At 71.1% G+C, this 56299-nt stretch carries 54 protein-coding genes, 3 pseudogenes and 1 riboswitch (2 of these 58 running past the window's edge); of the genes and pseudogenes, 29 read left to right on the top strand and 28 right to left on the bottom strand.

The window, feature by feature from the left end; all coding sequences use genetic code 11:
* Positions 1-799 carry the 5' end (the start) of an endopeptidase La gene (gene lon, locus N8I86_RS25425; RefSeq protein WP_263278778.1) on the bottom strand. Its footprint begins 1622 nt before the window's first position, so the window shows 799 of its 2421 coding nt (coding positions 1-799); it begins with the start codon at positions 797-799; the stop codon falls past the left edge of the window.
* An 89-nt stretch (positions 800-888) separates the two neighbouring features.
* Positions 889-1734, bottom strand: coding sequence for a rhomboid-like protein (locus N8I86_RS25420; RefSeq protein ID WP_263278777.1), 846 nt, complete (start codon positions 1732-1734; stop codon positions 889-891).
* A 183-nt stretch (positions 1735-1917) separates the two neighbouring features.
* Between N8I86_RS25420 and N8I86_RS25415 the strand changes: the two genes are divergently transcribed.
* The 4 genes and pseudogenes from N8I86_RS25415 (at position 1918) to N8I86_RS25400 (ending at position 8685) form a co-directional block, all read left to right on the top strand.
* Complete coding sequence (locus N8I86_RS25415; protein ID WP_073889435.1) at positions 1918-2595, top strand: spermidine synthase family protein; 678 nt, start codon at positions 1918-1920, stop codon at positions 2593-2595.
* A gap of 114 nt (positions 2596-2709) precedes the next feature.
* A complete protein-coding gene (locus N8I86_RS25410; RefSeq protein ID WP_073889433.1) occupies positions 2710-3450 on the top strand; it encodes a response regulator transcription factor in 741 nt (246 codons plus the stop codon).
* Positions 3447-4562, top strand: coding sequence for a HAMP domain-containing sensor histidine kinase (locus tag N8I86_RS25405; protein WP_073889432.1), 1116 nt, complete (start codon positions 3447-3449; stop codon positions 4560-4562). Before N8I86_RS25410 ends, N8I86_RS25405 begins: the two co-directional genes overlap by 4 nt.
* 302 nt (positions 4563-4864) lie before the next feature.
* A pseudogene (locus tag N8I86_RS25400) lies at positions 4865-8685 on the top strand (multifunctional oxoglutarate decarboxylase/oxoglutarate dehydrogenase thiamine pyrophosphate-binding subunit/dihydrolipoyllysine-residue succinyltransferase subunit).
* Between the two features lie 238 nt (positions 8686-8923).
* Here the strand turns inward: N8I86_RS25400 and N8I86_RS25395 are convergent.
* On the bottom strand, positions 8924-9103 hold the full coding sequence (locus N8I86_RS25395; RefSeq protein WP_003992906.1) for a DUF6104 family protein: 180 nt from the start codon (positions 9101-9103) through the stop codon (positions 8924-8926).
* Positions 9104-9270: 167 nt separating this feature from the next.
* Between N8I86_RS25395 and N8I86_RS25390 the strand changes: the two genes are divergently transcribed.
* Entirely contained in the window at positions 9271-10251 is a 981-nt protein-coding gene (locus N8I86_RS25390; protein WP_073889429.1) for a DUF4097 family beta strand repeat-containing protein, read from the top strand.
* Position 10252: 1 nt separating this feature from the next.
* Positions 10253-11320, top strand: coding sequence for a PadR family transcriptional regulator (locus N8I86_RS25385; protein ID WP_073889427.1), 1068 nt, complete (start codon positions 10253-10255; stop codon positions 11318-11320).
* A 72-nt stretch (positions 11321-11392) separates the two neighbouring features.
* On the opposite strand, the gene N8I86_RS25380 is transcribed toward N8I86_RS25385, so the two are convergent.
* From N8I86_RS25380 to N8I86_RS25365, 4 genes are all read right to left on the bottom strand, one after another.
* Entirely contained in the window at positions 11393-11962 is a 570-nt protein-coding gene (locus tag N8I86_RS25380; RefSeq protein WP_263280152.1) for a Clp protease N-terminal domain-containing protein, read from the bottom strand.
* Positions 11962-12171, bottom strand: a complete 210-nt coding sequence (locus tag N8I86_RS25375) for an HTH domain-containing protein (RefSeq protein ID WP_073889424.1) — start codon at positions 12169-12171, stop codon at positions 11962-11964. The genes N8I86_RS25380 and N8I86_RS25375 overlap by 1 nt, the downstream gene beginning before the upstream one ends.
* 117 nt (positions 12172-12288) lie before the next feature.
* The gene (locus tag N8I86_RS25370; RefSeq protein ID WP_073889423.1) at positions 12289-13254 is read right to left on the bottom strand and encodes a zinc-binding dehydrogenase; all 966 of its coding nucleotides are present in this window, start codon (positions 13252-13254) and stop codon (positions 12289-12291) included.
* Positions 13255-13758: 504 nt separating this feature from the next.
* Positions 13759-14982: an NAD(P)-dependent malic enzyme gene (locus N8I86_RS25365; RefSeq protein ID WP_123436711.1), complete on the bottom strand. Its 1224-nt coding sequence runs from the start codon at positions 14980-14982 to the stop codon at positions 13759-13761.
* A gap of 614 nt (positions 14983-15596) precedes the next feature.
* Between N8I86_RS25365 and N8I86_RS25360 the strand changes: the two genes are divergently transcribed.
* From N8I86_RS25360 to N8I86_RS25350, 3 genes are read left to right on the top strand one after another with little or no spacing between them, the layout of a single operon-like run.
* Complete coding sequence (locus tag N8I86_RS25360; RefSeq protein ID WP_073889420.1) at positions 15597-16556, top strand: ABC transporter substrate-binding protein; 960 nt, start codon at positions 15597-15599, stop codon at positions 16554-16556.
* A 37-nt stretch (positions 16557-16593) separates the two neighbouring features.
* Positions 16594-17526, top strand: coding sequence for an amino acid ABC transporter permease (locus tag N8I86_RS25355; RefSeq protein WP_263278776.1), 933 nt, complete (start codon positions 16594-16596; stop codon positions 17524-17526).
* A gap of 50 nt (positions 17527-17576) precedes the next feature.
* Positions 17577-18329 carry an amino acid ABC transporter ATP-binding protein gene (locus tag N8I86_RS25350; protein ID WP_073890419.1) on the top strand — a complete coding sequence of 251 codons (753 nt, stop codon included), beginning with the start codon at positions 17577-17579 and terminating at the stop codon, positions 18327-18329.
* A 76-nt stretch (positions 18330-18405) separates the two neighbouring features.
* Here the strand turns inward: N8I86_RS25350 and N8I86_RS25345 are convergent, their stop codons facing one another.
* On the bottom strand, positions 18406-19164 hold the full coding sequence (locus N8I86_RS25345; RefSeq protein WP_263278775.1) for a class I SAM-dependent methyltransferase: 759 nt from the start codon (positions 19162-19164) through the stop codon (positions 18406-18408).
* A 99-nt stretch (positions 19165-19263) separates the two neighbouring features.
* Between N8I86_RS25345 and N8I86_RS25340 the strand changes: the two genes are divergently transcribed.
* The gene (locus N8I86_RS25340; RefSeq protein WP_073889416.1) at positions 19264-19893 is read left to right on the top strand and encodes a CGNR zinc finger domain-containing protein; all 630 of its coding nucleotides are present in this window, start codon (positions 19264-19266) and stop codon (positions 19891-19893) included.
* On the opposite strand, the gene sodX is transcribed toward N8I86_RS25340, so the two are convergent.
* Positions 19797-20231 (bottom strand): nickel-type superoxide dismutase maturation protease, encoded by a 435-nt coding sequence (gene sodX / locus N8I86_RS25335; RefSeq protein WP_073889414.1) that lies wholly within the window; start codon positions 20229-20231, stop codon positions 19797-19799. The genes N8I86_RS25340 and sodX overlap by 97 nt on opposite strands.
* A gap of 144 nt (positions 20232-20375) precedes the next feature.
* Here sodX and sodN point away from each other — a divergent pair, with 144 nt between their 5' ends.
* From sodN to N8I86_RS25315, 4 genes are all read left to right on the top strand, one after another.
* On the top strand, positions 20376-20771 hold the full coding sequence (sodN, locus tag N8I86_RS25330; RefSeq protein WP_004983535.1) for a superoxide dismutase, Ni: 396 nt from the start codon (positions 20376-20378) through the stop codon (positions 20769-20771).
* A 184-nt stretch (positions 20772-20955) separates the two neighbouring features.
* Positions 20956-21357: a helix-turn-helix transcriptional regulator gene (locus N8I86_RS25325; RefSeq protein ID WP_073889413.1), complete on the top strand. Its 402-nt coding sequence runs from the start codon at positions 20956-20958 to the stop codon at positions 21355-21357.
* 41 nt (positions 21358-21398) lie between these two features.
* Positions 21399-21815 (top strand): VOC family protein, encoded by a 417-nt coding sequence (locus N8I86_RS25320; RefSeq protein ID WP_073889411.1) that lies wholly within the window; start codon positions 21399-21401, stop codon positions 21813-21815.
* A 43-nt stretch (positions 21816-21858) separates the two neighbouring features.
* On the top strand, positions 21859-22632 hold the full coding sequence (locus tag N8I86_RS25315) for a VOC family protein (RefSeq protein ID WP_263278774.1): 774 nt from the start codon (positions 21859-21861) through the stop codon (positions 22630-22632).
* Between the two features lie 256 nt (positions 22633-22888).
* On the opposite strand, the gene N8I86_RS25310 is transcribed toward N8I86_RS25315, so the two are convergent.
* The 5 genes from N8I86_RS25310 to N8I86_RS25290 all read right to left on the bottom strand — a co-directional run bounded on the left by N8I86_RS25310 (position 22889) and on the right by N8I86_RS25290 (position 27019).
* Positions 22889-23221 (bottom strand): DUF952 domain-containing protein, encoded by a 333-nt coding sequence (locus tag N8I86_RS25310; protein WP_073889407.1) that lies wholly within the window; start codon positions 23219-23221, stop codon positions 22889-22891.
* A 79-nt stretch (positions 23222-23300) separates the two neighbouring features.
* Positions 23301-23501, bottom strand: a complete 201-nt coding sequence (locus tag N8I86_RS25305; protein WP_107423603.1) for a hypothetical protein — start codon at positions 23499-23501, stop codon at positions 23301-23303.
* A 26-nt stretch (positions 23502-23527) separates the two neighbouring features.
* On the bottom strand, positions 23528-24112 hold the full coding sequence (locus N8I86_RS25300) for a dihydrofolate reductase family protein (protein WP_263278773.1): 585 nt from the start codon (positions 24110-24112) through the stop codon (positions 23528-23530).
* A 239-nt stretch (positions 24113-24351) separates the two neighbouring features.
* Entirely contained in the window at positions 24352-25500 is a 1149-nt protein-coding gene (locus tag N8I86_RS25295; protein ID WP_263278772.1) for a family 2 encapsulin nanocompartment cargo protein polyprenyl transferase, read from the bottom strand.
* Between the two features lie 112 nt (positions 25501-25612).
* A complete protein-coding gene (locus tag N8I86_RS25290; protein ID WP_073889403.1) occupies positions 25613-27019 on the bottom strand; it encodes a family 2B encapsulin nanocompartment shell protein in 1407 nt (468 codons plus the stop codon).
* 289 nt (positions 27020-27308) lie between these two features.
* Here N8I86_RS25290 and N8I86_RS25285 point away from each other — a divergent pair, with 289 nt between their 5' ends.
* Both N8I86_RS25285 and N8I86_RS25280 read left to right on the top strand, forming a co-directional pair.
* Positions 27309-27902 carry an N-acetylmuramoyl-L-alanine amidase gene (locus N8I86_RS25285; protein WP_263278771.1) on the top strand — a complete coding sequence of 198 codons (594 nt, stop codon included), beginning with the start codon at positions 27309-27311 and terminating at the stop codon, positions 27900-27902.
* 95 nt (positions 27903-27997) lie between these two features.
* Positions 27998-28891 carry a 1-aminocyclopropane-1-carboxylate deaminase/D-cysteine desulfhydrase gene (locus tag N8I86_RS25280; RefSeq protein ID WP_263278770.1) on the top strand — a complete coding sequence of 298 codons (894 nt, stop codon included), beginning with the start codon at positions 27998-28000 and terminating at the stop codon, positions 28889-28891.
* A gap of 115 nt (positions 28892-29006) precedes the next feature.
* Here the strand turns inward: N8I86_RS25280 and N8I86_RS25275 are convergent, their stop codons facing one another.
* Entirely contained in the window at positions 29007-30602 is a 1596-nt protein-coding gene (locus tag N8I86_RS25275) for a Na+/H+ antiporter (RefSeq protein WP_123436719.1), read from the bottom strand.
* Positions 30603-30663: 61 nt separating this feature from the next.
* Here N8I86_RS25275 and N8I86_RS25270 point away from each other — a divergent pair, with 61 nt between their 5' ends.
* The 3 genes from N8I86_RS25270 (at position 30664) to N8I86_RS25260 (ending at position 32780) form a co-directional block, all read left to right on the top strand.
* Entirely contained in the window at positions 30664-30924 is a 261-nt protein-coding gene (locus N8I86_RS25270) for a UBP-type zinc finger domain-containing protein (RefSeq protein WP_073889397.1), read from the top strand.
* A 309-nt stretch (positions 30925-31233) separates the two neighbouring features.
* Positions 31234-31650: an ATP-binding protein gene (locus tag N8I86_RS25265; RefSeq protein ID WP_073889396.1), complete on the top strand. Its 417-nt coding sequence runs from the start codon at positions 31234-31236 to the stop codon at positions 31648-31650.
* Positions 31647-32780, top strand: coding sequence for an RNA polymerase sigma factor SigF (locus tag N8I86_RS25260; protein ID WP_107423602.1), 1134 nt, complete (start codon positions 31647-31649; stop codon positions 32778-32780). Before N8I86_RS25265 ends, N8I86_RS25260 begins: the two co-directional genes overlap by 4 nt.
* Before the next feature lie 10 nt (positions 32781-32790).
* On the opposite strand, the gene N8I86_RS25255 is transcribed toward N8I86_RS25260, so the two are convergent.
* Complete coding sequence (locus N8I86_RS25255; RefSeq protein WP_263278769.1) at positions 32791-33243, bottom strand: hypothetical protein; 453 nt, start codon at positions 33241-33243, stop codon at positions 32791-32793.
* A gap of 226 nt (positions 33244-33469) precedes the next feature.
* Here N8I86_RS25255 and N8I86_RS25250 point away from each other — a divergent pair, with 226 nt between their 5' ends.
* Both N8I86_RS25250 and N8I86_RS25245 read left to right on the top strand, forming a co-directional pair.
* A complete protein-coding gene (locus tag N8I86_RS25250) occupies positions 33470-34438 on the top strand; it encodes a diacylglycerol/lipid kinase family protein (protein ID WP_073889393.1) in 969 nt (322 codons plus the stop codon).
* Between the two features lie 321 nt (positions 34439-34759).
* Entirely contained in the window at positions 34760-35017 is a 258-nt protein-coding gene (locus N8I86_RS25245) for a WhiB family transcriptional regulator (RefSeq protein WP_003992873.1), read from the top strand.
* 257 nt (positions 35018-35274) lie between these two features.
* Here N8I86_RS25245 and N8I86_RS25240 read toward each other — a convergent pair whose 3' ends face one another.
* Positions 35275-36750: a sensor histidine kinase gene (locus tag N8I86_RS25240; protein WP_073889391.1), complete on the bottom strand. Its 1476-nt coding sequence runs from the start codon at positions 36748-36750 to the stop codon at positions 35275-35277.
* A 485-nt stretch (positions 36751-37235) separates the two neighbouring features.
* On the opposite strand from N8I86_RS25240, the gene nagB reads away from it, so the two are divergent.
* The 6 genes from nagB (at position 37236) to N8I86_RS25210 (ending at position 44825) form a co-directional block, all read left to right on the top strand.
* Positions 37236-38021: a glucosamine-6-phosphate deaminase gene (gene nagB / locus N8I86_RS25235; protein ID WP_073889390.1), complete on the top strand. Its 786-nt coding sequence runs from the start codon at positions 37236-37238 to the stop codon at positions 38019-38021.
* Between the two features lie 200 nt (positions 38022-38221).
* Positions 38222-38986 carry a GntR family transcriptional regulator gene (locus N8I86_RS25230; RefSeq protein ID WP_073889388.1) on the top strand — a complete coding sequence of 255 codons (765 nt, stop codon included), beginning with the start codon at positions 38222-38224 and terminating at the stop codon, positions 38984-38986.
* 138 nt (positions 38987-39124) lie between these two features.
* Positions 39125-39388: a DUF3311 domain-containing protein gene (locus N8I86_RS25225; RefSeq protein ID WP_176985578.1), complete on the top strand. Its 264-nt coding sequence runs from the start codon at positions 39125-39127 to the stop codon at positions 39386-39388.
* Positions 39385-41013, top strand: coding sequence for a monocarboxylate uptake permease MctP (mctP, locus tag N8I86_RS25220; RefSeq protein WP_073889385.1), 1629 nt, complete (start codon positions 39385-39387; stop codon positions 41011-41013). The genes N8I86_RS25225 and mctP overlap by 4 nt, the downstream gene beginning before the upstream one ends.
* A 177-nt stretch (positions 41014-41190) precedes the next feature.
* Positions 41191-41318, top strand: a riboswitch (cobalamin riboswitch).
* Between the two features lie 124 nt (positions 41319-41442).
* Positions 41443-43812 carry a ribonucleoside-diphosphate reductase subunit alpha gene (locus tag N8I86_RS25215; protein ID WP_073889384.1) on the top strand — a complete coding sequence of 790 codons (2370 nt, stop codon included), beginning with the start codon at positions 41443-41445 and terminating at the stop codon, positions 43810-43812.
* Complete coding sequence (locus N8I86_RS25210; RefSeq protein WP_073889382.1) at positions 43812-44825, top strand: ribonucleotide-diphosphate reductase subunit beta; 1014 nt, start codon at positions 43812-43814, stop codon at positions 44823-44825. Before N8I86_RS25215 ends, N8I86_RS25210 begins: the two co-directional genes overlap by 1 nt.
* 10 nt (positions 44826-44835) lie before the next feature.
* Here N8I86_RS25210 and N8I86_RS25205 read toward each other — a convergent pair whose 3' ends face one another.
* Complete coding sequence (locus N8I86_RS25205) at positions 44836-45066, bottom strand: hypothetical protein (protein ID WP_263278768.1); 231 nt, start codon at positions 45064-45066, stop codon at positions 44836-44838.
* A 93-nt stretch (positions 45067-45159) separates the two neighbouring features.
* Here N8I86_RS25205 and N8I86_RS25200 point away from each other — a divergent pair, with 93 nt between their 5' ends.
* Positions 45160-46125, top strand: coding sequence for a helix-turn-helix domain-containing protein (locus N8I86_RS25200; RefSeq protein WP_073889381.1), 966 nt, complete (start codon positions 45160-45162; stop codon positions 46123-46125).
* 22 nt (positions 46126-46147) lie between these two features.
* Here N8I86_RS25200 and N8I86_RS25195 read toward each other — a convergent pair whose 3' ends face one another.
* The 10 genes and pseudogenes from N8I86_RS25195 to N8I86_RS25150 all read right to left on the bottom strand — a co-directional run bounded on the left by N8I86_RS25195 (position 46148) and on the right by N8I86_RS25150 (position 56169).
* Complete coding sequence (locus N8I86_RS25195; protein ID WP_073889379.1) at positions 46148-47518, bottom strand: bifunctional albaflavenone monooxygenase/terpene synthase; 1371 nt, start codon at positions 47516-47518, stop codon at positions 46148-46150.
* Positions 47515-48600, bottom strand: a complete 1086-nt coding sequence (gene cyc1, locus N8I86_RS25190; protein ID WP_263278767.1) for an epi-isozizaene synthase — start codon at positions 48598-48600, stop codon at positions 47515-47517. The genes N8I86_RS25195 and cyc1 overlap by 4 nt, the downstream gene beginning before the upstream one ends.
* 291 nt (positions 48601-48891) lie before the next feature.
* Positions 48892-49542 (bottom strand): peptide deformylase, encoded by a 651-nt coding sequence (gene def, locus N8I86_RS25185; RefSeq protein ID WP_073889376.1) that lies wholly within the window; start codon positions 49540-49542, stop codon positions 48892-48894.
* A gap of 73 nt (positions 49543-49615) precedes the next feature.
* Entirely contained in the window at positions 49616-50623 is a 1008-nt protein-coding gene (locus N8I86_RS25180; RefSeq protein WP_073889374.1) for a tetratricopeptide repeat protein, read from the bottom strand.
* 100 nt (positions 50624-50723) lie between these two features.
* Positions 50724-52018 (bottom strand): annotated as a pseudogene (locus tag N8I86_RS25175) (HD-GYP domain-containing protein).
* Positions 52015-53344: pseudogene (locus tag N8I86_RS25170) on the bottom strand (HD-GYP domain-containing protein). Before N8I86_RS25170 ends, N8I86_RS25175 begins: the two co-directional pseudogenes overlap by 4 nt.
* Positions 53345-53453: 109 nt before the next feature.
* Complete coding sequence (gene rsrA, locus N8I86_RS25165) at positions 53454-53756, bottom strand: mycothiol system anti-sigma-R factor (protein ID WP_073889370.1); 303 nt, start codon at positions 53754-53756, stop codon at positions 53454-53456.
* Positions 53753-54448: an RNA polymerase sigma factor SigR gene (gene sigR / locus N8I86_RS25160; protein ID WP_198960315.1), complete on the bottom strand. Its 696-nt coding sequence runs from the start codon at positions 54446-54448 to the stop codon at positions 53753-53755. Before sigR ends, rsrA begins: the two co-directional genes overlap by 4 nt.
* A 256-nt stretch (positions 54449-54704) precedes the next feature.
* Positions 54705-55352 (bottom strand): alpha/beta hydrolase family protein, encoded by a 648-nt coding sequence (locus tag N8I86_RS25155; RefSeq protein ID WP_263278766.1) that lies wholly within the window; start codon positions 55350-55352, stop codon positions 54705-54707.
* Between the two features lies 1 nt (position 55353).
* Positions 55354-56169, bottom strand: coding sequence for an SOS response-associated peptidase (locus N8I86_RS25150; protein WP_073889365.1), 816 nt, complete (start codon positions 56167-56169; stop codon positions 55354-55356).
* A 104-nt stretch (positions 56170-56273) separates the two neighbouring features.
* On the opposite strand from N8I86_RS25150, the gene N8I86_RS25145 reads away from it, so the two are divergent.
* A protein-coding gene (locus N8I86_RS25145; RefSeq protein ID WP_073889364.1) for a M50 family metallopeptidase crosses the window boundary here: on the top strand, positions 56274-56299 show its 5' end (the start). It continues 697 nt past the right edge of the window; only the first 26 of its 723 coding nucleotides appear in the window; its start codon is at positions 56274-56276; its stop codon lies beyond the right edge, outside the window.

Below are 56299 nucleotides of genomic sequence, written 5' to 3'. Positions count from 1 at the left end.
CGGGCAGGTCGGCGGCCTCCACGCGGGCGCGGTAGTCGTCGGACTCCTCGCCCTCCTGCTCGCCGTTCAGTTCGCGCAGTTCCTTGCGGACGGCCTCCAGCTGACGGCGCAGCAGGAACTCGCGCTGCTGCTTGTCGACGCCTTCCTGGACGTCCTTGGCGATGGTCTCGGCCACGTCCTGCTCGGCGAGGTGGTCGCGGAGCTGCTGCGCGGCGAGCCTGAGGCGGGCCACCGGGTCGGCGGTCTCCAGCAGCTCGACCTTCTGCTCGGTGGTGAGGAACGGCGAGTAGCCGGAGTTGTCGGCGAGCGCGGAGACGCCGTCGATGGCCTGGACGCGGTCCACGACCTGCCAGGCGCCGCGCTTCTTCAGCCAGTTGGTGGCCAGCGCCTTGTACTCCTTGACGAGTTCGGCGACCTGGCCCGGCAGCGGGTCCGGCACGCTCTCGTCGATACGAGCGCCCTCGACCCAGAGCGCCGCGCCGGGGCCGGTCGTGCCGGCACCGATGCGCACCCGGCTCCGGCCGCGGATCAGAGCCCCGGGGTCGCCGTCGGCCAGCCGGCCGACCTGCTCGACCGTGCCCAGCACACCGGTCTTCGCGTACGTCCCGTCGATGCGCGGCACCAGCAGCACCCTGGGCTTCCCGGGCTCCGACCGGGCGGCGGCCTGGGCGGCCTCCACCGCGGCCCGTACCTCGGAGTCGCTCAGGTCCAGCGGAACCACCATCCCGGGCAGCACGACCTCGTCGTCGAGCGGCAGCACTGGCAGAACGAGCGTGAACGCCGTGGACTCAGCAGCCATGATCTCCCCTTAGGCAGTCAACTTGAGCTATGCCGACTCAACCGTTGGGTGGGGGCTGGTGTTCCCACAGCGGTGTTCGCTGTGGGCGATCACTGGGCGAGGCAGGAGTTCTCGCAGGTCAGGGGCTGCTGGGAGGACTGGGCCGACCGCTCCCGGCGGCGCACGAGAGGCCAGGAGGCGACGCCGAGCGCGAGGGCGATCAGGTGGCCCCAGTTGGTCATCGGGTCCGTGAAGGCGGCGAGGTCGTCCAGGAGCATGCCGCCCACCGCGACGAGCAGGAGGCCGCGCGGCCACGGGGTGAGCAACCCGGCCAGGGCGCCGACGCTGGTGGCCACACCGAAGCTGATGCCGTAGTCGAGGCGGTGCAGCGAGCTGTCCGGCAGGTGCCCGGCCAGCACGGCCAGGCCCACCGGGACCTCCGTGGCGAGCGTGGCCAGGACGTGCCCGCCGAGGAACACGCAGGCCGCGCGTGTGCCCCCGATCCGGCGCTCCAGCGCGGTGAGCACGAGCAGGAACGCCAGCGCGTACGGCGAGACGATCCCGCCCGCGATCCACAGGGCGCTCGCCGGCAGCACCAGCAGGGGCGTGCGCACGAGGTGGGCCACGTCCGTGCTGGAGGCCTGGTGGACGGCGTGCACCAGCGCGGGGTCGGCCAGCGCCGCGAAGGCCGAGGTGGCGGCCAGGAGGCAGGCGTAGGCGAAGGTGAACGGGGTGCGCGCCGGGGTCGGCAGCGGCAGCCACCGCCGTACGGCCGCGGCGGCCGGACGCGGCGCGGCCTGCACCGGGGCGGGAGCCGTGGCACCGCGCTGACGCGGTATGCCGTCCAGCAGCCGGGCGGCCGCGGGCGGGCCGACGGCGGCCGCGCCGACGGGAAGGGGCGTGCCCGGCGGGGGCGGGGGCCCGGCTGCCGCAGGGCCCTTCGCGGTCCGTTCCACGGTGAGGCGCTCCTTCCGTCGCGCCCCACCCTTCGTGCTCCCCCGGGCGCTGTCTATGACCGACGCCACGCGAGAGCGGATTCACAGCAACCTCTCACGCTCCCGCCGCGTCCGCGTCCGCCGGCCGGGTCCGTCATCGGCAATTCCCGTGAACGTCGGGCCCTGTTCAAGCAGGATGGGCCTATGACAGCCGTGTACGACTCCCCCGTGGTCCTGGACCGGCGCGACGGCCCGTACGGCGAGGTGGTGCTCCGCAGACAGGGCGCGCTGCTCCAGATCATCGCCAACGGCTGTTTCCTGATGGACACCTCCGACGGCCGCTCGGAGCGGCTGCTGGTCGACGCCGCGTACGGCGCGCTGGACGGGCGGCCGGCGCCGGCGGTGCTGATCGGCGGCCTGGGGGTGGGGTTCTCGCTCGCACACGCGGCCGCCGACGCACGCTGGGGGCGGATCACCGTCGTGGAGCGGGAACCGGCCGTCATCGGCTGGCACCGCGACGGCCCGCTCGGCGAACTGTCCGCCGCCGCGCTCGCCGATCCGCGCACCGGGATCGTGCAGGCGGACCTCGTGAACTACGTCAATGAGACATCGGACACGTTCGACGCACTGTGCCTCGATATCGACAACGGGCCGGACTGGACGGTGACCGACGACAACGACGGCCTGTACGCGCCGGCCGGACTCGCCGCCTGCGCAAGGGTGTTGAGACCCGGCGGCGTCCTCGCGGTGTGGTCGGCGAAACCCTCTCCGGAATTTGAAGGATCCTTGCGGAATGCCGGGTTCCAACAGGTGCGTACCGAAGAGGTGCCCGTTGCCCGGGGCGTTCCGGACGCCGTTCACCTCGGCGTCCGCCCTGGATAGCGACAGCGCGGTGAGTCCCCGTAGGGTGCTTCCCTGACGCGCGGATCATTCAAGCGTCAATCGCAGACATGGGATCACCCCACGGATTCCGGAAAGCAACAACAGGGGCGGGCGATGGAGCAGACACACACCTCCCAGAGCGGCGCGGCGACGACCACCCCGGGCGCACAGCGCCGGGTGCTGGTCGTCGAGGACGACACGACGATCGTCGACGCCATCGCGGCCCGGCTCCGCGCCGAGGGATTTCTCGTACAGACGGCGTCCGACGGTCCGGCCGCAGTCGACACGGCCGAGGCCTGGCAGCCCGACCTGCTGATCCTCGACATCATGCTGCCCGGCTTCGACGGCCTGGAGGTCTGCCGCCGCGTGCAGGCCCAGCGTCCGGTACCGGTGCTGATGCTCACCGCGCGCGACGACGAGACCGACATGCTGGTCGGGCTCGGGGTCGGCGCCGACGACTACATGACCAAGCCGTTCTCGATGCGGGAGCTGGCGGCACGCGTGCACGTGCTGCTGCGCCGCGTGGAGCGGGCCGCGGTCGCCGCCTCGACGCCGCGCAGCGGGATCCTGCGGCTCGGCGAGCTGGAGATCGACCACGCGCAGCGCCGGGTGCGGGTGAAGGCCGAGGACGTGCATCTGACGCCCACCGAGTTCGACCTGCTGGTGTGCCTGGCCAACACCCCCCGCGCGGTGCTCTCCCGGGAGCAGCTGCTGGCCGAGGTCTGGGACTGGGCGGACGCCTCCGGCACCCGCACGGTCGACAGCCACATCAAGGCGCTGCGGCGGAAGATCGGCGCCGAGCGGATCCGCACGGTGCACGGCGTCGGATACGCGCTGGAGACGCCGAATCCATGAGCGGTGACGGGCGTCAGGCCGCACGGAGGAGCCCCGGGGAGGCACCCTGGGGCGGCGTACGCCCGTTCTCGATCAAGACCAAGCTGGGCGCGCTGGTCGTCATCTCGGTGCTGATCACCACCGGTCTGTCGATGATCGCGGTGCACACCAAGACGGAGCTCCGCTTCATCACGGTCTTCTCGATGATCGCCACACTCCTGATAACGCAGTTCGTGGCGCATTCGCTCACCATGCCGCTGGACGAGATGAACACGGTCGCCCGTTCCATCTCCGAGGGCGACTACACGCGCCGCGTGAAGGACAACCGCCGGGACGAACTCGGCGACCTGGCCGGGACGATCAATGTCATGGCCGACGAGCTGGAGGCCCAGGACCGGCAGCGCAAGGAGCTCGTGGCGAACGTCTCGCACGAGCTGCGCACCCCGATCGCCGGCCTGCGCGCGGTGCTGGAGAACATCGTCGACGGGGTCACCGAGGCGGACCCGGAGACCATGCGCACGGCCCTGAAGCAGACCGAGCGGCTGGGCCGGCTGGTGGAGACCCTGCTGGACCTCTCCCGCCTCGACAACGGCGTCGTCCCGCTGAAGCTGCGCCGCTTCGAGGTGTGGCCGTACCTGTCGGGCGTGCTGAAGGAGGCCAACATGGTCGCCTCGGCGCGCGCGGGCATCGCGTCCGGCTCGGGCAGCCACACCCGCACGGACGTCCATCTGCACCTCGACGTCTCCCCGCCGGAGCTGACCGCGCACGCGGACCCCGAGCGGATCCACCAGGTCGTCGCCAACCTGATCGACAACGCGGTCAAGCACAGCCCCGCGCACGGCCGCGTGACGGTGCGGGCGCGGCGCGGGCCGCGGCCGGAGTCGCTGGAGCTGGAGGTCCTGGACGAGGGCCCCGGCATCCCCAGGTCGGAGTGGCACCGGGTGTTCGAGCGGTTCAACCGCGGCGCGGTGACCCGGCCGCACGGCCCGGGCAGCGACGGCGGCACGGGACTCGGTCTCGCGATCGCCCGCTGGGCGGTGGATCTGCACGGCGGCCGGATCGGTGTGGCCGAATCCGAGCGCGGCTGCCGGATCATCGTCACCCTTCCGGGACTGTCCTCCGCTTCAAGTTGACGTAAAGTTCGAACCGGAAGCCCAAGATCCACGACGGCCGCCGCCGTTCGGCGCAGCTGGACACGTGTGATCAGGCGCAGGCCCGCGCCATCCGTCGCACCCAGGCGCCGCGGGCCTCGACCGGCGCACCCTCTCACTTCCGGAACCACGCTTGTTTCCCGCCATTTCAAGCCCTGAAACAAGATTTCTGATGTGACTTACGCGACGATGAACGGGCCCGACCTGACCTTCGCGGTCTTGGAGGCGTAGCCTTTATTCCCGCTGTCCATCACCTTGTGAAGCGGAAGAGGGCGGTTGCCGCCGTGTCGCCACAGTCCCCCAGTAACTCGAGCATCTCGACCGACGACCAAGCCGGGAAGAACCCCGCTGCCGCGTTCGGTCCGAACGAGTGGCTCGTCGACGAGATCTATCAGCAGTACCTCCAGGACCCGAACTCGGTAGACCGAGCCTGGTGGGACTTCTTCGCCGATTACAAGCCGGGTGCACCTGCCACCCCGGCTCCGGCGGGTACTGCGGCCGCGGGGGCCGCAGCCACCACCGCAACGGCGCCGCAGGCCCAGCCCGCGGCCCCGGTCTCCCGGCCCGCGGCTCCGGCCCCCAGGCCGCCGCCCCGGCCCCCGCGGCTCCGCGGCCCGCGGCCGCTCCGGCCCCGGCTCCCGCCGCGAAGTCCGCTCCCGCCCCCGCCAAGCCGGCGCAGCCCGCACAGGCGCCCGCTCGGCCCGAGGCGAAGGCGGCCCCCGCGAAGGAGGCGCCCGAGGGTCCCGAGTACGTGACGCTGCGTGGTCCGTCCGCGGCCGTCGCGAAGAACATGAACGCCTCGCTGGAGCTGCCGACCGCCACCTCGGTCCGCGCGGTCCCGGTGAAGCTGCTGTTCGACAACCGGATCGTCATCAACAACCACCTGAAGCGCGCCCGGGGCGGGAAGATCTCCTTCACGCACCTGATCGGCTTCGCGATGGTGCAGGCCATCAAGGCCATGCCGTCGATGAACTACGCGTTCGGCGAGAAGGACGGCAAGCCGACCCTCGTCAAGCCGCCGCACGTCAACCTCGGCCTGGCCATCGACCTGGTCAAGCCGAACGGTGACCGCCAGCTCGTCGTGGCCGCCATCAAGAAGGCCGAGACGCTGAACTTCTTCGAGTTCTGGCAGGCCTACGAGGACATCGTCCGTCGCGCCCGCGACAACAAGCTGACGATGGACGACTTCACCGGTGTGACGGTCTCCCTGACCAACCCCGGCGGCCTCGGCACCGTCCACTCCGTGCCGCGTCTGATGCCCGGCCAGTCCGTGATCATGGGCGTCGGCTCCATGGACTACCCGGCGGAGTTCCAGGGCACCAGCCAGGACACCCTGAACAAGCTCGGCATCTCGAAGGTCATGACGCTCACGTCGACCTACGACCACCGGGTCATCCAGGGCGCCGCCTCCGGCGAGTTCCTGCGCCAGGTGGCGAACCTGCTGCTGGGCGAGAGCGGCTTCTACGACGACATCTTCGAGTCGCTGCGCATCCCCTACGAGCCGGTCCGCTGGCTCAAGGACATCGACGCCTCGCACGACGACGACGTCACCAAGGCCGCCCGCGTCTTCGAGCTGATCCACTCCTACCGGGTCCGCGGCCACGTCATGGCCGACACCGACCCGCTGGAGTACAAGCAGCGCAAGCACCCCGACCTGGACATCACCGAGCACGGGCTCACCCTGTGGGACCTGGAGCGCGACTTCGCGGTCGGCGGCTTCGCCGGCAAGTCGCTGATGAAGCTGCGGGACATCCTCGGCGTGCTGCGCGACTCGTACTGCCGCACCACCGGCATCGAGTTCATGCACATCCAGGACCCCAAGCAGCGCAAGTGGATCCAGGACCGCGTGGAGCGCCCGCACTCCAAGATGGAGCGCGAGGAGCAGCTGCGCATCCTGCGCCGCCTGAACGCCGCGGAAGCCTTCGAGACCTTCCTGCAGACGAAGTACGTCGGCCAGAAGCGCTTCTCGCTGGAGGGCGGCGAGTCCGTCATCCCGCTGCTCGACGCGGTGATCGACTCCGCCGCCGAGTCCCGCCTGGACGAGGTCGTGATCGGCATGGCCCACCGCGGCCGCCTGAACGTCCTCGCCAACATCGTCGGCAAGTCGTACGCCCAGATCTTCCGCGAGTTCGAGGGCAACCTCGACCCGAAGTCGATGCACGGCTCCGGCGACGTGAAGTACCACCTGGGCGCCGAGGGCACCTTCACCGGCCTGGACGGCGAGCAGATCAAGGTCTCGCTGGCCGCCAACCCGTCCCACCTGGAGACGGTCGACCCGGTCATCGAGGGCATCGCCCGCGCCAAGCAGGACATCATCAACAAGGGCGGCACGGACTTCACGGTCCTGCCGGTCGCGCTGCACGGCGACGCGGCCTTCGCGGGCCAGGGCGTGGTGGCCGAGACCCTGAACATGTCGCAGCTGCGCGGCTACCGCACCGGCGGCACGGTCCACATCGTCATCAACAACCAGGTCGGCTTCACCGCGGCGCCGGAGTCCTCGCGCTCGTCGATGTACGCCACCGACGTGGCCCGCATGATCGAGGCTCCGATCTTCCACGTGAACGGCGACGACCCGGAGGCCGTGGTGCGCGTCGCGCGTCTGGCCTTCGAGTTCCGCCAGGCGTTCAACAAGGACGTGGTGATCGACCTCATCTGCTACCGCCGCCGCGGTCACAACGAGTCGGACAACCCGGCCTTCACCCAGCCGCTGATGTACGACCTGATCGACAAGAAGCGCTCGGTGCGCAAGCTCTACACCGAGTCCCTGATCGGTCGCGGCGACATCACCCTGGAAGAGGCCGAGCAGGCCCTGCAGGACTACCAGGGCCAGCTGGAGAAGGTCTTCACGGAGGTCCGCGAGGCCACCTCCCAGCCGGCCTCCGGCCCGGTGTCGGACCCGCAGGCGGACTTCCCGGTCGCGGTGAACACCGCGATCTCCGCGGAGGTCGTCAAGCGGATCGCCGAGTCGCAGGTCAACATCCCCGACACCTTCCACGTCCACCCGCGTCTGCTGCCGCAGCTGCAGCGGCGGGCGGCGATGGTCGAGGACGGCACGATCGACTGGGGCATGGGCGAGACCCTCGCGGTCGGCTCCCTCCTGCTGGAGGGCACCCCGGTCCGCCTGTCCGGCCAGGACTCCCAGCGGGGCACCTTCGGCCAGCGCCACGCGGTCCTCATCGACCGCGAGTCGGGCGAGGAGTTCACGCCGCTGATGTACCTCGCCGAGGAGCAGGCGCGGTACAACGTCTACAACTCGCTGCTCTCCGAGTACGCCGTGATGGGCTTCGAGTACGGCTACTCGCTGGCCCGCCCCGACGCGCTCGTCATGTGGGAGGCGCAGTTCGGCGACTTCGTCAACGGCGCCCAGACCGTGGTCGACGAGTACATCTCGGCCGCGGAGCAGAAGTGGGGCCAGACGTCCGGCGTCACCCTCCTCCTGCCGCACGGCTACGAGGGCCAGGGCCCGGACCACTCCTCGGCCCGCGTCGAGCGCTTCCTCCAGCTCTGCGCCCAGAACAACATGACGGTCGCCATGCCGACCCTCCCGTCGAACTACTTCCACCTCCTGCGGTGGCAGGTGCACAACCCGCACCACAAGCCGCTGGTGGTCTTCACCCCGAAGTCGATGCTGCGCCTGAAGGCCGCCGCGTCGAAGACGGAGGAGTTCACGTCCGGTCAGTTCCGCCCCGTCATCGGCGACTCCACCGTGGACCCGGCAGCGGTCCGCAAGGTCGTCTTCGTGGCCGGCAAGCTGTACTACGACCTGGAGGCCGAGCGGGTCAAGCGCGGCGTCACGGACACGGCGATCATCCGCATCGAGCGCCTGTACCCGCTGCCGGGTGCCGAGCTCCAGGCGGAGGTCAACAAGTACCCGAACGCCGAGAAATACCTGTGGGCGCAGGAGGAGCCGGCGAACCAGGGTGCCTGGCCGTTCATCGCGCTCAACCTGATCGACCACCTGGACCTGGCGGTCGGCGCGGACATCCCGGCCGGCGAGCGGCTGCGGCGCATCTCGCGCCCGCACGGCTCGTCGCCGGCGGTGGGCTCGGCCAAGCGCCACCAGGCCGAGCAGGAGCAGCTGGTGCGTGAGGTGTTCGAGGCGTAGGCCTCCGGCACCCGCCGACACCTGAAGGGCCCGGTACCGAGTTCCGACTCGGTACCGGGCCCTTCGTGTGTCCGCCGGCTCTTCGCACTGAGGCTGCTTTCGGCAGCCCGTCCCGGCTGCCTCCGGCTGCCCACCCCGGTCGCTTCCGGTGGCCGCCTCGGTCGCCTCCGGTGGCCGCCTCGGTCGCCTCCGGTGGCCGCCTCGGTCGCCTCCGGTGGCCGCCTCGGTCGCCCGTCGGCTACTCGTCGTCCTCGTCGTCGAGGCGGGCGAGCCAGGTGGCCAGCCGCTCCACGGGCACCTCGAAGTCCGGGTTCAGGTCCACGAAGGTGCGCAGCTGCTCGGCGAGCCACTCGAAGGTGACCTCTTCCTCGCCGCGCCGCTTCTCCAGCTCCTCGATACCTCGGTCGGTGAAGTACATGGGGTGTGTCTCCTGCGTATGCATCCAGGCCGTCGATGGCTTCGAGGACAGCCTATGCCGCCGTCGCTCACCCGGATGAGTGCCTTGACTTCCCACGGGCACGATATATCGTGTTTCTCGGAGACGCGATATGGCGCGTCCCGTCCGCGCCCGGCCTAGGAGGTCCCATGTCCGAGTGGTCCGTCACCGAGCCCCAGAAGCTGACCTTCGACGCCCCGGTGCACGACCTGCAGGTCCGCCTCGTCAACGGAACGGTGAACGTGGTGGGCACGGACGAAGGTTCCGCCCGCCTGGAGGTCTCGGAGATCGAGGGTCCACCCCTGGTGGTCACCCAGGAGCACGGCACCCTCACGGTGGCCTACGAGGACCTGCCGTGGAAGGGCTTCCTGAAGTGGCTCGACCGCAAGGGCTGGCGCCGCAGCGCCGTGGTCTCGCTGGCCGTCCCGGCCGGCACGCGCGTGGAGGTGGGCGTGGTCGGCGCCGCGGCGGTCGTCTCCGGCATCGGCGGACCGGCGGTGATCAAGGGCGTGACCGGTGACACCACCCTGGTCGGCATCTCCGGTCCGGTCCGCGCGGACACCGTCTCCGGGAACCTGGAGGCCCAGGCCGTCACCGGCGACCTCCGCTTCAACTCGGTCTCCGGGGACCTCACGGTGGTCGAGGGTTCGGGGCGGTCCGTCCGCGCCGACTCGGTCAGCGGCTCCATGATCGTCGATCTCGACCCGGACGGGCCGACGGAGGTCGGGCTCACCAGCGTCTCCGGCGAGATCGCCATCCGCCTGCCGCACCCTGCGGACGCCGAGGTCGAGGCGAACACCGCGAGCGGCAGGATCTCCAACGCCTTCGAAGGACTGCGGGTGCACGGCCAGTGGGGCGCCCACAAGATCACCGGCCGGCTGGGAGCGGGTACCGGCAAACTCCGCGCCACCACGGTCTCCGGTTCGATCGCCCTGCTGAGCCGGCCGCCCCGCGAGGACGAGCCCGGCGCCGCCTGGGAGACCGAGCCCCCACGGACTCCCGGCACCGGCCCGATACCGGACCCGGCCGGCGGCGCACCCTCCGCCGCGGGGGACAATTCCGTCTCCGGCCAGGGCACCGACGCCACCGAAGCCCCGGCCGACGGCACGACCGACAAGAAGGTGCTCTGACATGCCCCCCGTCTTCGCCCACGGCCGCCTCCGTCTGTACCTGCTCAAGCTGCTCGACGAGGCCCCGCGCCACGGCTACGAGGTGATCAGGCTTCTGGAGGAGCGCTTCCAGGGGCTGTACGCCCCCTCCGCGGGCACGGTCTACCCCCGTCTCGCCAAGCTGGAGGCCGAAGGGCTGGTCCGGCACACCACCGAGGGCGGCCGCAAGGTGTACTCGATCACCGACGCGGGCCGCGCCGAACTGGCCGACCGCAGTGGCGAGCTGGCCGACCTGGAGCTGGAGATCCGCGAGTCGGTCGCGGAACTGGCCGCCGAGATCAAGGCCGATGTGCGCGGCGCGGCCGGTGACCTGCGCCGGGAGATGCGCGCGGCCGCCTCCGAGGCCGGCCGGGACTCCCGGGCGGCCGGCGGCGGTCCGGGCCCCTTCGGGGAGTACGGCGACCTCGGTGACAAGGAGGCCTGGCGCACGGCCAAGGAGGAGATGCGCCGGGTGAAGCAGGAGTGGAAGGAGCAGGCCCGCCGCGCCAAGGACGAGAGCCGCCGGGCCCGCGAGGAGGCCAAGCAGGCCCGCCATCAGGCTCAGGAGGCGCAGGCACGGGCCCGGGCGCAGGCACAGGAGGAGGTGCAGCGCATCGCCCGGCAGGTACAGGACCGCGTCCAGGACCACTTCGCCCGCGGTGACTGGCCGACCGGTGTCCGCGAGGGACTGACCGAACTGGCCAAGGAATTCGGCGAGTTCGGCAAGGACTTCGGCAAGGAGTTCGCCAAGGACAGGGCCTCGGCCTTCGGCCGCGGGCCGGGCAAGGCCGGCCCCGCCGCGGCCCCGGAGCCGCAGTACTCGGTCACGCGGGATGACTTCCCGGCCGAGTACGTACCGTCCTGGGCGCACGAGGCGTCCACCGGCGACCCGGTGCGGGACCTGGACCGCCTGCTGGACCGCTTCCGTGACGACATCCGCGACACGGCACGGGACCACGGAGTCACCGCGGACCAGCTCGACGACACCCGTCACCACCTGTCGCGGGCGGCGGCCCACATCACGGCACTGCTGCGACCGCGCACGCCCTGAGCCGGCGGGGCCCGCCGGACGGCCCCGCCCTCCGGCCGGCCGGGCCTGCCGGAGGGCGGCCGGGGTGGCGCGTCAGCCGTACAGCACCCGCGTCACCGACTCGTGGGTGACCCCCGCGTCGGCCAGCACCTCGGCGGGTGCCCCGGGCAGGACGGTGAGCGCCAGCAGCAGGTGCTCGTCGCCGATGTGCCGGTCGCCGCGTCCGACGGCCAGGCGCAGCGACTGCTCCAGCACCTTCTTGGCCGTGCGGCCGAAGCCGGGCCGGCGCCCGCCCCGCCGGGCCGCCCCGTCCGGCCGGCCCGCGCCCTTCCCCGCGCCGGACATCGCGAGCGCCCCGACTCCGTGCGCCTCCTCCACGCGGGCCACGATCTCCGAGACGTCGATGCCCAGCCCGGCCAGCGCGTCCGTGTCGGCGCGGGTCAGCCCCGCACGGCGCCGCGCCTCCTCGACGTCCCGCCGCACCGGTTCCCGGCGCTCGGCGAGCCCGAGGGCGGACAGGGCGAACGAGGCGCGGCTGCCCTCGCGGTCGAGGACGGCGAGCAGCAGATGCTCGGCGTCGACGGACCGCGCCCCCTCTCCCTGCGCATGGCCGAGTGCTCCCTCGACCACGGCCCGGGCGTCCTTCGTGAACCGCTCGAACATCATCGCCTCCCGTACTTCTTGTGCACGGCCTGCCTGCTGACTCCGAGCTCCGCGGCGATCTCCTGCCACGACCAGCCCTGATTGCGCGCGTTGCGCACCTGCACCGCCTCCAGCTGCTCCAGCAGCCTGCGCAGCGCGGCCACGGCCCGCAGTCCCACCCGCGGATCACGGTCACCGGCGCGCTCGGCGAGATCGGTTGCCTCCGTCATGATGTCAACTTACGTTGACACGCACCGCGCGTCAACCCACGTTGACATCAGGGGTGCGGAAAAGGCGGGCCCGGTGTCCCGGACCCGCCTCTCGTCGCACGTGCGCCTCGGACGGCCTCAGGCGTTGGTGAGCACGATCTTGCCGAACTGCTCGCCGGACGCCAGCCGTTCGAAGCCCTCGCGGGCCCGGTCCAGCGGCAGTTCCTCGTCGATGACGGGCCGCACGCCGGTCGCGGCGCAGAAGGAGAGCAGGTCCTCCAGCTCGTCCTTGGTGCCCATGGTGGAGCCGACCACCTTCAGTTCGAGGAAGAAGATGCGGGTCAGCTCGGCGTGCGAGGGCCGGTCACCGCTGGTGGCCCCGGAGATGACCAGCGTGCCGCCGGGTCGCAGGGACTTCACCGAGTGGGACCAGGTGGCGGCGCCGACGGTCTCGATGACGGCGTCCACGCGCTGCGGCAGGCGGGCACCCGACTCCACCGCCTCGACCGCGCCCAGTTCCAGGGCCCTCTTGCGCTTCGCCTCGTCCCGGCTGGTGGCGAAGACCCTGAGGCCGGCCGCCTTGCCGAGCACGATCGCGGCCGTGGCGACACCGCCGCCCGCACCCTGCACGAGGACCGAGTCCCCGGGGCGTACGCCGGCGTTGGTGAACAGCATCCGGTACGCCGTCAGCCAGGCCGTCGGCAGACAGGCGGCCTCCGCGAAGGACAGTTCCCGGGGCTTGGGCAGGACGTTCCAGGACGGCACGGCGACCTGCTCGGCGAAGGTGCCCTGGTAACGCTCGGTGAGGATGGAGCGCGGCTCGTTCGGGCCGACACCGTGGCCGGTCTGGCCGATGACGGAGTGCAGGACGACCTCGTTGCCGTCCTCGTCGACGCCGGCGGCGTCGCAGCCGAGGATCATCGGGAGCCGTTCCTCCGGCAGGCCGACGCCCCGCAGGGACCAGAGATCATGATGATTGAGGGAAGCGGCCCGTACGTTGATGGTGCTCCAGCCGGGACGGGCCTCGGGAGCCGGACGCTCCCCCAACTCAAGGCCGGTGAGCGGCTGGTCGCGGTCGATTCGGGCGGCGTAGACGGCGAACATGGCTCGACGATAGGTGCGCGGTGCAGCCGACGGAACCATGCGGCCCTGTGACACATGCCCTCTTGCACGACAGCACCCACACAGCGCAGCACCGTTTCGGCCCTGCCCGAACCCCCGGTCCCCTCCCGAACAACCGGCGGCCGCCCCACCGGCTGCCGACGGACGGCGGTCCGGCGATCGGACGGCCTGCGCGACCCGACTCCGGGGGGCCGGCCACGGCCAGGGACCTACGAGCAACGGACCGGCCACCCCGGCCGAAGGCGCGCGACGGCGACGGCCCCTCACGCGACAGCCCTCGACGGACCGGACCCGCCACCAGCGAGGCGCCGGACCGGCTGCCGGCGGCGGGGGCCATCGCCGGGCCGGTCGCCGACAGGCGATTCGGCGACAGGCATCGGGCTCGGCGATCGGCAACCGGCAACGAGTCTTCGTCGGTGGCGGGGCGTCAGGGCGGGCGGAAAAGAAATGGCCCCGCCCGGGCGGGCGGGGCCATCAAGGGTGGGGTCAGCTGCGGGCGACGCCCTCGGCCCGGGCGGCCGCGGCCACGGCCGCGGTCACCGCAGGAGCGACCCGCTCGTCGAACGGCGACGGGATGACGTAGTCGGCGGCGAGGTCGTCACCGACCACCGCGGCCAGCGCCTCCGCCGCCGCGATCTTCATCCCCTCCGTGATCCGCGAGGCCCGCACCTGCAGCGCGCCCGCAAAGATCCCGGGGAAGGCGAGCACGTTGTTGATCTGGTTCGGGAAGTCGGAGCGCCCCGTGGCGACGACCGCCGCGTACTTGTGCGCCACCTCCGGGTGGACCTCCGGGTTCGGGTTGGCCATCGCGAAGACGAAGGCACCCTCGGCCATCGAGGCCACGGCCTCCTCGGCGACCGTACCGCCGGAGACGCCGATGAAGACGTCCGCGCCCGCGAGCGCGTCCTCCAGCGAACCGGAGATGCCCGCCTTGTTGGTGAAGCCCGCGAGCTCCCGCTTGACCGGGGTCAGGTCCTGCCGGTCGGCCGACACGACGCCCTTGCGGTCCGCCACGGCCACGTCCCCGATGCCGGCCTCGACCAGCATCTTGGCGATGGCGACACCGGCCGCGCCGGCACCCGAGATGACGGCGCGCAGCTGACCGATCTCACGGCCGCTGAGCCGCGCCGCGTTCCGCAGCGCCGCGAGCGTCACGATGGCCGTGCCGTGCTGGTCGTCGTGGAAGACCGGGATGTCCAGGCGCTCCTGGAGCCGGCGCTCGATCTCGAAGCACCGCGGCGCCGAGATGTCCTCCAGGTTCACTCCGCCGAACGAGGGAGCGAGCCGGACGACGGTCTCGACGATGTCGTCCACGTCGGTGCAGGCGAGCGCGATCGGCACCGCGTCGACGCCGCCGAACTGCTTGAACAGGATCGCCTTGCCCTCCATCACAGGGAGGGAGGCCTCGGGACCGATGTCCCCGAGTCCGAGCACGGCCGTACCGTCGGTCACCACGGCCACCACGGAGGACTTCCATGTGTAGTCGTTGACCAGCTCCGGCTGCTCGGCGATCGCGGTGCACACCCGCGCTACGCCGGGCGTGTACGCGAGGGAAAGGTCGTCCTTGTCGCGGACCGGCACGGTGGCCTGCACAGCCATTTTGCCGCCGCGGTGCAGCGCGAACACCGGATCGAAGGAATCGAGGGGCTCCGCCCCGCCGTCCTGGTCCGTGCCGCCGTCGCTGCGAGGATTGACGATCTCCGCTGCCACTTTGTTTTACCCCTTAGGTATGCATGGTTTGAGGGTCGACCACTCCTGGTGAGGGGTGGGCGGGCACCGCGCACGGCTCGATTGCGGATACGTACGAGCACATACGCGACGGGCGCGCCGCACACGCGCCCTGAGCCCCGGATGAGGGGTGTAAAGAACCTTCTTACCGGACGGACGGCACCCGCGACGAGTCCATTAGGTTCAAGGTCACATCCCGGAACCGGGAAACCACGCGGAGACGACGCCCGGCCGACGGATGGGCGGGAACATTGCCGGAGCCGCCTGCGGACCGCCCGAGGACGTCGGCGCCGGGGCGGCACAAGGCCCGAACGGGGTCAAAGGGGCAGTCGCCCGGTTGATCACATCGTGAGATGCGCTGAAGATTTTCCGGTCGGAGTGCTTGATTCCCGCAGATGATTCGGCGGCTATGGACCAAGGATGTACCGACCTGATGCGGTTCGGGGGTCACCCGTTATCTGATTTTGACATAGCGACGCCCCTGAATGGCGTAGTCCGAATGGCAAGATGCCGTAAACCCACGAGGTCGCGACACCCGAAGGTGTGTGTTTCCGTCGACCCATCGGCAACTCTTCCCATCCGCCGGAGGAACCACGATGACCGCAAGCTCCACCCGTCGTACCACCGCCGCGCACTCCCGTCTTGCGGCGGTCGGTGCGATCGCGGTCGCAGGCGCCCTGCTGCTCACCGGCTGCGGTGACCAGACCAAGGACAACGACAACGGCTCCGGCAGCACGTCCGCCGGCTCCGCTCCGCTGGCCGACAAGCTCCCCAAGGACATCCGCGACAAGGGCGAGATCAAGGTCGGTTCCGACATCGCCTACGCCCCGGTGGAGTTCAAGGACTCGTCCGGCAAGGTCGTCGGTCTCGACCCCGACCTCGCGGCGGCCATGGGCAAGCAGCTCGGCGTGAAGCTCACGTTCGAGAACGGCACGTTCGACGCCCTGCTCACGGGTCTGCGCTCCGGCCGCAACGACATCGCGATGTCGGCGATGACGGACAACAAGAACCGCCAGGAGGGCGTCGACCCCGACACCGGCAAGAAGGTCGGCGAGGGCGTCGACTTCGTCGACTACCTGACCGCCGGTGTGTCGATCTACACCCGCAAGGGCGACACCAAGGGCATCACGTCCTGGTCGGACCTGTGCGGCAAGAAGCTCGCCGTCGAGCGCGGCACCGTCTCGGAGGACCTGGCCAAGCAGGAGGCCAAGAAGTGTCCGAGCGGCAAGAAGCTCACCATCGAGGCCTTCGACGACGACCAGCAGTCCCAGACCCGTCTGCGCTCGGGCGGTGTGGACGCGGCCTCCTCCGACTTCCCGGTCGCCGCGTACGCGGTGAAGACCTCGGGCGGCGGCAAGGACTTCGAGATCGTCGGTGACCAGGTCGAGGCCGCCCCGTACGGCATCGCCGTGGCCAAGGACGACACCCAGCTGCGGGACGCGCTCCAGGCCGCGATGAACGCGATCATCAAGAGCGGTGAGTACCAGAAGATCCTCAAGAAGTGGGGCGCGGAGGACGGCGCCGTCAAGGAGTCCGCGATCAACGGCGGCAAGTGACCCGCGGTTCCCGAGCGGCCACTGAGAGGCAACACCCGTGACTGACATCAACAAGACGGCCGGGGAGCCGGGCACTCCCCCGGCCGGCGCGGAGGCCATCAAGGCCATCCCGGTCCGGCACTACGGACGATACGTTTCCGCGGTCGTCGCCATCGCGCTCCTCGTCGCGATCGTCTACGCGTTCGGCCAGGGCCGGATCAACTGGCACGCGGTGCCGGACTACTTCTTCGACGACCGGATCATGACCGGTGTCGGCAAGACCCTCCTGCTGACGGTCCTGTCGATGGTGATCGGCATCGTCGGCGGCATCGTCCTCGCGGTGATGCGGCTGTCGAAGAACCCGGTCACCTCGTCGATCGCCTGGTTCTACATCTGGTTCTTCCGCGGTACCCCGGTCCTGGTCCAGCTGTTCCTCTGGTTCAACCTGGGCCTGGTCTTCGAGTACATCAACCTGATGCCGCTCTACAAGGACCACTGGTCGAACTTCATGACGCCGTTGCTGACGGCGCTGCTCGGCCTGGGCCTGAACGAGGCGGCGTACATGGCCGAGATCTGCCGGGCCGGCCTGCTCGCGGTGGACGAGGGCCAGACCGAGGCGGCCCACGCCCTCGGCATGAGCCACAGCAAGACCCTGCGCCGGGTGATCATCCCGCAGGCGATGCGCGTGATCGTGCCGCCCACGGGCAACGAAGTGATCAACATGCTGAAGACGACCTCGCTCGTGGCGGCCGTCCAGTATCCCGAGCTGTTCCGCTACGCCCAGGACATCGGCCAGAACTCCGGCGCCCCGGTGGAGATGTACTTCCTCGCCGCCGCCTGGTACCTGATCATGACCTCGATCCTGAGCGTGGGGCAGTACTACATCGAGCGGTATTACGCCCGCGGCTCCAGCCGCAGCCTCCCGCCGACCCCGTGGCAGAAGGTGAAGGCGCACCTGACGACCTTCTCGAGCAGGAAGGTCACGGCATGAGCGACAAGCTGAGCAAGACGCAGGACACCCCGCCGCAGAGCACCGTCCCGATGGTGAAGGCGGAGGGCGTCCACAAGTCCTTCGGGCACGTCGAGGTCCTCAAAGGCATCGACCTGGAGGTCAAGCCGGGCGAGGTGTTCTGCCTCATCGGCCCCTCCGGCTCCGGCAAGTCGACCTTCCTGCGGTGCATCAACCACCTGGAGAAGATCAACGCCGGCCGGCTGTACGTCGACGGCGAGCTGGTCGGCTACCGCCAGCAGGGCGAGAAGCTGTACGAGCTGCGGGACCGCGAGGTCGCGCAGAAGCGCCGGGACATCGGCATGGTCTTCCAGCGCTTCAACCTGTTCCCGCACATGACGGCGCTGGACAACGTCATGGAGGCGCCGGTGCAGGTGCGCGGCACGAGCCGGGCGCAGGCCAGGGAACGCGCCATGCAGCTGCTGGAGCGCGTCGGCCTGGCCGACCGGGCGGGGCACTACCCCTCGCAGCTCTCCGGCGGCCAGCAGCAGCGCGTGGCGATCGCCCGGGCGCTGGCGATGGACCCCAAGCTGATGCTGTTCGACGAGCCGACCTCGGCCCTGGACCCGGAGCTGGTCGGTGACGTCCTGGACGTTATGCGCGACCTCGCCGAGTCGGGTATGACCATGGTCGTCGTCACCCACGAGATGGGCTTCGCCCGCGAGGTGGGCGACAGCCTGGTCTTCATGGACGACGGCGTGGTGGTCGAATCCGGCCATCCGCGGGACGTGCTGACCAACCCGCAGCACGAGCGGACGCAGTCGTTCCTGTCCAAGGTGCTCTGACGCTCCACCGGTGAGGGGCGGTACGGATCCTCCGTACCGCCCCTCTTCCGTCCCCCGTCTCCGGTTCAGCGACGGGTCACTTCAGCGCCAGCAGCAGGGTGTCCGACGGCGAGCACCACACCGGCCGGGCCTCGCCGAAGCCCCTCGCGCGCAGGGTGCGGGCGTGCCAGGCCGCGGACGGCGTCTCACCGTCCGCGTGGGAGCCGTAGATCTCGAAACGACGCGCGGTGGGTGCGGCGAGCACGGGGTCCTCGGCCGCGCGTGCCCACCACTCGGCCCAGTCGAGGGCGCCGTCGCGCATGGCCTGATCCATGCGCGTGTGCCGCAGGGTGCTCTCGGCCGCGTTGATCCGGGGCGTGCTGTCGTCGATCATGTGGTCGGCGTTCAGGAAGACGCCGCCGTACCGGACGAGGCCGGCGATCCGGCCGTAGAGAGCATCGAGGGCGTCCGTGCGCAGCCAGTGGAGGGCCGTGGCGGTGAGGACCGCGTCGTACGTGTCGTACGGCAGCCGGGCGGTCCAGTCGCGGTCCTTGAGGTCGGCCTCGACGAGGGTGACGCGGCCGTCGCCGGCGAAGGTGCCCCGGGCGATCGTGAGCAGCGCCGGGTCGAGGTCGACACCGGTGCTGGTGGCGTTCGGGAAGCGGGCGAGCAGCCGGGCGGTGATGCTGCCGGTGCCGCAGGCCAGGTCGAGGACGCGCGGCTCGGGTCCCGTGAAGGCCTCGACCATGTCGAGCATGACGCGGAACCGCTCCTCGCGGTCCGGCATGTACCACTCCTGCTGCCGGTCCCAGCTCTCCTGCCAGGCCTGCCAGCCGGTGTCCGTCGTGGTGGTCATGTGATCCCCTCTCCCCCGCTGCGCGTAATACCCTGGGGGCGTAGGCAGCTGTTACGTCTCCGCGCCAACGAAGATAGAACGCCTCCGTAAGGACTACAAGTGGAACTGGCCTATTACTCGGATTACGCCGTGCGTCTCGTCAACAGCGAGGAACCGGCCCGGGGCAAGGACAACCTGACCTCGGTCGAGGCCGTGCGCGACCTCTTCGGGGAGAACGCCTCGGCGGCCCGCCGCGCCACCGACGCGGACGTCACCCGTTTCCGCTCGGTCCGGGCCCGGCTGCGTTCGGTCTTCGAGGCGGCCGACGGGGGCGACGAGACCCTCGCCGTCGACCTGCTGAACTCGCTGCTGCTGGAGTTCCCCGTCAGCCCCCAGATCTCCGGCCACGACCACCGCGACGAGGACGGCCGCCCGCTGTGGCACATGCACCTGGCCGACCACCCGTCCAACGCCACCGCGGGCTACGCGGCGATCGCGGCGATGGGTCTGGCCTTCCACCTGACCGAGTACGGCGTGGACCGCCTCGGCCTGTGCCAGGCGCCGCCGTGCCGCAACGCCTACCTGGACACGTCCACCAACCGCTCCCGGCGCTACTGCTCCGACCGCTGCGCCACCCGGGCCAACGTGGCCGCCTACCGGGCCCGCAAGCGCCTGGAGGCCGACCGGTCGGGCAGCAGCGGCCTCGCCGCCGAGAGGGCCCAGCGCGCCAGCGCCAGCGGCGAGCGCTGACCGGGCGCGAGCGGCCGGTAGCGGAAGCGGGCCTTGCCCAGGACGAGGTCGTCCGGCACGACCCCGTAGTCGGTGCTGTCCCCGCCCGCGTACGGGTTGTCCCCGAGCACCCACCAGCCGCCCTCGCGCCGCTCCACGGCTCGTTTGACCACCAGCAGGTCCTGCTGGAACGGGTGGCGCAGGACCACGACGTCCCCCGGCCGGACGGCGGCGCCGTACTGCAGCAGCAGCCGGTCGCCGTGCTGGAGGGTGGGCGCCATGGACGGTCCCGTCACCTCGGCCAGCCCGAAGGGCGCCACCGCCCTCCCCCGCTCGGACTCCTGCGACAGCTCCGGCATCCCCGGCACCTCCCCGGTCGTTCCTCCACCAGTCTCAGTCTCACCCTGGACTTTTGCCCTAAGCCCTAGGGGGCACCCGAGAAATCGCCTTCCACAGGGAGTAATGTCGCACCTGAGAAGACGATCACGAGGAAGGAATGCTCCATGCTTTCCCGCCTGTTTGCCCCCAAGGTCAAGGTCAGCGCCCACTGCGACCTGCCCTGCGGCGTGTACGACCCGGCCCAGGCCCGCATCGAGGCGGAGTCGGTGAAGGCCGTCCAGGAAAAGATGGCCGGTAACGACGACCCCCACTTCCAGGCGCGTGCCACCGTCATCAAGGAGCAGCGCGCGGAGCTCGCGAAGCACCACGTCTCCGTGCTGTGGAGCGACTACTTCAAGCCCCCGCACTTCGAGAAGTACCCGGAGCTGCACCAGCTGGTCAACGACACCCTGAAGGCCCTGTCGGCCGCCAAGGCGTCCACCGACCCGGCGACGGGCCAGAAGGCTCTGGACTACATCGCCCAGATCGACAAGATCTTCTGGGAGACCAAGAAGGCCTGACCTTCTGACCCTTTTGACCTGCGGTTCCCCGGAACCACAGCGTCTCGACGACCGCACCCGGCCCACCAGGCCGCCGGCAACGGCGCTTCTGGCGGTCCGGGTGCGGTCGTCTCTCCTCCGGCGCGGTTTCCGCACCGTCGGAAATCGGGGCCGTCGGCGTGCCGACCTGTGCCAGGCTGAGGGGATGACCTGGCTGGAGGACCTCAGACGTCTGCGTCGTGTGCGGGACCGCATGGACCGCGAGTTCGCCGAGCCGCTCGACATGACCGAGCTGGCCCGCGACGCCCTGATGTCGCCCGGGCACTTCCAGCGCAGCTTCCGCAAGGCCTTCGGCGAGACGCCGTACAGCTATCTGATGACCCGCCGTATCGAGCGGGCCAAGGCGCTGCTGCGCCGCGGCGACCTCACCGTGACCGAGGTGTGCATCGCCGTCGGCTGTACCTCGCTCGGCTCGTTCAGCTCCCGCTTCACCGAGCTGGTCGGCGAGACACCGAGCGCCTACCGCTCCCGCGACCACGAGGCGAGCGCGGTGATCCCCTCGTGCGTGGCCCGTACGTTCACGCGCCCGCGCCGGCGCCCTTACTGAGGTTCCGCGCGCCACGGCCCGAAGGGGCCTAGCGTGACCCCATGGACGTGAAACTCAAGCAGTGCTTCATCGCGGTGGACGACCATGACAAGGCCCTCGCCTTCTACTGCGACGTGCTCGGCCTGGAGGTCCGCAACGACGTGGCCTTCGAGAACATGCGCTGGGTGACCCTGGGCTCACCGCTCCAGCCGGACGTCGAGATCGTGCTGGAGCCGCCCGGCGCGAACCCGGACGCCTCTCCCGCCGACCGGCAGGTGATGGCCGAGCTGCTCGCCAAGGGCATGCTGCGCGGTGTCATCTTCACCACCGAGGACTGCGACGCGCTGTTCGAGCGGGTCCGGGAGTCCGGCGGCGACGTGCTGCAGGAGCCGACGGACCAGCCGTACGGGGTGCGCGACTGCGCCTTCCGGGACCCTGCCGGGAACCAGCTGCGTTTCCTCCAGCGGCCCGCCCGGTGAAATCGCGGTAGTGCCCGGGGAGTTGCCGCCTACACTCCCCGGCATGATCATTCGCTGGACGTACGCCTTCGCCGACCGGCCCGCCGCCCGCCTGGCCGGGGCGCGCGCCTTCTGGGCGGCGGCCACCGGCACCCGGCCGTCCGAACCCCGCGGTGACCGGGGTGAGTTCATGACCCTGCTGCCCGGCGAGACCGACGGGACCGACCGGGCCGACGCGTGTGTGAAGCTCCAGGGCGTCGCCGAGGGGGACGGCGGCGCCCATCTCGACCTCTGCGCCGACGACGTGCGGGAGCTGATCGCGACCGCCCGCGCGCTCGGTGCCGGGACGGTGGCCGACCACGGCGACTGGGCCGTACTGCGTTCCCCCGGGGGGCAGTTGTTCTGCGCGGTGCCCTGGCACGGGGAGACCGTACGGCCGCCGGTGGTGGCCGGCAGCCGCCTGGACCAGGTGTGCCTGGACATCCCGCCGTCCGTGTACGACAGCGAGACCGCCTTCTGGGCACGGCTCACCGGATGGCGGCACCGGGCGGGCTCCCGGCCGGAGTTCCAGGTGCTGGAGCCGCCGGCGGGGCTCCCCGTCCGGCTGCTGCTCCAGCGGCTGGACGAGGAGCGTCCGGCCTCCGCCCATCTCGACCTGGCCTGCGCGGACATCGACGCGGTGCGCGCACGGCACGAGGAACTGGGTGCCGTCGTCGTCCGCCGGGGCGCCCACTGGACGGTGCTGCGCGATCCGGCCGGCGGCACGTACTGCCTGACCGGCCGGGACCCGGAGACGGGCGGCCTGCCCGCCGCCGCTCAGGGAACCGGCTTCGAGTAGGCGCAGGCGAGCAGGGATGCGGGAGCCCCGTCAGGGGCTTGCGGAGTGGGGGCCGGCACACAGGCGTCACCGTCCGGCCGCCGGTCCGCACCCCGCGGGTGCGCCGGAGGCGACGAGCCGTCCTGCCAGACGTACGGCCCCTTCGGCCCGGTCTCCTCCTGGAGCACCAGCGTGAGTCCTCCCCCGACGGCGACGGCCACCACCCATCCCGTCACCGCCCACCGCCACCACCGGCGGCGCGCTCCCCCCGGACGGGTCACCGCCAGGGTTCCACGTCCACCACGGCCTCGGCCGGCACCGGCCCGTAGACGTGCGGGAACTCCTCCCCGCCCGGCTCCATGGACTCGTACCTCACCGGCACCCCGACCCGTGCCGGGTCGACGACCAGCACGACCAGTTCGTCCGGGCCGTCGTAGTCGCCGTAGAGGAACCCGGCGATGCGCGGGAGCTGTTCGCGGGTGGAGAAGTGGATGAAGCCCTCCTCCTGGAGGGTGCGGCCACGCGTCGACACCTCGTAGGCGCCGCGCTCGCGCGCCGCGTCCCACAGGGAGCGTTCGGTGATGTGGAAGATGCGGGGCAGTTTCGGCATGCGCCCACGCTACGGCGCCCGCGGCGCGCACCACCCGCGCGGTCGGCGCTTTCCCGACACCGCGCTTCCGTCGGCGGGATCACTTCCCGGCGGGCCCGTCCGGCTGCGGCCGTGCCGCCGGTGCGGCCGTCTCCGCGGACCCGGTGCCCGCCGCGCAGTCGGGGTTGCGGCACGGGCCGGGTCCCCACACCGGCACCCAGGCGCCCAGCGTCTTGTGCCGCCGGACGACCGTCGCGACCGGCTGCCCGCAGACCGGGCAGACCGCTTCCTCCCTGGCCATGACTTCAGGGTAGAGCGGTGGCGGACTCAGCGCTTCCTGGCGTACGTCCGCACCATCACGCCGTTCGTGAAGGTACGCACCTCGCCGAGGGTGAATTCCCCGATGCCGGCGCCGGTGGCGAACATCGGCATGCCCTTGCCGTAGACGATCGGATAGGACTTGACGACCAGTTCGTCGATCTCGTCGAGCAGTTCCCCGGCGACGACCGAGCCCCCGCACAGGAAGATGTCCAGCCCGCCCTCCTCGGCCTTGAGCGCGCGGACCCGGCCCACCAGGTCGTCGGCGACGATCTGGACGTTCGGGTCGGGCGAGACGCCGAGGGTGCGGGAGGCGACGTACTCGCGCATGTGACCGTAGGGGCTGGTGATGCCCTCCTTCAGGGCCAGCTCGTAGCTGGCCCGGCCCTGGATCATGGTGTCGAACCGCTTGTTCGGCACGTCGTCGATGCCGAAGTGCCTGCGCCCGGGGGTGGACAGGGTCTCGGGGAACTCCGCGGTGAGGAACGCCAGGTACTCCGCGTCCAGGAAGCGGAACATCTCCGAGGCGTCGCCGTGCTCGTCACCGATGAAGCCGTCGAGCGAGCAGGCGACGAAGTACGTGAGCTTGCGCAAACCGATCCCGTTTCATCAGGTTCGGAGCGGCCGGTTGACCACTCCGTCTGTAGTGCTTCAGTTGTAGTACTCCACATCGGGTCCGCGCAAGGGTGTTTCGGGGCGCACGACGGCGGGCCCCGCACACCGTGGGGATGTGCGGGGCCCGCCGGGCCGGAGTCCGGGTGGCGTGTGCGGGGTCAGGTCCGCACGCGCCGCGGACTCCGGGGCCTGCTCGGCCGCCGGGGATCCGGCAGCGCTCAACTGCTGCGTCGGGTCACGAACTCGGCGAGCGCCAGCAGGCCGCCCGCCGCCTCCGGATCGGGGACCGCGCGGGCGAGTTCCTGCACGGCCCGGGCCATCCGGTCGGCAGCCTCGGCCTGCGCCCAGTCCCGGCCGCCGGCCCGCTCCACGGCCTGCGCCGTGCGCGCGATCTCGGCCGCCGCCTCCGCGTCCTGGCCGTGGTGCGGCTTCGCGTACAGATCGGCGAGTTCGGTGGCCGCCGGGGTGCCCGAGGTGAGCGCGGCCACCACCGGCAGGGACTTCTTGCGGGCCGCGAGATCCGCGCCCGCCGGCTTCCCGGTGTTCCGCGGGTCCCCCCATATGCCGATGACGTCGTCGATCAGCTGGAAGGCGAGCCCGGCCTGCCGGCCGAATCCGTCCAGCGCCGCCACCTCCTCGTCGCCCGCACCGGCGTACAGGGCGCCGACGGCGCAGGCGCAGCCGATCAGCGCGCCGGTCTTCGCCTCGGCCATGACGAGCACTTCGTCGAGGGTGACGTCGTCGGGGGCGCGGCTCTCCAGGTCGGTGTCGGTGTGCTGGCCGGCGCACAGCTCCACGACACAGGCCGCGAGCCGGGACGCGGCCGGGACGGCTGCCGGGTGCGGGTCCTCGGCGAGCATCCGGAGCGCGAGCGCCTGCAGCGCGTCACCGGCGAGGATCGCGTCGGGGTCGCCGAACACGGTCCAGGCCGTGGGCCGGTGCCGCCGGGCGGTGTCGCGGTCCATCACGTCGTCGTGCAACAGCGTGAAGTTGTGGACCAGTTCGACCGCCGCGGCCGCCCGGACGGCCGCGGCGCGGGCCGCCGGGCCACCCAGTGCGGTGGCCGCGGCGAGGACCAGCGCGGGCCGGATCGCCTTGCCGGCATTGCCTGCCGCCGGAGTGCCGTCCGCGTGCTGCCAGCCGAAGTGGTAGAGCGCGACGCGGCGCATGGAGCCGGGCAGCGACGCGAAGGCCGCGCGCAACTCCGGGTCGACCAGGGCGCGGGTGCGCTCCAGGAGCGCCGCCGCCTCCTGCCCGTCGAGCGGACCGGCGGCGCCGTCGCCGGACCTCCCCGCGCGCTCCCCCGAGGTGCCGGGACGCGGCACGACGGCGGAACGCTCCGCTGTCTCCGTCATGAACTCGGCCATGCCTCCCCCTCGCCAGGTCCGCGGACACCGGCGTCACCGGCTCCGCCGGACGCATATTCCGAGGGTGTACCCCGCCGGGGAGGCGGGGACACGGCCACGACGTGCGGAAACGTCACCTCCACCGGCCGATCTCGACGTTCTCCAGCACACCGAGCGCGTCGGGCACCAGTACGGCGGCCGAGTAGTAGGCCGTCACCAGGTACTTGATGATGGCCTGCTCGTTGATGCCCATGAAACGGACCGACAGGCTCGGCTCGATCTCGTCCGGGATGCCGGACTGCCGCAGGCCGATGACGCCCTGCTCCGCCTCGCCGGTACGCATGGCGATGATGGAGGTCGTCCGGGCCTCGCTGATCGGGATCTTGTTGCACGGGTAGATCGGCACGCCGCGCCAGGTCGGGATGCGGTTGCCGGCCATGTCGACGGTCTCCGGGACCAGGCCCCGCTTGTTCAGCTCGCGTCCGATCGCGGCGATCGCCCGCGGGTGGGCCAGGAGCAGCTTGGTGCCCCGGCGCCGGCTGAGCAGCTCGTCCAGGTCGTCCGGACTCGGCACGCCGTCGTGCGGCTGGATCCGCTGGTCGTACTCGCAGTTGTTGAGGAGACCGAACTCCCGGTTGTTGACGAGCTCGTGCTCCTGGCGCTCCTTGAGCGCCTCGACCGTGAGCCGCAACTGCTGCTCGGTCTGGTTCATCGGCTGGTTGTACAGGTCCGCCACGCGCGAGTGGATGCGCAGCACGGTCTGGGCGATGCTCAGCTCGTACTCGCGGGGCCGTGATTCGTAGTCGACGAAGGTGTGCGGGATGTCGGGCTCGCCGGCGTGGCCGGCCGCCAGCTCGACCTCCTTCTCGCCGTACTTGTTGGTGCGCTGCGAGGGGATCGCACGGACCTCCTCCAGGTGCGCGCGCAGCGAGTCGGAGCGCTCGGCCACCTGCTCGAAGTCCTGGCGGCTGAGGATCAGCACGGTGGTCGCGGTGTCGGCGCGGGCGGTGAACTCCCAGATGGCGTCGGGGTCGACCAGTGCCTGCTCGCCGAAGTAGGCGCCGTCGGCCAGGACTCCGAGGACGGCGTCGTCGCCGTACGGGCCGGTGCCGACCTTCTCCACCCTGCCGTGGGCGAGCAGGTACACCTCGCCGGTCTGGTTGCCGAAGTCGGCGATCACCTCGCCGGGGGCGAAGTCGCGCTGGCGGCAGCGCCGGGCGAGCTCCGTCAGCACCTCCTCGTCCTCGTACGAGCGCAGGGCCGGCAGCTCGCCGAGCTCGGCCGGGATGACCTCGACCTGGTCCCCGGTCTTCACGAAGGTGATGCGGCCGTCGCCGACGGCGTAGGTCAGGCGCCTGTTCACCCGGTACGTGCCGCCCTGGACGTCCACCCAGGGGAGCGTGCGCAGCAGCCAGCGGGAGCTGATCTCCTGCATCTGCGGGACGGACTTGGTGGTGGTGGCCAGGTTCCGCGCGGCCGCCGTCCCGAGGGACTGCTGCGGCTTGCCCTGATCCGTGCGGACCTCTTCGCCTACCGACATAAGGAAATGCCCTCTCATGTTTGCCCGGTACCGACTCGCACACCGGTCTCGCCCACAAGATGTCATCACGGAGCGTGCTCGCACCATTACCCGAAAGAGCGGGAATGGATCATCGCACTACTGGGCAGAAAGAGGGATCTTGCCCAGTGACACCCGCGATGCCCGGCCTGTCCGGATCGGCTCGCACAGCGTGCGAACGATGTCGTCCGTGACGTCCGTTTTCGGTAGAAGCATGCAGACGAGAGAGCCGCCGTCGGCGGCCACCGGGCACGGCACGAAGGAGGGGGCCATGGCCCCACCCATGTCCGCGAGCGGATTTCTGGACGCGCTCAGGGCGGAGGGCGTCACGGTCGTCGAGGTCGGCGACTGGAAACACCACAACCGCAACCACAAGGGCCCCTGGGGTCCCGTCCACGGCGTGATGATCCACCACACGGTGACCCGGGGCAGCGCGCACACGGTGGAGGTGTGCCGCAAGGGCTACCCGGCACTGCCTGGTCCGCTGTGCCACGGTGTGATCACCAAGGACGGCACGGTCCACCTGGTCGGCTACGGCCGCGCCAACCACGCCGGTCTCGGCGACGACGAGGTGCTGCGCGCGGTCATCGCCGAGAAGAGGCTGCCGCCGGACAACGAGGCGAACACCGACGGCAACCGGCACTTCTACGGCTTCGAGTGCGAGAACCTGGGCGACGGCGATGACCCCTGGCCGGAGGCCCAGTTGGACGCGATCGAACGGGTCTCGGCCGCGCTGTGCCGCCGGCACGGCTGGACGGAGCGGTCGGTGATCGGCCACAGGGAATGGCAGCCGGGCAAGGTCGACCCGCGGGGCTTCACGATGACATGGCTCCGGGAACGGATCAGGGAGCGCCTGAAGGACTAGGACCCCTCGCCCGGGGGCGGCGCACCCCGGGCGGCCCCGGAGAGCCCGGGCGCACCCGGCGGTGCCGTTCCCCGGGGCCCAGGGACAATGGGGGTGTGACCGGCCTCGATGTGCTCGCCCCCCGGCTGCCCTCGCCGCTTCACGAGGTGCGGGACGAGCGGTTCGGGCGGCGGGGGCTGCGGCTGCTGCTCAAGCGCGACGACCTGATCCATCCGGAGCTCATCGGCAACAAGTGGCGCAAGCTCGTGCCGAACGTCGAGGCGGCCGGCGGGCGGGCCCTGGTCACCTTCGGCGGGGCCTGGTCCAACCATCTGCGGGCCACCGCCGCCGCGGGCCGCCTCCTCGGCTTCCCCACCGTCGGCGTGGTCCGCGGCCACGAGCTGGCCGACCGGCCGCTCAACCCGTCCCTGACCCGGTGCGCGGCCGACGGCATGCGGCTGCATTTCGTCGACAGATCGACATACCGGCACAAGTCCGAGCCGGACACCCTGGCCGCGATCCTCGCGGCGGCCGGCGCGCAGGACGCGTACGTCGTCCCCGAGGGCGGCAGCAACGCCGAGGCCGTGCACGGCTGCCGGGCCCTCGGCGTGGAACTGCGCGGCGCGGCCGAGGTCGTGGCCGTGGCCTGCGGCACCGGCGGCACGCTCGCCGGTCTCGCCGCGGGACTCGCCCCCGGACAGCACGCCCTCGGGATCCCGGTCCTGCGCGGCGGCTTCCTGGAGGCCGACGTACAGGCCCTGCAGGAACGTGCCTTCGGCGCCCGTACCGGCTCCTGGTCGCTGGACGACCGCTTCCACTGCGGCGGTTACGCCCGTACGACCCCGGAACTCGAGGCGTTCGCACAGGACTTCGAAGACCGCCACGGACTGCCCGTGGAACGTCTCTATGTCGCCAAAATGCTGTACGGCCTCACCACCCTGGCCGCCGAGGGCGCGTTCGCGCGCGGTACGGCGCTCGCGGCGGTCGTGACGGGCCGGCCGTCCGCCTGAACGCGCCGTACGACGGGCCCGCGCCGCGCCCAGGGCCTGTCGTTCGGATCAGGCCGGCCTGGCCCACGGTGCCTTGTCCGCCGACGCGACGCCGGCATGATCCAAACGGCAGGCCCTAGCCGGCCTCGCGGTACGCGGCCGCCTCCTCCAGGTCGAGCCTGCGCAGGAGCGCGCGCAGCATCTCGTCGTCGATGTAGCGGAGGTCGCGGAGCCGCACGAACACCTCGCGTTCCGCGCTGATCATCTCGCGGGACAGCCGGCGGTAGGTGTCGTCCACGGACTCGCCGGTGACCGGGTTGGGCTGGCCGAGGCGCTCCCAGACGGAGTTGCGCCGACTCTCCAGGACCCGGCGCAGCCGGTCGGCGAGCGGCGGGGGCAAGGCGTTGCGCTCGTCGGACAGAAGTTCGTCGAGCCGGGTCTCGGCGGCCCGTGACGCCTGTGCCTGGGCGTTGGCCTCGGCGAGCGTCTCGGCCTGCCGGTCCCGGCCGGGGAACCGCACCAGCCGGATCAGCGGGGGCAGGCTCAGACCCTGCACGACCAGGGTGCCGATGACGGTCGTGAAGGTCAGGAAGAGGATCAGGTTGTGCTGGGGGAAGGGGTGGCCGCCGTGCACGGTGAGCGGGATGGAGAAGGCGATGGCCAGGGAGACCACACCCCGCATGCCGGCCCACGCGGTGACCGTCGCGCCACGCCACGTGGGGTTCTCCTCGCGTTCGCGGATCCGCGCGGACAGCATCCGGGGCAAGAAGGTAGCCGGGAACACCCACACGAACCGGGCCGCGACGACGACCACGAAGAGCACGACGGCGTACCAGGCGGCGGCCGCGCCCTCGTACTCGCCGAGGCCCTTGAGGACGACCGGCAGCTGCAGGCCGATCAGGGCGAAGACCGCCGACTCCAGGATGAACGCGACCATCTTCCACACGGCCTCCTCCTGGAGCCGGGTGGCGAAGTCGACCTCCCACGCGCGGTGGCCCAGATAGAGGGCGACGACCACGACCGCGAGGACTCCGGAGGCGTGCACCTGCTCGGCGACCCCGTAGGCGACGAACGGGATCAGCAGGGAGAGGGTGTTCTGCAGGAGCGGTTCCGACAGATGGGTGCGCAGCCAGTGCAGGGGCGCCATGAGGACGAGTCCGACGCCGACGCCGCCGACCGCGGCGAGCAGGAACTCGCCGATGCCGCCCGCCCAGGTCGCGCCCTCGCCGACGGCCGCGGCCAGGGCCACCTTGTAGGCGGTGATCGCGGTGGCGTCGTTGAACAGCGACTCGCCCTGGAGGATCGTCGTGATGCGGGACGGCAGCCCGACCCGGCGCGCGATCGCGGTGGCGGCCACCGCGTCCGGCGGCGCCACGACTGCGCCCAGCACCAGGGCGGCGGTCAGCGGCATGCCGGGGATGATCAGATAGGCGGCCCAGCCGACGACGAAGGTCGCGAAGAGGACGTAGCCCACCGACAGCAGCGCCACCGGTCTCAGCTGCGCGCGCAGGTCGAGGTAGGAGCTGTCGCTGGCCGAGGTGTAGAGCAGCGGCGGCAGCAGCAGCGGGAGGACCACCTCGGGGTCGAGGGTGTAGTCCGGGACCCCCGGGACGTAGGAGACCGCCAGCCCGGCCGCGACCAGGAGCAGGGGCGGCGGCACCGGCCCCCTGCGCGCCGCCGCGGCGACTGCGGCGCTGCCCGCGACCAGCAACAGCAGCGGCATCACATCCATGGTTCTCGCCCACCCTCGTTTTCCGCGCGGTCCCCCGCACACCCGTCGTAATCTGGCAATCATGAAACAGTGCACGCACGCCCCCGCGCTGCCGCACCCGGAACCGGAGCCGCAGGACAAGACCTGCCCCGAGTGCCTGCGCGACGGCACGCACCCGGTACAGCTGCGGCTCTGCCTGACCTGCGGCCACGTCGCCTGCTGCGACTCCTCGCCGGGACGGCACGCGACGGAGCACCACGAGAGGTCCGGTCACCCGGTGATGCGGACCTTCGAGCCGGGCGAGGACTGGCGGTGGTGCTTCGTCGACCACGTCCTCGTCTGAGCGGCCCGTCCGGCCGTGTTCCCGGTCGACCGCGATTTCGTGTGACACTGCTAGCGGGACGCGGCCGCACGACGGTTCGAGCATCTGACGTCTGGGTACGTCAACCCGGCGCGCCCTCTTCCCATTTGGGCACGCCCACCCTCTAGACACGGAGCGTATTCGCGGCTTTACTGTGAGTGACGCCAGGGGGTTGGGGTCCCGGGGACAGGAACGTTCGGAGCGCGATAGCGTCACCGCGGAACCACGTTCGCGTTACCCCCGAGGGGCGACCCTCGGCCCCGTAGAGCTTGTACCACCATGGAGGTGAGGGTGTCCCAGATCGCAGGCGAGCCCGTGACGAACCAGGACTTCGTGGAAGTCCGGCTTCCGGCTGCGGGTGCCTACCTGTCGGTGCTGCGGACGGCCACGGCCGGTCTGGCGGCCCGCTTGGACTTCACCCTGGACGAGATCGAGGACCTGCGCATCGCCGTCGACGAGGCCTGCGCGATCCTGCTCCAGCAGGCCGTCCCCGGCTCCGTGCTCAGCTGTGTCTTCCGGCTCGTGGACGACTCGCTGGAGGTCACGGTGTCGGCGCCGACCACGGACGGCCACGCCCCCTCGCGGGACACCTTCGCCTGGACCGTGCTGTCGGCCCTCGCGGGCAAGGTCTCCTCCGCCGTCGACGAGGACAAGACCGTGTCGATCAGCCTCTACAAACAGCGCGGCGCGGGCCCCGGCCCGGCGTGAGGAACGGGGACGGTCCGGTGCGGGACGAAGAGCGCGGCACACGGGAGCTGCCGGCCGGGGACGGGGGTGCCCCCTGGCCGACCGGCGCCGAGACGTCCGGAGAAGGCCCTCGGGCCGGTTCCCGGCGCATGGCGGACGGCATCGACGGCATCCCCGACCAGGCCAGGCCCCACCCGGAGGACACCTCCGCGGGGGGCGGCGGTGACGGTGCCGCGCAGGGCACACCTTCACGGGGACGCGGCGGGTCCGCCTCCGCCGGCCGTGCTAAGGCGGGGCCTCGGGGAAGGGCAACGGGCGGGCAGATGAGCGAGCACGAGCGCAACGCCGAGGACGACGCGCCGGGCGCGGAGGCCGTGCAGGCCCCCCACCACGAGCCGCAGGACCGCAGCGGGGCGCGTGCGATGTTCGTCGAGCTGCGCAAGCTGAACGCGGGCAGCGCGGAGTACGCGGAGCTGCGCAACAAGCTCGTCCGGATGCACCTGCCGCTCGTCGAGCACCTGGCGCGCCGCTTCCGCAACCGCGGCGAGCCGCTGGACGACCTGACCCAGGTCGCCACGATCGGTCTGATCAAGTCGGTCGACCGCTTCGACCCCGAGCGCGGCGTGGAGTTCTCCACGTACGCGACCCCGACCGTCGTCGGCGAGATCAAGCGGCACTTCCGCGACAAGGGCTGGGCGGTCCGCGTACCGCGCCGCCTTCAGGAGCTGCGGCTCGCGCTGACCACGGCCACCGCCGAGCTGTCCCAGCTGCACGGCCGCTCCCCCACGGTCCACGAGCTGGCCGAGAAGCTCGCCATCTCCGAGGAGGAGGTCCTGGAGGGACTGGAGTCCGCGAACGCGTACTCCACCCTGTCCCTGGACGTCCCCGACACCGACGACGAGTCCCCGGCGGTCGCGGACACCCTCGGCGCCGAGGACGAGGCGCTCGAGGGCGTGGAGTACCGCGAGTCCCTCAAGCCGCTGCTGGAGGACCTGCCGCCGCGGGAGAAGCGCATCCTGCTGCTGCGCTTCTTCGGCAACATGACGCAGTCGCAGATCGCGCAGGAGGTCGGCATCTCGCAGATGCACGTCTCCCGGCTGCTCGCCCGCACGCTGGCCCAGCTGCGGGAGAAGCTGCTCGTGGAGGAGTAGGCCTGCCCGCCTACTCCGACCGGCCCGGTCCCTTAATGCCGAGGGCCCGGGTCGTCTCCCCGTTGACGAGGAGCACCAGCGCCGCCACGGCGATCACCGCGAGGGCGATACCGGCCGGGATGGCCATGCTGTCCGACTGGAGCAGGCTGTACGCCACCGGCAGGGCCATGACCTGCGTGATCACGGCGGGGCCCCGGCTCCAGCCGCGGCGCAGCAGCAGCCCGCGCGCGGCGAGCAGCGGAAGCAGCGCGAGCACGACCAGCGTGATGCCCAGGGTCACGGCCTGCTGCCGGTCGTCCGGGTCGCCGGTGATTCCGAGGACGAGCACCCACAGACCGCCGGCCACCAGGGCGGCGCCCTCCAGTCCGGCCAGCGCCGCCGCGTACGTCAGCCGGCGCGGACGCGGTCCTTCGGCCACGGCTGCTTCGGCGGTGTCGGGTGCGGGCTTCTGGTCACTGCTCACCCCTGAAGGGTAGCCGTCGGGCCGTCGCGGACGGGGTGGGGTCGCCCACAGGTAACCGGCGGGCCGGCCGCCCGATCGGCTGCCGGGCCGCCCGCCGATCACCCGCCGGCACCGGCCGGCGGCTTCCGGTCGGTACGTCCCGAGTGTCCAGCCTCACGCCCTCTCCTCTTACCCGATCCCTACCTCGGTCTGGGCCGGGTACCACCCAGTAGGTACGCTGCCATGCATGCGTGCACTTCTCGTGGTCAATCCGGCGGCAACCACCACAAGCGCACGCAGGCGTGATGTCCTGATCCACGCGCTGGCCAGTGAGATGAAACTGGAGGCGGTGACCACCGAGTACCGAGGTCACGCCCGGGACCTCGGCCGGCAGGCGGCGGAGAGCGACGACATCGACATGGTCGTGGCCCTCGGCGGCGACGGCACGGTGAACGAGGTGGTCAACGGCCTCCTGCACGCCGGCCCCGCCCCCGACCGGCTGCCCGGCCTCGCGGTCGTCCCCGGCGGTTCCACCAACGTCTTCGCCCGGGCCCTGGGCCTGCCCAACGATCCCGTCGAGGCCACCGGCGCCCTACTGGACGCCCTGCGCGAGAACCGGGAGCGGATCGTCGGCCTGGGCCTGACCTCCGGCACGCCCGGCACCGAGGACGAGGCGGTCCCGGACCGCTGGTTCACCTTCAACGCGGGGCTCGGCTTCGACGCGGGTGTGGTGGGCCGGGTGGAGCAGCAGCGCGAGCGCGGCAAGAAGTCGACGCACGCGCTGTACGTACGCCAGGTGGTCCGGCAGTTCCTCGGCGAGCCGCACCGCCGGCACGGCACGATCACGCTCGACCGGCCCGGCGCGGACCCGGTCGAGGATCTGGTCGTCGCCATAGTCTCGAACACGTCCCCGTGGACGTTCCTCGGCAATCGAGCCATGTACACGTCACCGAAGGCCTCGTTCGACACGGGCATCGACGTACTCGGCCTCAGCCGTCTGTCGACGGCCGCCGTCGCCCGGTATGGCACCCAGTTGCTCACTTCGTCCCCCGAGCGGGGACCTCATGGCAAGCATGCGGTCTCACTGCACGATCTGGACCGCTTCACCTTGCATTCGAAGGCTCCCCTGCCCCTCCAGATGGACGGTGACCACCTGGGGCTGCGAACGAGCGTGACGTTCACAGGCGTACGCCGCGCACTGCGTGTGATTGTGTGAGCGGAACGGGCGAAAGTCCTTTCACTCGAACGTTTAGGCCAGGGTCCACCCCATGGAAGTACGGCTGTGACCCAGTCGACACCGAGGAATCAAAAAAAACTTTCCGGAAGGGGTTGTATCCGCCGCTGAGGTTTGCGAGTCTCTACGTGGCGATCGGGACGGCCCGCAGGACCGGCCTCCACTGATCACCAGAACCCCTCTTCAAACCAAGGACCCCGCCGGGTGAAGACTCGGTGGTCGGCCCTTCACTTGTTGAGGGATTCGTGAAAGCGTTCACATTCACAAGCAACTTGCACGTAATACCAAGGAGAGGTAGCAGCCATGGACTGGCGTCACAACGCCGTTTGCCGCGAGGAAGACCCCGAGCTCTTCTTCCCCATCGGCAACACCGGTCCTGCGCTGCTGCAGATCGAGGAAGCCAAGGCCGTCTGCCGTCGCTGCCCGGTTATCGAGCAGTGTCTGCAGTGGGCGCTCGAGTCCGGTCAGGACTCCGGCGTCTGGGGTGGTCTCAGCGAGGACGAGCGTCGCGCCATGAAGCGCCGTGCCGCCCGCAACCGGGCCCGTCAGGCCTCCGCCTGACACTCCCACCCCTGCTGACAGCCTGAGCTTGGCGGCGCGTGCAGCACGCACGCATCTCCCGCCCCCGAGCCGCAGCGCGCAGTATCCCCCGATGCGCTTAGCGATTTAGCGGAGCAGCAACGAGCACAAGCCCCGGACCAATGGCGGTCCGGGGCCTTTTGCTGTCCCGGTACCGCCGGCACCCAACTCCCCTGCCCCGCAGGGTCATCGCCGACCTGCCCCGCAGGGCCGTCGCCCGCCCCGGGCAGGCCGGCCGCTCACTTCTGCGCCAGGACCGGGATGTCCAGGATCACCCGCGTCCCCCGCTCCGGGGCCGGCACCATGTCGAACGAACCGCCCAACTCGCCCTCCACCAGGGTCCGTACGATCTGCAGGCCCAGGTTTCCCGAGCGGTGCGGGTCGAAGCCCTCGGGCAGACCGACGCCGTCGTCCTGGACGGTGACGAGGAGGCGGGCCTCCTTGGTGGTGCCACCGCGGACCGCGGAGACCTCGACCGTGCCGGTGTCGCCCTGACGGAAGCCGTGCTCCAGGGCGTTCTGCAGCACCTCGGTGAGGACCATCGACAACGGGGTGGCGACCTCGGCGTCGAGTATCCCGAACCGGCCGGTGCGCCGACCCGTCACCTTGCCCGGCGAGATCTCGGCGACCATCGCCAGCACCCGGTCGGCGATGTCGTCGAACTCCACCCGCTCGTCCAGGTTCTGAGACAGCGTCTCATGCACGATGGCGATGGAGCCGACCCGCCGCACGGCCTCCTCCAGGGCCTCCCGGCCGCGCTCGGAGTCGATGCGCCGGGCCTGGAGGCGGAGCAGGGCGGCGACCGTCTGGAGGTTGTTCTTCACCCGGTGGTGGATCTCCCGAATGGTCGCGTCCTTGGTGATCAACTCACGCTCGCGGCGCCGGAGTTCGGTGACGTCACGGCACAGCACCAGCGAACCGATGCGGGTGCCCTTGGGCTTGAGCGGGATGGCCCGGAACTGGATCACCCCGTCGTGGGCCTCGATCTCGAACTCGCGCGGGGCCCAGCCGCTGGCCACCTTGGCGAGCGCCTCGTCCACCGGCCCCCGGGATGGCGCCAGTTCCGCGGTGGTCCGCCCCAGGTGGTGGCCGACCAGGTCGGCGGCGAGGCCCAGCCGGTGGTAGGCGGACAGGGCGTTCGGGGAGGCGTACTGGACGATGCCCTCCGCGTCCAGCCGGATGAGGCCGTCGCCGACGCGGGGCGAGGCGTCCATGTCGACCTGCTGGTCGGGGAAGGGGAACGAGCCGGCCGCGATCATCTGCGCGAGGTCCGAGGCGCTCTGGAGATAGGTGAGCTCCAGCCGGCTCGGGGTACGGACGGTGAGCAGGTTGGTGTTGCGGGCGATCACCCCGAGGACGCGGCCCTCACGCCGTACGGGGATGGACTCCACCCGTACCGGGACCTCCTCGCGCCACTCCGGGTCGCCCTCGCGCACGATCCGGCCCTCGTCCAGGGCCGCGTCCAGCATGGGCCGGCGTCCACGCGGGACGAGATGGCCGACCATGTCGTCCTGGTAGGACGTCGGACCGGTGTTCGGGCGCATCTGCGCGACCGAGACGTAACGGGTGCCGTCGCGGGTGGGGACCCACAGGACCAGGTCGGCGAAGGAGAGGTCGGAGAGCAGCTGCCACTCCGAGACCAGCAGGTGGAGCCACTCGAGGTCGGAGTCGTCGAGGGCCGTGTGCTGGCGTACGAGTTCGTTCATGGAGGGCACGGTGCGAGCGTACCCGCGGCTTCGCGGTGGCCGGAAAACACCCGCGGGCCGCGGCGCCTGGAAGGGACCCTCAACCCTCCCGGCACCGCAGCCCGGAGCATCATCGGCCGTGGGGTGTGCGGTCCCGGTCGGCCGAAGGTCGAGGAGCCGGGGCAGTCAGGGCAGAGAGCGCCGGTTCCTCGATCCGCCTTCCTGTGCGGGGAAGACGGAGGCTTGTTCACTTGGATTGTGGACTAGACCACGAAGGCGTGTCCATGGTGCGGCGGCATGCGCATTCCCCGCATGGCACGCGATGCCACGCAGCCTAGCCCGCCCCGGCCGGTCATGGGGCCGGATGACCGCGGCAATTTCCGCGGGCGCCCGCGGTTTCCCTTGGGGCACCTGGGAGGAGACGCCTTTCGGGGGCGCCCTCGAACGCCGATTCTGTTAGATTGGTCTAAACCACATAGAGACGCACGAGCCCACTTCAGAACGGCAGGCCCAGCGTGGAAGTTGTCATCGTTCCGGATGCCGCGGCGGGCGGCGAGCTGATCGCCGAGGCCATGGCGCAGCTGCTGCGACGCAAGCCCGACGCCGTGCTCGGCGTGGCCACCGGCTCCACCCCACTGCCCGTCTACCAGGCCCTGACCGCGAAGGTGCGCTCCGGCGCCGTGGACACCTCGCGGGCGCGGATCGCCCAGCTCGACGAGTACGTGGGGCTGCCCGCCGACCACCCGGAGTCGTACCGCTCGGTGCTGCGCCGGGAGGTGCTGGAGCCGCTCGGGATCGGCATGGACGCGTTCATGGGCCCGGACGGCACGGCCGCGGACGTGCAGGCGGCGTGCGAGGCGTACGACCGGGCGCTCGCCGCGGCCGGCGGGGTCGACCTCCAGCTGCTCGGCATCGGGACCGACGGGCACATCGGGTTCAACGAGCCGTGCTCCTCGCTCGCCTCGCGCACCCGGATCAAGACGCTGACCGAGCAGACCCGCGTCGACAACGCGCGCTTCTTCGACGGTGACATCGAGCAGGTCCCGCACCACGTCATCACCCAGGGCATCGGCACGATCCTGGAGGCCCGGCACCTGGTGCTGCTGGCGACCGGCGAGGGCAAGGCGGACGCCGTCGCGGCGACCGTCGAGGGACCGGTCGCGGCGGTGTGTCCGGCCTCCGCGCTCCAGCTCCACCCGCACGCCACGGTCGTCGTCGACGAGGCGGCCGCGGGCAAGCTGAAGCTGGCCGACTACTTCCGCCACACCTACGCGCACAAGCCGGAGTGGCAGGGGATCTGACCGGAGCGGCGGCGGCGCGGCCGGGATGCCGCCGCACGCACTGCCCCTGCTGGACTAGACCAACAGCGGGGGCCCCGGTATACAGAGGAGATCACGGAGCGTGCGGGGTGGACTCCTGGCGCACGAAGCCGTGCCACGATGTGAGCCGTGGCCGATGCGAGGTCGGTCGCTTTCGGCATCCGGAGCCGGGAAGGCAGAGCATGAGCACCGACGTCAGCAGTGCGGAGAACGAGGCCGGCACGACCGTCCGTACCGCGCGCGTGCCCAAGTACTACCGCTTGAAGAAGCACCTGCTCGACATGACGGAGACGCAGGCGCCGGGCACGCCGGTACCGCCCGAGCGCACGCTGGCCGCCGAGTTCGACACCTCCCGCACCACCGTCCGCCAGGCCCTGCAGGAGCTCGTCGTCGAGGGACGGCTGGAGCGCATCCAGGGCAAGGGCACCTTCGTCGCCAAGCCCAAGGTCTCCCAGGCGCTGCAGCTCACCTCGTACACCGAGGACATGCGCGCCCAGGGCCTGGAGCCGACCTCGCAGCTGCTGGACATCGGCTACATCACGGCCGACGACCGGCTCGCCGACCTGCTCGACATCACCGCCGGCGGGCGGGTGCTGCGCATCGAGCGGCTGCGCATGGCCAACGCCGAGCCGATGGCGATCGAGACCACGCACCTGAGCGCCAAGCGCTTCCCGGCCCTGCGCCGCTCGCTGGTGAAGTACACGTCGCTGTACACGGCGCTCGCCGAGGTCTACGACGTCCACCTCGCCGAGGCCGAGGAGACCATCGAGACCTCTCTGGCCACGCCCCGTGAGGCGGGCCTGCTCGGCACGGACGTGGGCCTGCCGATGCTGATGCTCTCCCGGCACTCGCTGGACCGCGAGGGCAAGCCCGTGGAGTGGGTGCGGTCGGTCTACCGGGGCGACCGGTACAAGTTCGTCGCGCGGCTGAAGCGGCCCGTCGACTGACCCCGGCGGCCCCTCTTCACACCGCCACCCCGAAATCGGCATACCGATATCCGGACGAGGTCTTCCCGTGCGCTGATCCCGTCACCTAGATTGCCTGCGCATTACACGCGTGATCAGCGAGGGGACGGGAGCCGTGGCATGTCCGAAACACCTCAAGTGAGACCTCCGGTGGTGACACCGGTCCGGGTCGTCATCGGCCTGTGTCTCGTGGCGCCCTTCGTCGCGATGCTGTGGCTCGGCTCGTACGCCAAGACGGACCCCACGTTCATCGGGATCCCGTTCTTCTACTGGTACCAGATGCTCTGGGTGCTGATCTCCACCGCGCTCACGATGACCGCGTACAAGCTGTGGCAGCACGACCAGCGTTCCCGCAACGGTGCGAAGGGGGGTGCCGCGCAGTGAAGGACGGGGTCAACGGCGTCGCGCTCGGCGTCTTCATCTTCTTCTTCCTGGCCGTCACGGTCATGGGCTTCCTGGCCGCGCGCTGGCGCCGGGCCGAGAACGAGCACTCCCTGGACGAATGGGGCCTGGGCGGCCGGTCGTTCGGCACCTGGGTAACCTGGTTCCTGCTGGGCGGTGACCTGTACACGGCCTACACCTTCGTCGCCGTCCCGGCGGCCATCTACGCGGCGGGCGCGTCCGGCTTCTTCGCGGTGCCGTACACGATCCTGGTGTACCCGCTGATCTTCACCTTCCTGCCGCGCCTGTGGTCCGTCTCGCACAAGCACGGCTACGTGACCACCTCGGACTTCGTGCGCGGCCGGTTCGGCTCGAAGGGCCTGTCGCTGGCGGTGGCGCTCACCGGCATCCTGGCGACGATGCCGTACATCGCGCTGCAGCTCGTGGGCATCCAGGCGGTGCTCGACGTGATGGGCGTCGGCGGCGGCGAGAACACCAACTGGTTCGTGAAGGACCTCCCGCTGCTCATCGCCTTCGGTGTGCTCGCGGCCTACACGTACTCCTCCGGCCTGCGCGCGCCCGCGCTGATCGCGTTCGTCAAGGACGCGCTGATCTACATCGTCATCGCGGTGGCGATCATCTACATCCCGATCAAGCTGGGCGGCTTCGACGACGTCTTCGCCAAGGCGGGCGACGCGTTCAGCCAGGTCAACCCGGCCACCGGCAAACCGCGCGGCGCCCTCGTCCCGCCCGAGGCGGGCCAGTGGACCTACGCCACGCTGGCGCTCGGCTCGGCCCTCGCGCTGTTCATGTACCCGCACTCGATCACCGCGACCCTGTCGTCCAGGAGCCGTGAGGTGATCCGCCGGAACACCACCATCCTGCCGCTGTACTCGCTCATGCTGGGCCTGCTGGCGCTGCTGGGCTTCATGGCGATCGCGGCCGGGGTGAAGGTGACCAACGGGCAGCTGGCGATCCCGCAGCTGTTCGAGGACATGTTCCCGGACTGGTTCGCGGGCGTGGCCTTCGCGGCGATCGGCATCGGCGCGCTCGTGCCGGCGGCCATCATGTCCATCGCGGCGGCCAACCTCTTCACCCGCAACATCTACAAGGACTTCATCAAGCCGGACGCCACGCCCAGGCAGGAGGCCCAGGTCTCCAAGATCGTGTCGCTGCTGGTGAAGGTGGGCGCGCTGGTCTTCGTCCTCACCATGGACAAGACGGTCGCCATCAACTTCCAGCTGCTGGGCGGCATCTGGATCCTGCAGACCTTCCCGGCCCTGGTGGGCGGCCTGTTCACCCGCTGGTTCCACCGCTGGGCGCTGCTGGCCGGCTGGGCGGTCGGCATGGTGTACGGCACGGTCGCCGCGTACGGGGTCGCCTCGCCGACGCAGAAGCACTTCGGCGGCTCCGCGAAGGAGATCCCGGGTATCGGCGAGATCGGGTACATCGGCCTCACCGCGTTCGTCCTGAACGTCGTCGTCACCGTGGTCCTGACCTTCGTCCTGAAGGCCGTGAAGGCCCCCGAGGGCCTCGACCAGACCCGGCCGGAGGACTACACCGCGGACGCGGGCGACCCGGGCGTCCAGGTGGAGCTGCCGCCGGCGACGGCGGGCACCGGTCACTGAGCCGCAGCCGCGCGACGGGCCGCCGGAGGAGATCCGGCGGCCCGTCGCCGTTTCCGCCCGGCGCACCGCAGCCGCCCGGGCCGGAGGCCGGCGACATCACTCTTCTCACCTACCAGTTGACGCTCTGAAACCGACGGCGACACAACATCTGGGGGTGGCGTGCCGGGCGAGCACAAGATGTATGCTCGTGCTCGCTGTCGCCGCAGGGGAATCCGGTGCGAATCCGGAACTGTCCCGCAACGGTGTACTTGCGTGTCTCCGCACGCCTGTTCAGTCCGAGGACCTGCCGCCAGCGCGCCCGGCCGTCCGGTCCGGGTGCTCACAGACGTCCGGGCCTCGCGGAGTGGGCCGGTGGACGCGACGCCGTGCGCGCTCGTGGCTGCCCCCTGCCCTCCGCCAGGCCCTGTGCCGAGCGAGGGAGAGCCCCACGTGACCATCGCGCCAGCCGACCCGGCTTCAGTCAGCGAGCTGAAGACCGACGGTCCCGGTGCCGCGCTGCTGCGGACCCTGACCGAGCTGACCGCCGACCTCCCCGACGCCGACCCCGGCCGGGTCGCCGCCGCCGCGCTGCGCGGCCGGTCCGCTCGGGCCGACGAGGCGGAGTTGCGCGAGCTGGCCACGGAGGCGGCCGCCGGCCTGATCTCCGAGGACCCCGCCTACTCCCGGCTGGCCGCCCGTCTGCTGACCCTCGCCATCCGCGAGGAGGCCGCCTCGCAGGGCGTCACCTCGTTCACCGAGTCCGTGGCCGTGGGGCACCGCGAGGGGCTCATCGCGGACCGGACCGCCGAGTTCGTCCGAGTGCACGCCGAGCGGCTGGACGCGCTGGTCGACCGGGCCGCCGACGACCGCTTCGGCTACTTCGGCCTGCGCACCCTGCACAGCCGCTACCTGCTGCGGCACCCCTTCACCCGCAAGGTCGTCGAGACGCCCCAGCACTTCATGCTGCGGGTCGCCGCCGGCCTGGCCGAGGACGACACCGTCCGCTCGGTGGACGAGGTCGCGGCGCTCTACGGGCTCATGAGCCGCCTCGACTACCTGCCGTCCTCCCCCACCCTGTTCAACTCCGGTACGCGGCACCCGCAGATGTCGTCCTGCTACCTGCTGGACTCCCCGCTGGACGAGCTGGACTCCATCTACGACCGGTACCACCAGGTCGCGCGGCTCTCCAAGCACGCGGGCGGCATCGGTCTGTCGTACTCCCGGATCCGCAGCCGCGGTTCGCTGATCCGCGGCACCAACGGGCACTCCAACGGCATCGTCCCGTTCCTGAAGACCCTGGACGCCTCGGTGGCCGCGGTGAACCAGGGCGGCCGGCGCAAGGGCGCGGCCGCGGTGTACCTGGAGACCTGGCACTCCGACATCGAGGAGTTCCTGGAGCTGCGGGACAACACCGGTGAGGACGCCCGCCGTACGCACAACCTGAACCTGGCGCACTGGATCCCGGACGAGTTCATGCGCCGCGTCAACGCCGACGAGCAGTGGTCGCTGTTCTCCCCGGCGGACGTGCCCGATCTGGTGGACCTGTGGGGCGCGGAGTTCGACGCCGCGTACCGCGCGGCCGAGGCCGCCGGGCTGGCCCGGAAGACCATCCCGGCCCGTGACCTGTACGGCCGCATGATGCGCACGCTGGCGCAGACCGGCAACGGCTGGATGACCTTCAAGGACGCGGCCAACCGCACCGCCAACCAGACGGCCGAGCCGGGCCACGTCGTCCACTCCTCCAACCTCTGCACGGAGATCCTGGAGGTCACGGACGACGGCGAGACCGCGGTCTGCAACCTGGGCTCGGTCAACCTGGGCGCCTTCGTCGCCGACGGCGGCATCGACTGGGAGCGGCTGGACGAGACGGTCCGCACCGCCGTCACCTTCCTCGACCGCGTCGTGGACATCAACTTCTACCCGACCGAGCAGGCGGGCCGCTCCAACGCCAGGTGGCGGCCGGTGGGCCTCGGCGCGATGGGTCTGCAGGACGTCTTCTTCAAGCTGCGGCTGCCCTTCGACTCGCCCGAGGCGAAGGCCCTGTCGACGCGGATCGCCGAGCGCATCATGCTCGCCGCCTACGAGGCGTCCGCCGACCTCGCCGAGCGCAACGGCCCGCTGCCGGCCTGGGAGAAGACCCGTACCGCCCGCGGTGTGCTGCACCCCGACCACTACGGTGTGGAGCCGGCCTGGCCGGAGCGCTGGGCGGCGCTGCGCGAGCGGATCGCCTCGGTCGGCATGCGCAACTCGCTGCTCCTCGCCATCGCCCCGACCGCCACCATCGCCTCCATCGCGGGCGTCTACGAGTGCATCGAGCCGCAGGTCTCCAACCTGTTCAAGCGCGAGACGCTCTCGGGTGAGTTCCTCCAGGTCAACTCCTACCTGGTACGGGACCTGAAGGACCTCGGGGTGTGGGACGCGCGCACCCGCGAGGCGCTGCGCGAGTCCAACGGCTCGGTGCAGGACTTCGCCTGGATCCCGGCGGACGTCCGGCAGCTGTACCGCACCGCCTGGGAGATCCCGCAGCGCGGCCTCATCGACATGGCCGCGGCGCGTACCCCGTACCTGGACCAGGCGCAGTCCCTGAACCTGTTCCTGGAGACGCCGACCATCGGCAAGCTCTCCTCGATGTACGCGTACGCCTGGAAGTCGGGCCTGAAGACGACGTACTACCTGCGCTCCCGCCCGGCGACGCGGATCGCCCGGGCCGCCCAGGCCCAGGCGCAGCCCCAGGCGTCCATCCCCGTCCAGCAGGCCGCCGACCCCGACGCGGTCGCCTGCTCCCTTGAGAACCCCGAGTCCTGCGAGGCCTGCCAGTGATGTCCACCCGTAACCAGAACCTCCTCGACCCGGGCTTCGAGCTGACCCTGCGTCCCATGCGCTACCCGGACTTCTACGAGCGCTACCGGGACGCCATCAAGAACACCTGGACCGTGGAGGAGGTCGACCTTCACTCGGACGTGGCCGACCTCGCGAAGCTGTCCCCGGAGGAGCAGCACCTGATCGGCCGGCTGGTCGCGTTCTTCGCGACGGGCGACTCGATCGTCGCGAACAACCTGGTGCTGACGCTGTACAAGCACATCAACTCCCCGGAGGCGCGCCTGTACCTGTCGCGCCAGCTGTTCGAGGAGGCCGTGCACGTCCAGTTCTATCTGACGCTGCTCGACACCTACCTCCCCGACCCGGAGGACCGGGCCGCCGCCTTCGCCGCCGTCGAGAACATCCCCTCGATCCGCGAGAAGGCCGGGTTCTGCTTCAAGTGGATCAACGAGGTGGAGAAGCTGGACCGCCTCGAGTCGAAGGCGGACCGACGCCGCTTCCTGCTCAACCTGATCTGCTTCGCCGCGTGCATCGAGGGGCTGTTCTTCTACGGCGCCTTCGCGTACGTCTACTGGTTCCGCAGCCGGGGTCTGCTGCACGGTCTCGCCACGGGCACCAACTGGGTGTTTCGCGACGAGACGATGCACATGTCCTTCGCCTTCGAGGTGGTCGACACCGTCCGCAAGGAGGAGCCGGACCTGTTCGACGACGAACTCCAGCAGCAGGTCGTCGACATGCTGCGGGAGGCCGTCGAGGCGGAGCTGCAGTTCGCGCGCGACCTGTGCGGTGACGGCCTGCCCGGCATGAACACCGACTCCATGCGCCAGTACCTGGAGTGCGTCGCCGACCAGCGTCTGACGCGTCTCGGCTTCGCCCCGGTGTACGGCTCGGAGAACCCCTTCTCCTTCATGGAGCTGCAGGGCGTCCAGGAGCTGACGAACTTCTTCGAGCGCCGTCCGTCCGCGTACCAGGTCGCCGTGGAGGGCACGGTCGACTTCGACGAGGACTTCTGACCGGCCGCCCTCAGGCGGCGCGGGTGGCGCCGTGGTGACGGCGGGACTTGGTGACCCTCCGGGGGGCCGGTGGCTGCGGGGACGCGGTCGCCGGCCGCAGCCCGTTCCGCTCGGCCTCCCTGAGCTGCCGGTCGATGCGCCGGTCGCGCACGATGCCGAGCACGGACGGGAGGACCAGCAGGAGCAGGATCCCGAGGGTGGCGGTCATTCCGATCAGGCCTTCGATCTGGTTTCCGTTCATGGACACCACTGTCGCGCCGAATGCTCCTTACCGTGAGTGGCAGGACTGCCGCAGACCCTCGAATTACTGCCACCGACGAGGCACACTGGCAGCATGCTGAAGAACGTGGCCGCAGTACTGCTGGACGGGGTGCACCCCTTCGAGCTGGGTGTCGTGTGCGAGGTGTTCGGCATCGACCGCAGCGACGAGGGGCTGCCGGTGTACGACTTCGCGGTGGTCTCGGCGGAGGGGCCGACGCTGAGCACGCATGTCGGCGGGCTCTCCGTGTCGACGCCGTACGGCCTGGAGCGGCTGGAGGAGGCCGACCTGATCGCCGTGCCCGCCGGGGCCGACTACGTCGTCCGGGACTATCCGCCCGCGCTGCTCGACGCCCTGGTGCGGGCCGTGGAGCGGGGCACCCGGGTGCTCAGCGTGTGCTCGGGCGTCTTCGTGCTCGGCGCGGCCGGGCTGCTCGACGGGCGCCGGTGCAGCGTGCACTGGCGGCAGGCCGGGGAGCTGGCGCTGCGCAATCCGCGGGCGGTCATCGAGCCGGACGTCCTCTACGTCGACGAGGACCCCGTCATCACCTCCGCCGGCACCGCCGCCGGGATCGACGCCTGTCTGCACCTGGTGCGCAAGGACCAGGGCCCGGAGGTCGCCAACAAGATCGCCCGCCGGATGGTGGTGCCACCGCACCGGGACGGCGGGCAGGCGCAGTACATCGAGCGGCCGTTGCCGCGGACCTCGTGCGACACCGTCGGTGAGGTCCTGGTGTGGATGGAGGAGCACCTCGACCAGGAGGTGACCGTGGAACAGCTCGCCGCCCGCGCCCACATGTCGCCGCGCACCTTCGCGCGCCGCTTCCAGCAGGAGACGGGGACCACGCCCTACCGGTGGATCCTTCGCCAACGGGTGCTGCTGGCACAGGAGTTGCTGGAGGGCTCGGACGAGACGATGGACGCGATCGCCTGGCGCACCGGGTTCGGCACGGCGGCCGCGCTGCGGCACCAGTTCGTCCGGGCGATCGGGACGACCCCGAACGCCTACCGGCGCGCGTTCCGGGGCCCGCAGGCCGCCTGAGCGCGCGCCGGTATCAGTCGGCCTACCAGGGCATCGCCCGCAGGCGCAGGTCGTGCGGACGGAGCGTGATGCCCACGCGGGTGGTGTCGTCCGACCCGCCGGCCTGCTCGAAGCGGTACTTCGCCGAGACCGCCGCGGTGATCAGGCTCAGCTGGGTCATGGAGAAGTGGTCGCTCGGGCACTTGCGGTTGCCCACGCTGAACGGGCTCATCGCGTACTTCGGCACGTCCTTGGCCCGCTCGGGCCGCCAGCGGTCGGGGTCGAAGTCGAGGTGGCCCTCGTAGGAGCGGGCGTCGCGCTGGATCGCGTAGGGGCTGTAGACGATGTCGGCCCCGGCCGGAATGCGATAGCCGCCGAGCGCGGTGTCGGTCACCGCGCGCCGCGTCAATATCCATACGGCGGGCCTGAGCCGCATGGCCTCGACTACGACATTGTTCGTGTGCGTCAGTGAGCGGACGTGCTCGAATCCGACGGGTCGGCCCCCGGTCACGGATTCGACCTCGGTCCGTACCTTCTCGGCGTGTTCCGGATGTTCCGCGAGGACCTGGAGCAGCCACATGATCGTGGACGCGACTGTTTCGCTGCCGGGGGTGAGTATCGCGACGACCTGGTCGTGGATCTCCTGTTCCCCGATGGGGTCGCCATTGTCGTCCTTCGCCTCCAGCAATGCCGTCAGCAAATCGTCCGGCTTTTGACCAGATGCCCTCCGCTCGGCGACGATCTCGTCGACCAGCAGATGCAAATCGGCCAGCGCCCGGTTGAATTCGCGGTTGGCCGGGAACGGCAGCCGGTACAGCGGTCCGAGCGGGACCACCATCCTCCGGTACATCCCGCGGAAGACGGTGGCGAGGTCGTTGCTGAGCCGCTCGGCGCGCTCGTCCATGTACTCGCCGCGCAGCAGACAGCGGGCGGCGATACGGACGGCGACCCGGAAGGACTCCGAGGTGCAGTCGATGGTCTCGCCGGGCCGCCAGCGCACGGTCAGCGCGTGCGCCTCCTCCTCCATCACCGGGCCGTAGTCCGGGATCGCGTCGAGCCGGAACGCGGGCTGGATGGTGCGCCGCTGACGCCGGTGCCGGGGGCCGTTGGCGGTGGCCACGCCCTCCTTGCCGAGCAGTCCTTCGAGGGACTCCCACAGGGGTCCGTCGATCTTGAAGTCGGGGCTCAGCGCCAGTGCGCCGGTGAGCGCCGGCGTGGTGACGGCGTACACCGTCTTGGGGCCGAGCCTCAGGCGCACGACGTCGCCGTGCTCGCCCAGCCCGGACATGAACGCGAGCGGGTCGCGCACCAGCTTCAGGCCGTGCCCGAGGCCCGGCACCGCGCCCCCGGCCAGCGGGGGCTCCCGCAGCTCCGCCGCCTCGGGGGCCACGGGCTTCACAGACTCGACGGTCATTTCTCACCTGCCGCTTCGTTGGTGACGTACGGGGGCGTGGACCGGTCGTCCCAGTTGTCGACCATGTACCGGCCGGACTCGTGGTGGAACCAGTAGACGGAGCTGAACCAGTCCCGCATATTGCCGACGCAGGCGCGGACGGCGGCGCTCAATTCCTTGCCGCTCACCGTGCCGTCGTCGATTTCGTCGGCGAGCCGGATGGCTTCCCGTTCGGCCACGATGAATTCCTCGATGCATTCCTCGACGCGCCGCCTCACTTCGTCCACGGCTTCTTCGAGAGTCAGCCCCTCGTGCGTGATGAGGCTGATTCCGAGATTGTGGACCTCGTCGCCCGCTATTTCCTTGGGCAGTGAGCACAGGTCGTTGTACCAGGCGGCGAATTCCTGACTCAGCAGTGCGGCCCTGCGGTACGCGGGATTCTTCCGTACCGCGTCCGGCAGTTCGCACCCGGCGCTCGGCTCCAGGAGGTCCGTCCATATCCAGTGCGCGAAGGTGTGGCGGCGCAGGGCGAGGTATTCCTCGACGCCGGGCACATATCCCTCGGTGCGGTTGCGGAACTCGCGGTCGTACGCCTCGATCACCGCGTGGAAGTGCCGGGCGAACCGCTGGTTCCAGGTGCGGGGCAGGAACCCGTACAGCCGCAGCACGCTGTCGGCGAACCCCGCGACCAGCGGGTCCGGATGGTGCAGGTGGTGCCTGGGCGCGTCGAGCGCCGCGTGCAGGCGGTAGCGCAGCCGCCGCCACTCGCCGGCCCGCTGGTGCACCACGTGGCGGTCGTGCCGGTCGTCCCAGACGAAGAACCAGGCGCTGTAGTCGGCTATGGCCTGCAGGACCTCGTCGGGGGCGCCGGTGTAGTAACCCGCCATGAGGTCGGTGTAGCAAAGTCCGTCGGCATATTCGTGCACCTTGTCCGCCGGCATGAGCCGTTTTTCCAGCAGCCAGTGCCGTGTCTTCTCCTGTAGTCGTGGCCAATACGGGTGCAGTCGCCGGGGAAAGGCGGACTCGATCACCGGGAGTGCCAGTGAGGGTGGGACCACCACCGCCGTCGGTGTCGCTGTGGTGCTGTGTGGGAAAGCTTGCACAGAACAAACCCCTCTCAGCCGCCAGGAGCTCACGCCCCTCCCGTCGTGCCGGGCGTGCGCCGTTGCGTATCCCGCACTTACATTCAGCACCACAACTGACCGTCGTGGGAACGGATTTGCTTCACTCACTACCCCAAGGTGCCGAGAATCTCCCCTTGCGTGACCGATTGGGGATCGCCGGAGGGCGGAAGCGACCGGATGTACGACGCACGGACGAGCGAACCGCACCCATGCGAAGGGGCGCCCGCCCGGGAGTGATCCCGGCCGGGCGCCCCTACTGCCGTGCGGCGACTAGTCGTTGGCGACCACGGGGTAGCGTGGCTCGTTCTCGGCCATCTGCCGCAGCGCGTCCTTGCGGTCCCGCTTGGACAGCCGGTCGATGTAGAGGTAGCCGTAGAGGTGGTCGGTCTCGTGCTGCAAACAGCGTGCGAAGTAGCCGGTGCCCCGGACCTTGATCGGGTTGCCCTTCTCGTCCTGCCCGGTCACCTCGGCGTAGTCGGGGCGCGCGAGCGGCGCGTACGCGGTCGGTACCGACAGGCAGCCCTCGTTGCTGTCGTCCAGCCGGCGCTGCTCGGCGGGCAGCTCCACGAGCTTCGGGTTGCACACCACGCCGACGTGCCGCTCGCCCTCGTCGTCGGGGCAGTCGTACACGAAGACCTTCAGGTCGACCCCGATCTGGTTCGCGGCCAGGCCCACGCCCTCGGCGGTGCGCTGGCTCGCGAACATGTCCGCTACCAGCTGCTGCAGCTCCTCGCCGAACTCGGTGACGTCCTTGCACTCCTTGTGCAGCACCGGGTTGCCGACGACCGTGATCGGGCGCGAGGTCCCGCGCTCCCGCCAGGCCGTCTCGCGCTCCTCGCAGTCCTCCGTGTCCACGACGTAGCCCTCGTCGTCGACGGGGAGCACGCCCGCGTGCTGCTGATCGGTGTCCTGCTGCGCCATGACCGACGTATGCCTTCCTGCAAGCCTGGAAATTTCTGCGAGTACAGCCTAAAGGCGGCCGGTCACGGACGGCTCAGCAAACCTCTTCGAGATCCCGCCAGTCCCGCGAGTCCGGGCTGTCGGCGACCCACCCGTCCAGCAGACCCCGGACCAGCGAGGCCGGCGCGGCGACCCCGCACTCCCGCTCCGGGACCCACAGCTGTCCGTCCGTCCGGTGTCCCAGCGGCCCGGGATGGCCCGGCTCACTGTGGTCGTGCGGGTCGAGGTGCACCCCTTCACCCTCGTCCGACGGCATCCGCGACTCCGAGCACATCCGGCACAGCAGCCGTACCGACGAGGACCAGTCCTCGGCGGCGAACCCGGCGTCGGCCGCCAGCTGCTCCAGCGCGTCCCGGTCCGCCTCCGTGGCCGCCTCCAGCAGGACCACCCAGGTGGGGACGGGGGACGGCGCCCACAGCTCGATCTCGTCGAAGACCGGGTAGCTGTGCCCGGTGGACGTCGTGCGCTCGCCGTGCGGGACGCCGTCGTGCAGCACGACCTCGCCCCAACGGCGTCCGGAGGACGGAAGCGGGATGGACAGCACCTCCATCCGCGCCGGGTCCAGCCTGCGGCCCCACACGACCTCGGCCTCGCCCTCCGGGGAGAGCCGTACGGCCGCGCTGCCCAGCTCCATGCCCACCGGCTCACCGGAGACGGGGGCGCCGGGACCGCCCTTCGGCCGCGAGGAGCCGCCGGGCACCTTCAGCCCGTAGGCCTGCCAGGCGCGCCGGGCCAGCGGCCAGTCCTGCAGGGCGGTGGCGGCGATGCCGACGTTCCACCAGTCGGGGGCGCCGGCCTCCCGGTCCAGCAGGGCGACCGCCCGCAGACCGGCGGCCCGGGCCTGCTCCCAGTCGTGCCGGAACTTGTGCAGCAGGGCGAGGTTGAACCAGGACTCCGCGAGCCACGGCTCCAGGTCGGCGGCGCGTGTCAGCAGCTCGCCCGCGTCCTCGTACCGGCCGTCGCCGATCAGGGTGAACGCGCGGTCGGTGGCCTGCCGCCAGGAGGCGGAGGGCCGGTGCCGTCCCTTGCCGAAGATCCTCACGATTCCCGCCTGCCAGTTCCAGTTCCGCTCAGTGGGCTGGCTTGTGCCCCCGGACACCCTCTCCCTCGCATCCAACCACGTGCGGTGCGAAAGGCGCTCATTACCCATGGGTTACCCAGCCGCGGACGGGGTCAGACAGTGCCGCGCGTCTCCCGCCGCCCCCGGTCGGCACGCTCTCGCCGCGTCCCCGCGGCTGGGTGAGGACCCGTGCCAGCGACTCCACGATCTCCGGAGCGTAGTCCCCGGCGGTGCCGAGACGCAGTTCCTCCAGCGCACGCAGCGGTCCCTCGGGGCCGGTACCCCGGGTCTTCTCCTCGTACGCGTTCACGGCCCGGACGATCCGCGCGGCGACGGGCTGCTCACGGCAGGGGTCGGCCTGCCGCTCGACGACGACCGCGACGGCCGCGTCCACGCCGGTCTGCCGGACGACGGCACCGCCGAGCAGGGCGATCCGCCGCTGCTCATCGTCGGGCAGGTCCGCGGTGGCACCGGCCGGGACCGGGTCGACCAGGCTGAGCTGGCCGATGTCGTGCATGAGGGCCGCGTACTCCAGCACGGTCAGCTCGGGGCCGGTCAGGCCGAGGTCCCGGCCGACGGCGAGGCTGAGCGCGGCGACCCGGTGGGCGTGACCGGCGGGGGTGTACCCGGCGATCTCCGTGGCGCGGGCGAGGGAGGCGATGGTCTGCCGGTAGGTGGCGCGGACGGCCGCGTGCCGGCGCACGGAGAGCTGGGTGAGGAGCAGGGGCAGGCAGAAGACGGGCAGCGCCCACAGGCCCGCGACGGCGACCCCGAGCGCCATCACCGCGCCGGTCGCGCAGACGGCGGAGCCGATGCCGAGCAGCCCGTGCAGCTCCTCGCGCAGCAGCGGGCCGAACGGCCAGCGGGTGCGGAAGTGGGCCAGGGCTGCGGCCAGCACGGCGTCGCAGAGCGCGCTGAGGCTGAGCAGGGCGACCAGGAGCAGGGCGTAGGCGGGGCCGTCCCAGGAGTCGAAGACGCCCCGGTTGTAGAGGGGCTGGAAGCAGACGGCGGCGAAGCCGACGGTGAGGACGCGGCGGGCCAGGTGATCGCGGGTGGGGGTGCGGCCGGACCAGATGTGCGGGACGGCGCCGAGCAGGGCGGCGGTGAGGACGACGGTGACGACCTGGGCGGCGCCGTGCTGCGTGGGCCGCCCGGCGTCGGCGCCCAGCAGGGCGTACGACAGCGATCCGGCGGCGCCGAGGGCGCGGCCTGCCGGCCGGGGGCGGCGCCCCAGCGGGTCAGCTCGCCGACGGCGATGAGCACACCGAAGGCGAGCGCGACGCCCCCTTCCCGGAGGCCGCTCGCCAGGGTGAGGGCCAGGCAGCCGGCCGCGACGAGGGCGGCGGCGCCGTGGACGAGCCGCAGCGGGGCCGTCATCGGGGCGTCCCGGTGCCGGCCGGCCGCTGCCGGGGTGCCCTGTCGTGGGCGGGCTCGTCGGCGGTGACCGCGGGATGCCAGCCGTGGCGGCGCAGGGCGCGCACGAGCGCGGCGACCATGCGGGGGTCGAAGTGGGAGCCGGCGCAGCGCTCCAGCTCGGCCACCGCGGCGGGGACGGGCCGCGCCCGGCTGTAGGACCGGGTGGAGGTCATCGCGTCGAAGGCGTCCGCGACGGCGACGACGCGGGCGCACTCGGGGATCCGGGTGCCAGCGAGGCCGTACGGGTAGCCGCTGCCGTCGAGGCGCTCGTGGTGGTGCAGGATCGCGGCGCGGGCCTCGCCGAGGAAGGAGATCCCGCGCACCATCTCGTGGCCGTACTCGGGGTGCAGCTCGATGATCCGGCGTTCCTCGGGGGTCAGCGGGCCGTCCTTGCGCAGCAGCCGGGTGGGCACGCCGAGTTTGCCGACGTCGTGCAGGATGCCGGCGAAGCGCAGCACCTCGACGCGTTCGTCGTCCATGCCGAGTTCGCGGGCGATCAGCACGGAGGCCTGTCCGACGCGTTCGCTGTGGCCGCGTGTGTAGCCGTCCTTGATGTCGACGGCCTGCACCAGGGCGCGGATGGTGGCCTGGTGCGCGGCGCGCTCACGGTGGTACTGGGCGAACACCCACCAGGAGACGCACATCGGCAGCAGCACGAGCAGCGCGGCGGCCGGGCCGTAGGGGCTGCGCCACAGGACGGCCATCATCAGCCCGGCGAGTCCATGCACGGCGACCGGCGCGAGCGAGCGGGCGAGCAGCCCGCGCCAGGCCCGGCGCGCGGGCGCGCTCCCCGCCCGGGGGCGCGGGCACGCCCACGGTGAGGGCGAGGATGCCGCCGTCGAGGACGGTGAGGATCAGGCAGAACGCGAGGACGGCCGCGCCGGCGGGCAGCAGCGCGTAGGGGAAGTCGCGGTCGACGACGGCGTCCCGGCCGCCGAGCGCCCAGTGGACGTGGGCGGCGCCCCACACGGCCAGTGACGGCTGTGCGGCGCGCCAGACGCGCCGCAGCGGCGCCGGCCGGTGCTCCCCGCGCGCGAACAGCGCCGCGGGCACCGGAACGAGCGCGGCGGCCGGCGGGGGCAGCAGAAACGCTCCGGCCAGCAGGACCGGGTAGAAGGTGCCGCCGAAACGGCGGCCCAGGGGGTGCTCGCAGGCCGCGTAGAGCGCCGCGAGCAGGCCGATCGGCCACCAGGGGGCGTGGGTGCGCGGCAGCGGCAGGAGGCAGACCACGGCCAGCAGGGCGACGCAGGCCACATAGGCGCGAGCCCTCGCCGGTACCGCCTCCATCGCGCCCCTTCCCCGACCGTGCCCGTCCAGGCTCGGAGCCTAGGGCGGGCCGGGAGGGAGGCGGGGCCTATGACCTGAGGATTAGCACGTTCGGGTGATGTCCCGGCGGTCAGCTCTCCTGGGCGGTGGCGGTGACGTCGTGCTCCGGCACGGTCTGTCCGGAGCGGATCAGGTCGATCCGTCCCATGACCTTGGCGCGCAGGTCGGAGGGCACGTCGTCATGGCCGCAGCACCGCTTGACGAGCTTCTTCACGGCCTGCTCCAGGCCGTACTTCTCCAGGCACGGCGAGCATTCCTCGAAGTGGTGCTGGAACTTGTCGCGGTCGACGTCCGGCATCTCACTGTCGAGGAACTCGTACAGATGGTCCAGGACCTCACTGCAGTCCGTCTCGTGCGGCTCTCCGCAGCTCATGAGCCCGAGCCTTTCGCTTCGTTCGACTCCCCGGCGCCGGCGGGCACCAGCCCGCGCTCACGGGCGTAGTCCTCCAGCATGCCGCGCAGCTGACGGCGGCCCCGGTGCAGCCGGGACATCACCGTACCGATGGGTGTCCCCATGATGTCCGCGATCTCCTTGTAGGCAAACCCCTCGACGTCCGCGAGATAGACGGCGATGCGGAACTCCTCGGGGATCGCCTGCAGCGCTTCCTTCACGTCCGAGTCGGGCAGGTGGTCGAGCGCCTGCGACTCGGCGGAGCGCAGACCGGTCGACATGTGCGACTCGGCACGGGCGAGCTGCCAGTCCTCGATCTCCTCCGCGGCGGAGCGCTGGGGCTCACGCTGCTTCTTGCGGTAGGAGTTGATGAACGTGTTGGTCAGGATCCGGTACAGCCACGCCTTGAGGTTGGTGCCCTCGCGGAACTGGTGGAAGGACGCGTAGGCCTTGGCGTACGTCTCCTGCACCAGGTCCTCGGCGTCGGCCGGATTGCGCGTCATGCGCAGCGCGGCCGAGTACATCTGGTCGAGGAATTCGAGCGCGTCCCGCTCGAAGCGCGCACTGCGCTCCGCAGTGGACTCGGAGGACTCCTCCGCGCTCACGCCCTGGCCCTCGGGCAGCTCCGCCTGACCGTTGTCGGTCCCTGCGTCGGTACCGGTGACCGGACCCACCTCCTCAAGATCCCGGGCAGGACCGAAACCGGTCCTACTCGTTTCGGAGGATAGAACACCACCCGGGCCCGCCGCCCCTCGAATAGGGGTGGCCTTGGCCGCGTGCAGCACCGTCCAGTCCAGGTCAGTACGGCTGCTGCGGCTCGGGCAGATGGTCGAACCCATGCGGCGGACTTCCTTTCCCACGACGTCGGTGCCGAGGCCTCAGCACTTCTGTCCGCCACAACAGCGATGCGTCGCGCAGCATTCCCGGGGGTCACCCGAGTGACGCGGCCCACTCCACGACACTCTCCGTGATGATCTCCAGGGCCCGTTCCTGGGTGGTCTCCGCGCGCTTGGGGACCGCGAACCCGTGGTCGCCGTGCGGCACCTCGACGAGTGCGAAGTCACCCGCCGGGAACTCGGCCGGCCTTCCGAACGGATCGCTGCCGCCCTGGACGACCAGCGTGGGCACCCCCGTGCCCAGCAGTTCCGCCGCGCGGGACCTCTCCGGCCGGCCCGGCGGGTGCAGCGGGAAGCTCAGCGCGAGCACGGCGTGCGCGCCGAGCTCGCCGGCGGTGCGGCAGGCGACCCGGGCGCCGGCGCTGCGCCCGCCCGAGACCACGGGCAGGCCGGGCCCGACGAGCGCGGGCCACAGGCCGCGCCAGCCGGCGTCCAGGGTCTTCGGCGCCGGTGCGAGCTTCTTCCCCGCCACCCGCCAGGGCTGCTCGACGAGGGCCACGCTCACGCCGTGCCCGGGCAGCACCCGGGCGAGGGCCCGCAGGTCCCGCGCCTCGATGCCGCCGCCGGCCCCGTGGCTCACGGCCAGCACCAGCCGCGCCCTCTTCGCCCGGTGCCAGGTGATCCGGGCGTCCCCGGCCTGCGTGGCGACGGTCTCGGTCGTCGTGTCGGACTCGGTACTCACGTCAGAAGAGTGTGCCCTCCTCCGGGCCCTCCAGCTCCTTCAGCAGCTCCGGGCCGTTGTTGCGGACGTTGCTGACGGCCGTGGAGACCGGGTAGGCGCGCATCAGCCCGGCCGGCGGCGGGGCCAGCAGCCCGCGCAGGTCCTCGGGGTCGGTGCGGGCGGGGTCGAGCCAGGCGTCCCAGCGGTCCGGGGTCAGCATCAGCGGCATCCGGGGGTGGATCTCGGTGAGGGAGCGCGGGCCCTCGGCGGGGGCGACGGCCAGCGGGGTCCGCTCCGCCTCCGTGGTGATCACCGAGCAGGTGACCCACCAGGCCTGCGGGTGGTCGTCGGGCAGGGTCCGGTCGCGCCAGAACTCGTACAGCCCGGCCATGGCGAAGACCGAGCCGTCGGCGGGCAGCACGAAGTAGGGCTGCTTGCGCGGTCGCTTCTTCCGGCCCTCCTCCTCCAGATCGCGCTCCTGCTTGCCGGTGACCCACTCGAAGTAGCCGTCGGCGGGCAGGATGCAGCGGCGGGTGGCGAAGGCCCGGCGGTAGGAGGGCTTCTCGTGCACGGTCTCCGCGCGGGCGTTGATCATCCGGGCGCCGCCCTCGGGCGTCTTGGCCCAGGAGGGCACCAGGCCCCACTTCAGCTTGCGCAGCTGGCGAACCGGACGCGGGGAGTCCGCGTCTTTCACCGGACGGTCGAGAACGGCGTAGACCTCCTTGGTCGGCGCCACGTTGTAGTCCGGTTCCAGGGTCTCCTCCGGCTCCCACTTCTCGATCTCGAAGACTCCCGCGAGATCCTCGGGCCCACGACTCGATGCATACCGTCCGCACATACGTGCCACACTGCCAGGCCCACCCGTCCACCGACCACCGTTCCTCAGCGACGGCGCCCCGCGCCGACACCTGTTGACGACGACGACAGGAGCAACGCCGCCCCATGGACAGCCTCGCCGCGACCGCGCT

This window comes from Streptomyces albidicamelliae (genome assembly GCF_025642175.1).
Classification (GTDB): Bacteria; Actinomycetota; Actinomycetes; order Streptomycetales; family Streptomycetaceae; genus Streptomyces; species Streptomyces albidocamelliae.
This window is presented reverse-complemented; position numbering and strand designations above follow the sequence as displayed.

Coding starts and splice junctions, on each gene's coding strand:
- N8I86_RS25415 (WP_073889435.1), top strand. CDS start 1,918: ATGACAGCCGTGTACGACTCCCCCGTGGTCCTGGACCGGCGCGACGGC.
- N8I86_RS25410 (WP_073889433.1), top strand. CDS start 2,710: ATGGAGCAGACACACACCTCCCAGAGCGGCGCGGCGACGACCACCCCG.
- N8I86_RS25405 (WP_073889432.1), top strand. CDS start 3,447: ATGAGCGGTGACGGGCGTCAGGCCGCACGGAGGAGCCCCGGGGAGGCA.
- N8I86_RS25395 (WP_003992906.1), bottom strand. CDS start 9,103: ATGTACTTCACCGACCGAGGTATCGAGGAGCTGGAGAAGCGGCGCGGC.
- N8I86_RS25390 (WP_073889429.1), top strand. CDS start 9,271: ATGTCCGAGTGGTCCGTCACCGAGCCCCAGAAGCTGACCTTCGACGCC.
- N8I86_RS25385 (WP_073889427.1), top strand. CDS start 10,253: ATGCCCCCCGTCTTCGCCCACGGCCGCCTCCGTCTGTACCTGCTCAAG.
- N8I86_RS25380 (WP_263280152.1), bottom strand. CDS start 11,962: ATGTTCGAGCGGTTCACGAAGGACGCCCGGGCCGTGGTCGAGGGAGCA.
- N8I86_RS25375 (WP_073889424.1), bottom strand. CDS start 12,171: ATGACGGAGGCAACCGATCTCGCCGAGCGCGCCGGTGACCGTGATCCG.
- N8I86_RS25370 (WP_073889423.1), bottom strand. CDS start 13,254: ATGTTCGCCGTCTACGCCGCCCGAATCGACCGCGACCAGCCGCTCACC.
- N8I86_RS25360 (WP_073889420.1), top strand. CDS start 15,597: ATGACCGCAAGCTCCACCCGTCGTACCACCGCCGCGCACTCCCGTCTT.
- N8I86_RS25350 (WP_073890419.1), top strand. CDS start 17,577: ATGGTGAAGGCGGAGGGCGTCCACAAGTCCTTCGGGCACGTCGAGGTC.
- N8I86_RS25345 (WP_263278775.1), bottom strand. CDS start 19,164: ATGACCACCACGACGGACACCGGCTGGCAGGCCTGGCAGGAGAGCTGG.
- sodX (WP_073889414.1), bottom strand. CDS start 20,231: ATGCCGGAGCTGTCGCAGGAGTCCGAGCGGGGGAGGGCGGTGGCGCCC.
- sodN (WP_004983535.1), top strand. CDS start 20,376: ATGCTTTCCCGCCTGTTTGCCCCCAAGGTCAAGGTCAGCGCCCACTGC.
- N8I86_RS25325 (WP_073889413.1), top strand. CDS start 20,956: ATGACCTGGCTGGAGGACCTCAGACGTCTGCGTCGTGTGCGGGACCGC.
- N8I86_RS25320 (WP_073889411.1), top strand. CDS start 21,399: ATGGACGTGAAACTCAAGCAGTGCTTCATCGCGGTGGACGACCATGAC.
- N8I86_RS25315 (WP_263278774.1), top strand. CDS start 21,859: ATGATCATTCGCTGGACGTACGCCTTCGCCGACCGGCCCGCCGCCCGC.
- N8I86_RS25310 (WP_073889407.1), bottom strand. CDS start 23,221: ATGCCGAAACTGCCCCGCATCTTCCACATCACCGAACGCTCCCTGTGG.
- N8I86_RS25305 (WP_107423603.1), bottom strand. CDS start 23,501: ATGGCCAGGGAGGAAGCGGTCTGCCCGGTCTGCGGGCAGCCGGTCGCG.
- N8I86_RS25295 (WP_263278772.1), bottom strand. CDS start 25,500: ATGGCCGAGTTCATGACGGAGACAGCGGAGCGTTCCGCCGTCGTGCCG.
- N8I86_RS25290 (WP_073889403.1), bottom strand. CDS start 27,019: ATGTCGGTAGGCGAAGAGGTCCGCACGGATCAGGGCAAGCCGCAGCAG.
- N8I86_RS25285 (WP_263278771.1), top strand. CDS start 27,309: ATGGCCCCACCCATGTCCGCGAGCGGATTTCTGGACGCGCTCAGGGCG.
- N8I86_RS25275 (WP_123436719.1), bottom strand. CDS start 30,602: ATGGATGTGATGCCGCTGCTGTTGCTGGTCGCGGGCAGCGCCGCAGTC.
- N8I86_RS25270 (WP_073889397.1), top strand. CDS start 30,664: ATGAAACAGTGCACGCACGCCCCCGCGCTGCCGCACCCGGAACCGGAG.
- N8I86_RS25250 (WP_073889393.1), top strand. CDS start 33,470: ATGCGTGCACTTCTCGTGGTCAATCCGGCGGCAACCACCACAAGCGCA.
- N8I86_RS25245 (WP_003992873.1), top strand. CDS start 34,760: ATGGACTGGCGTCACAACGCCGTTTGCCGCGAGGAAGACCCCGAGCTC.
- N8I86_RS25230 (WP_073889388.1), top strand. CDS start 38,222: ATGAGCACCGACGTCAGCAGTGCGGAGAACGAGGCCGGCACGACCGTC.
- N8I86_RS25225 (WP_176985578.1), top strand. CDS start 39,125: ATGTCCGAAACACCTCAAGTGAGACCTCCGGTGGTGACACCGGTCCGG.
- N8I86_RS25210 (WP_073889382.1), top strand. CDS start 43,812: ATGTCCACCCGTAACCAGAACCTCCTCGACCCGGGCTTCGAGCTGACC.
- N8I86_RS25205 (WP_263278768.1), bottom strand. CDS start 45,066: ATGAACGGAAACCAGATCGAAGGCCTGATCGGAATGACCGCCACCCTC.
- N8I86_RS25200 (WP_073889381.1), top strand. CDS start 45,160: ATGCTGAAGAACGTGGCCGCAGTACTGCTGGACGGGGTGCACCCCTTC.
- N8I86_RS25195 (WP_073889379.1), bottom strand. CDS start 47,518: ATGACCGTCGAGTCTGTGAAGCCCGTGGCCCCCGAGGCGGCGGAGCTG.
- def (WP_073889376.1), bottom strand. CDS start 49,542: ATGGCGCAGCAGGACACCGATCAGCAGCACGCGGGCGTGCTCCCCGTC.
- rsrA (WP_073889370.1), bottom strand. CDS start 53,756: ATGAGCTGCGGAGAGCCGCACGAGACGGACTGCAGTGAGGTCCTGGAC.
- N8I86_RS25150 (WP_073889365.1), bottom strand. CDS start 56,169: ATGTGCGGACGGTATGCATCGAGTCGTGGGCCCGAGGATCTCGCGGGA.